Genomic DNA, 57,435 nt, shown 5'->3' with positions numbered 1-57,435 from the left:
CATCTCGCTCTCCTTGCCCAGCAGCAGCTGGAGGGCGATGAAGAACAGCAGCACCCCGCCGGAGAACTGGAGCGCCGGCAGCGAGATGTGCATGTACCCGAGGATGAACTGCCCGAACACGGCGAACAGGGAGATGATCAGCACCGCCACCCCGACCGCGACGAGAGCGGCCCGCGAGCGCTGCTTCGCGGTCATCGACCCGGTCAGCGCCATGAAGATGGGGATGGTCCCCGGCGGGTCGACGATGACGAAGAGCGTGACGAACACTTCCGCGAGGAAGCGGATATCGACCGGAATCACGGACGGAAGACCTCGGTTTCGCTGGTGGCGCGGGCCAGGAGTGCGCGGAGCACATCCGGCGCGGTGAGGTTCTCTCCCAGCCGGTTGGGCTTGCCCGCGCCATGGTAGTCGCTGCCGCCGGTGGTCAGCAGCCCGCGGAAGCGCGCATAGGCGCGAAGTCGGTCACGCTCGACCTCGTCGTGCTCGCGATGGTCGACCTCGACCGCCGACAGCCCCGCCTCCACCATCGAGTCCAGCAGGTCCACCGGCACCGCGCCCTCGCGCATGCCCGAGGCCGGATGCGCGGCCACGGCCACTCCGCCGGCGGCGACGATGGCGCGCACGGCATCGGCCGGGGCGGGGGCGTAGTAGGGCACGTAGTACGGGCTCGAGGGCGCCAGCAGCTCGGTGAACGCGGCGCTGCGATCGGCGACGATGCCGCGCGAGACGAGGGCGTCGGCGATATGGGGGCGCCCGACGGTGGTCTCCTCCCCCGCCACCTGCTCGAGGACGTCCTCCCAGCGGATCGGGTGGTCCGCCCCGATCCGCTCGACCATCACCCGGGCCCGGCGGGAGCGGGAGTCGCGGGCACGGCGCAGCTCGATGTCCAGGGCCGTCCCCGCGGACGGGTCGACCAGGAGCGCGAGGACGTGGACGCTGAGCCGATGATGCTCGGCGGAGACCTCGATGCCGGGGACGATGGTCACCCCGGTCTCGCGCGCGGCGCGCCGCGCGTCCTCCCAGCCGGCGGTCGAGTCGTGGTCGGTCAGGGCGATGACGTCCAGCCCCGCCGCCGCGGCGTCCTGCGCGAGCTCGAGGACGCTGGAGGTCCCGTCGGAGTACGTGGAGTGGGTGTGCAGATCGATGCGGGGCGTCTGCGGGCGTCCCTGCCCGGTCGTGTGCTCATCACCCATGGATCCCACAGTATCCCGACGTGAGACGATCGGACGGTGATGAACGAGGACAGCAGCCAGCCCACCGCACAGAACTCCGGTCCGAGCCCCGAGGAGCTCGCCGCCCGCGGCGACTCCCGCTCCCAGCGCCCCACCAACGAGGCGTTCCGCGCCTTCATCGCCGCGGACTGGGACGAGACCGTCCCCGACACGCAGCGCCGCGAGGTCGCCGATCACACGCCGGCGCGCCATGACGCGCTGGTCCGGGCGGTCCCCGGCACCCGCATGGTGCTGCCGGCGGGCGTGTTCAAGGTGCGCTCGAACGACACCGACTATCCCTTCCGCCCGGACACGGCCTTCGCCTACTACAGCGGCCTGGGCACCGATGAGGAGCCCGACAGCGTCCTGGTCGTGGAGCCCTCGGCCGATGATCCCGAGCGCGGCGAGGCGACCTACTTCTTCCGCCCCCGCGCCGGCTTCGACACCACGGAGTTCTACGCCGATGCCCGCTACGGCGAGCTGTGGGTGGGGCGGCGCCCCACCCTGGAGGAGACGGAGCAGCGCCTGGGCATCTCCTGCCGGCACATCGACACCCTGCGCGACCACCTCGCCAAGGACGTCGGCGACCAGCTCTCCCTGGTGGTGATGCCCGGGGTGGACCAGGGCGTCGAGGAGATGGTCCAGGAGATCCGGGCCCAGAACGGTCTGCCCGGCGGCGAGGAGGAGACCGGCGAGTTCGACCGGCTCGCCGAGGTCGCCAGCGAGCAGCGCCTGGTCAAGGACTCCTACGAGATCTCGCAGATGCGCAAGGCCGTCGCGGCGACGATCGCCGGGTTCACGGACGTGGTCCGCCACCTCCCCGATGCGGTCGCCCATGCCCGCGGCGAGCGCGTCATCGAGGGCGTGTTCCAGCGCACCGCCCGCGGCGACGGCAACGGCGTCGGCTACGACACCATCGCGGCCGCCGGCGATCACGCCTGCACCCTGCACTGGATCCGCAACGACGGCCCGGTGCGCGAGGGCGAGCTCGTGCTCATCGACGCGGGCGTCGAGGTCGACTCCCTCTACACCGCCGACATCACCCGCACCCTGCCCGTGGACGGCACCTTCACCGACGTCCAGCGCCGCGTGTACTCGGCCGTGCTCGAGGCGGCCGATGCGGTCTTCGCCGTCGCCCGCCCGGGGCTGCGCTTCCGCGACCTGCACGCCACCGCGATGGAGGTCATCGCGGGCCACCTCGAGCAGTGGGGCCTGCTGCCGGGCACGGCGGCGGAGTCCCTCTCCCCCGAGGGCCAGTTCCATCGCCGCTGGATGGTTCACGGCACCAGCCACCACCTCGGCATGGACGTGCACGACTGCGCGAAGGCCCGCCGTGACATGTACCTCGACGCCGAGCTCGTGCCCGGGATGGTCTTCACCATCGAGCCGGGCCTGTACTTCAAGGCGGCCGACCGCAAGGTCCCCGAGGAGCTGCGCGGCATCGGCGTCCGCATCGAGGACGACGTCCTGGTCACCGAGGACGGCGTCGAGAACCTCAGCGCCGCGCTGCCCCGGGACCCCGACGAGATCGAGGCGTGGATGGCGTCCCTTCTCACGGGCGACGCCGAGGCCGGGGGCACTACGCTGGGAGGGTGACCTCCCCCCAGAAGCGCATCTACGCCGCCCGCCTCGCCGGCACCCGGGTCTTCGACCCCATCGGCGACATGGTCGGCACCGTGCGCGACGTCGTGGTCCTGCCCCAGGTCCACGGCGCCGCGCGCGTGGTCGGCTTCGTCGTCGAGGTGCCGGGCAAACGGCGCGTGTTCCTCCCCGCCACCCGGGTGACGGCGATCGACGCCGGCCAGGTGATCATGTCGGGCCTGCTGAACATGCGCCGCTTCGAGAAGCGCAGCGGGGAGATGCTCGCGATCGGGGACCTGCTCGAGCGCCGCGTGACCCTGCTGGACGGCTCGGGAGAGGCCGTCGTCGAGGACGTGGGCCTGGAGCAGAACCGGCATCGGGACTGGGAGCTGACCAAGCTGCACCTGCGCCGCCGCAAGGGCGGGTCCTTCAGCCGCCTCGTCTCGCGCGGGGAGAGCCTGACGGTGCCGTGGCGGTCCGTGGCCGGTCTCTTCGGCACGCAGGCGGAGCAGTCCGCCGCCCTGCTGCTGGCGTCCTACCAGGACCTCAAGCCGGCGGACCTGGGCGAGATCATTCAGGAGCTGAACCCCAAGCGCCGCATCGAGCTCGCGGCGGAGCTGTCCGACGAGCGGCTCGCCGATGTGCTCGAGGAGCTGCCCGAGGACACCCGCGTCGAGGTCGTCACCGGCCTGGACGCGCGCCGCGCGGCCGATGTCCTGGACGCCATGGACCCCGACGACGCGGCGGACCTCGTCCAGGAGCTGCCCGAGCCCGTGGCCCAGGAGCTGCTGGACCTCATGGAGCCCGAGGAGGCGGAGGACGTGCGCCGCCTGCTCGCCTACGACGAGTACACCGCCGGCGGCATGATGACCACCGAGCCGCTGATCGTGGCCCCCGAGACCCCGGTCGCGCACTGCCTGGCGATGATCAGCCGCGAGGAGCTGCCGGCCGCCCTGGCCTCCACCGTGCACGTGTGCCGCTCCCCGCTGGAGACGCCCACGGGCAAGCTGCTGGGCATCGTGCACTTCCAGCATCTGCTGCGCGAGCGGCCGGACCGCCCCGTCGGCGAGATCCTCGACCCGGACCGGCACACCGTGGAGGGCGCCGCGCCGCTGTCCGCGGTGACCCGCGAGATGGCCACCTACAACCTCGTCTCGATCCCCGTGGTCGACGACGACGGGCGCCTGCTGGGCGCGGTGACCGTGGACGACGTGCTGGACCACGTGCTGCCCGATGACTGGCGCGAGCAGGACGAGCCGGTGCCCACCACCACCGGCCAGATCGACCTCTCCGAGATCGCCCGCGGCATCGGCCGCTCCGACGGGGAGGGGTGAGCATGGCCGAGAGCACCCCGGGCCCCCTGGACTCGCCGGCGCCCCGCCGCCGCGCCCTGCGCAACCCCTTCCGGGGGGACGCGTTCGGCAAGGCCGCGGAGGGCTTCGCCCGCTTCATGGGCACCCCCGCCTTCCTGGTGGGGATGACGCTGTTCTGCGCCATCTGGCTGTCCTGGAACTCCCTCATGCCCGAGAGCGCGCAGTTCGACCCGCGCGCCCTGAACTTCACGCTGCTCACCCTGATCCTCTCGCTGCAGGCCTCCTACGCCGCGCCCCTGCTGCTGCTCGCCCAGAACCGCCAGGACGACCGCGACCGCGTGCAGGCCGAGCAGGACCGCCAGTCCAACGAGCGCAACCACGCGACCACCGACTTCATCACCCGCGAGATCGCCTCCCTGCGCCTGGCCCTGAACGACGTCGCCACCCGCGACTTCGTGCGCGGAGAGCTGCGCGACCTGCTCGAGGAGCTCGAGGGCGAGGAGCGCGGCGCCGAGGGCGAGGACCGCCCGCACCGCGCCGCACCGCGCTCGCGCACCGCCGGGCCGGCCGATGCCCGGCAGCCCTCGCCGGTCCCGGACGCCCGGCTGCGGGCGATCCTCCGCGAGGAGCTCGCCGCCGTCCTGGCCGAGCGCTCGGGGGGCGCCGTGACGATGCCGGAGGGCGCCGAGGCGGGCTCCGCCTCCGCGCCCGCCCCGTCCCCGGCCCCCGAGGCCGCCCCTGCACCCCGCCCGCACCGTCCCGAGGAGGGACCCCGCCCGTGACCGACACCCCGCCCGCCGCCCCGTCCGAGGACCGGCCCGCCGGCCGCTCCGACGACCCGCGCGTCGCCCGCATCCTCGAAGCCCTCGACGGGGTGATGGACCCCGAGATCCATCGGCCCATCACCGAGCTGGGCATGGTCGGGGACGTGAGCGTCGACGACGAGGGCGCCGCCCTCGTCCATGTGCTGGTCACCATCGAGGCCTGCCCCATGCGCGACCGGATCGAGCAGCAGACCGCCGAGGCCGCCGCGACCGTCCCGGGGCTGACCTCCGTGCGCGTGGAGACCTCCGCCATGTCCGAGGAGCAGCGCAAGGAGCTCACCCTGCGCCTGCGCCAGGGCCGTCGCGCCATCCCCTTCAACCAGCCCGGGTCCCTCACCCGCATCCTCGCGATCTCCTCCGGGAAGGGCGGGGTCGGCAAGTCGACGGTCACCGCGAACCTGGCTGCGGCGATGGCCGCGGACGGCCTGCGCGTGGGCGTGATCGATGCGGACATCCACGGCTTCTCGATGCCGGGCATGTTCGGCATCGACGACAAGCCGACCAAGGTCGGCGATCTGCTCATGCCCCCGTCCGCGCACGGCGTGTCGGTGATGAGCATCGGCATGTTCGTCCCGCCCGGGCAGGCCGTGGTCTGGCGCGGCCCGAAGATGCATCGGGCGATCGAGCAGTTCGCCTCCGACGTGTTCTGGGGCGACCTGGACGTGCTGCTGCTGGACCTCCCGCCGGGCACGGGCGATGTCGCCATCTCGGTGGCGCAGCTGCTGCCGCAGGCGGAGATGGTCGTGGTCACCACCCCGCAGGCCTCGGCGTCCTCCGTCGCCGAGCGCGTGGGCTCCCTCGCCCAGTCGACCGAGCAGCGCATCGCCGGCGTGGTGGAGAACATGGCCGGCCTGCTGCTGCCCGACGGCACCCGCATGGACGTCTTCGGCACCGGCGGCGGCGAGCGGGTGGCGGCCACGCTCTCGGCGGCCGTGGAGAAGGACGTGCCCGTGCTGGGTCAGGTGCCGCTGGCCCCCGCCCTGCGCGAGGGCGCCGACGGCGGCGTGCCGCTGGTGGTGTCCTCCCCCGAGGACCCGGCGGCGCAGGAGCTGCGGCGGGTCGCACGAGCCCTGGTGCGCCGGCCGCGCGGGCTGTCCGGCATGAAGCTCCCGCTGGCGGTCAGCCGCCCGTCCTGAGCGCGCCGGCCCGGGGTCGGATCCCCGGGCCCGGGTCGCTCGTCGGGGGGATCAGGTCGCCTCGTCGTCGAAGGGGGCCCGCTGGGGGCCGGTGTCCTTCTTCCTGCGGCTGCTGCCGGTCTTCTTGGCCGCCGCCCCGGCGGCGCCCACGGCGAGCGCCTCCTTGTCGGGCAGGATGTCCTCCGGGCTCGTGTCGCCCCAGGCCTCGCGGATGATGCGGCGGGGATCGTACTGTCGCGGATCGTACTTGCGCAGGTCATCGACGGCGATGCCCATCTCGCTCTCGACCGTCTCCCGCGAATCGTCCACCCAGCGGCGGGCCCGGCGCACCATGCGCACCACGTTCCGGGTGTACTCGGGGAGGCGCTGCGGGCCGATGATCACCAGGAAGACGATCAGCAGGACGACTGGCTCCCAGCCGCCCAATCCCAAGAACTCCACGTTCCCACCTGTCGTCGCGCCTCAGGACCGGCGGATGCGTCCGGCCCGGCGTTCATTATGGCAGAGGCCACGGCCCGTGGAGCTGGGAGCTCCACCGCTGTCGTACTCTGGGGCCTGACCTACGAGGAAGGACGGCGTCGATGGCATCGGGGAAGGTCGCCAGCTGGGCCCACGGCGAGGCGTTCGTCGACGAGGAGTCGATCTTCGCCGACGAGAGCGTGCTGGCCCGGGCGCGCGAGCGCGGCAGCGAGCTGGGCGTGGCCCCCGTCCTGCCCGGAGCCGGTGCCGTGATGCGGCTGCTGGCCGCGGCCCTGGACGCGCGGGCCGTCGTCGAGGTCGGCACCGGGGCGGGCGTCGGGTCCCTGTACCTGCTGTCGGGGATGAACCCGGCCGGGGTGCTCACCACCATCGACACGGAGGTGGAGAACCAGCGCGCGGCGCGGGAGTCCTTCGCCGAGGCCGGGGTGCGCCACACCCGCGTGCGCACCATCGCCGGGCGCGCGCCCGAGGTGATCGGTCGCCTGACCGATCATGCCTACGATCTGGTGGTCCTGCGGGCCGATGCCCCGCAGGCGGACGTCCTGCTCAGCCACGCGCTGCGGCTGCTGCGCCCCGGCGGGGCGCTGGTGGTGGACCATGCGCTCTACCACGACCGGGTGGCGGACCCTGCCAGCCGCGACGCGACCACGAAGGCGGTGCGGGCGCTGCTGCGCCGCATCGCCGAGGAGAGGACCCTGCTGCCGGCGCTGGTGCCCAGCGGGGACGGCGTCCTCGCCGCGATCCTCCGCCCCTGACAGGCCCGCCGCAGGCACGACAAAGACCCGCCCCGCGCACCGTCGGTGCCTGCGGAACGGGTCCCGTGCGCCCTGGCTCTCCAGGGATCAGGCGTATCTCACGCCGTGATCACACCCTCGAGGGCGTCGCGGAGCGAAGCCGCTTCGGCCTTGTCGATCTCCACCACGAGGCGTCCTCCGCCCTCCAGCGGGACGCGCATGATGATGCTGCGCCCCTCCTGAACGACCTCGAGCGGACCATCGCCAGTACGCGGCTTCATAGCAGCCATGAGCGTGCCTTCCTCTGTTCTGTGTTGCCCGCCGGGCGCCGCATCGGCGCCCGGGAGGCACGTTCTCCTGACCATTATCCCAGGTTTTGCCGCCGAGGTGTGCATGGCGTCACTCCGGGGGTCGCTCCGGGCGGTCAACGGCGGCCGGATCGGCGGCCTCGGACGGGGGCGCGGAGGGCCGCAGGGCCGGGCGCCGCCGCCACGGCTCGGGAGCATCCATGCCCAGCTCGAGCCTGCCCGTCGCGGCGAGCACCATGAGGCCCGCGACCACGGCGGCGAGCACGAGCAGCAGCACCACCCCGAAGGAGACCGCGGTCATCAGGGCGCCTTCCCGCTCACCTCGCGCAGCGCCTGCAGGGCCTCCTCGGCGGTGTCCACGATGCGCAGGATGTCGAGGTCCTGCGGGGAGATCACCTCATGCTCGAGGACGGTCGAGGACAGCCAGTCGATCATGCCCTGCCAGTAGTCCCGGCCCACCAGGATCAGCGGGAACATGTCGATCTTGTGGGTCTGCATCAGGCACAGCGCCTCGAAGAGCTCGTCCAGGGTGCCGAACCCGCCGGGCAGCACGACGAAGCCGCTGGAGTACTTCACGAAGACCGTCTTGCGGGTGAAGAAGTACCGGAAGTCGACGCCGAGGTCCACGTACTGGTTCATGCCCTGCTCGAACGGGAGCTCGATGCCGAGGCCGACGCTCACGCCCCCGGCCTCCTTGGCGCCCTTGTTCCCGGCCTCCATGATGCCGGGCCCGCCGCCGGTGATGACCGCGTAGCCGAGCTGGACGATGCCGGCGGCGATCTCCTCGGCCGCCGCATAGTGCGGATGGCCCGGGGGCGTGCGCGCCGAGCCGAAGATGGAGACGGCGGGCCCGAGCTCGGCGAGGGCGCCGAAGCCCTCCACGAACTCGGCCTGGATGCGCAGCACCCGCCAGGGGTCGGCGTGGAGCCAGTCGGCGCCGCCCGCGTTCTCCAGGAGGCGCTGATCGGTGGTGCGGTCCGGTCGCTGCGTCCCCCGCAGCGTCACCGGGCCCTTGCGGTAGTCCTCCGGGTTCATGAGGCGAGGGTAGCGTCCGCGCCCGGGAGTCCGAGCCAGCGTCGCAGGGAGGCGAGGGCGATGCGCAGGTCCTCGGTGGGGACGTGCTCGTCGTCGGTGTGCGCGAGCAGCGGATCCCCGGGGCCGAAGTTCACCGCCGGGGTGCCCAGGGCGCTGAAGCGCGCCACATCGGTCCACCCCTGCTTGGCGGCGACGGGGACGTCGCCGCCGAGCGCGGCCAGGAACTCCTGCGCGGCGGGGCTGTCCAGGCCGGGCAGCGCCCCGGCGGCGGCATCGGAGACCTCGATCTCCACGTCGAGGCCGGCCAGGACCTCGCGCACGTGCGCCTCCGCCTGCTCGACGGAGGTGTCGGGAGCGAAGCGGTAGTTGAGCGTCGCGTGGGCGCGGTCGGGGATCACGTTGCCGGCGATCCCGCCGTCGATCGCGACGGCGTTGAGGCACTCGCGGTACTCCAGCCCGTCGATCACGGCCCGCCGCGCCCGGTAGCCGGCGAGGCGCTCGAGCACGGGGGCGAGGCGGTGGACGGCGTTGACGCCCACCCAGTCGCGCGCCGAGTGCGCGGCCACGCCCCGCGCGGTGACCTCGAGCTTCATGGTCCCCTTGCAGCCGCCCTCGACCCCGGCGGAGGTCGGCTCCCCGAGGATCGCGAAGTCCCCGCGCAGGTGCTCGGGATGCTCGGCGGCGATCCGCGTGAGGGAGTTGTCCGCCGCCGCGACCTCCTCGTGGTCGTAGAAGATCCAGGTGAGATCGACCGGCGGGTCCGACGCCTCGACGGCGAGGGCCAGGAACACGGCCACCCCGCCCTTCATGTCGCAGGTGCCGCGACCGACCAGCTCCTCGCGCCCCTCGCGGACCCGGCGGCGGGAGGGGAGGTTGTCGGCCACCGGGACGGTGTCCAGGTGCCCGGCCAGCACCACCCGCTGCGCCCGGCCCAGCTCGGTGCGGGCGATGACCGTGTCCCCGTCGCGCAGGACGCTCAGGTGCGGGGCATGGAGCTTCAGGGCCAGCTCGACGGCATCGGCGAGCGCCTTCTCGTTCCCGGAGACGGACTCGATGTCGACGATCGCGGCGGTGAGCTCGACGATGTCGGCGCGCGGGTCGAGGACGGCGGGAGCGGTGGGATCAGCGGAGGTCATGGCCGACATCCTGCCACGGCGCGGGACGGCGGCCGCGGAGGCGGGCAGGGCCCGCCGCGGGCCGGCGCCGGCCCGCGGGATGCGAGGCGGATCCGACGGAACCCGGGCGACAGCAACCGCTTAAGCGCTAAAGTCGGCGGGGGCGGCGGGATGGCCCCGCCGCCGTCTTCGCTCGATGAGGAGCACTCCATGACCCCGCCTCCCTCCCACCCCGTGCGGCGCCGGCTCAGCCGCCGCGCCGCCCTCGCGCTCGTGCCCGCCACCGGCGCCGCGCTGCTGGCCGGCTCGTCCGCCGCGGCGTCCCCGCTGCCGGCCGACAAGGGCCTCCACCTCGGCCGCGAGAAGGGACCGCTCTCGGTCGCCTACGTCGAGGTCAACAGCAATCCCCTGGCCAGCGTCGGCGACTACGTGCTCTCCGGCACGCGCACTCCCGTCTTCGACGTGGCCATGATCTTCGCCGCGAACATCAACTACGACGGCACCGCCGCGTACCTGCACCTGAACGACCGGGTCACCGCCGTCCTCGCGGACGCCGAGACCCAGATCCGGCCCCTCCAGCGCCGAGGGATCCGCGTGGTCCTCTCCGTCCTGGGCAACCACCAGGGCGCGGGCTTCGCCAACTTCCCCGACGCCGCCGCGGCCGACGACTTCGCCCGCCAGCTGGCCGACGTCGTCCAGCGATACCGGCTGGACGGCATCGACTTCGACGACGAATGGGCGAAGTACGGCGAGAACGGCACCGGGCAGCCGAACGACAGCTCCTTCGTGCAGCTCGTGACCGCGCTGGACCGGCGCCTGCCGGCCGACAAGCTGATCACCCTGTACGACATCGGCCCTGCGGCCGAGCGGACCGAGCACGACGGCGTGCGCCTGGGCGACGTGCTCGACTACGCCTGGAACCCGTACTACGGCAGCTGGCGCCCGCCGCAGATCGAGGGCATGGAGCCCTCCCGGCTCGCCCCCGCGGCGGTGGACATCACCGCGACGCCCGTGGACCGGGCCGTCGAGCTCGCGCGGCGCACCGTCGAGGAGGACTACGGGGCGCTGATCACCTACAACCTCACCGACGCGGACCACACCGAGATGGTCTCCGCCCTGGCGCTCGAGCTGTACGGCACCCCGGCCGTGCGCCTGCGCTGACGGCGTCCCGGGCGGCTGCTCGGGACGGCGCCGGGCGCCGCGGGACGGCGCCGCGGGCCCGGCGGGAGGCTCACCAGCGGGCGCGGGTGGTCTCCGTCGGGCCGTCGAGCTCGGTGAAGCCGGCGTCGATCACCTGCACCGGCCGGGTCGTCGCGGCCCATCGCGCGGCGCTCGGCCGCTCCAGGCGCACGCGGAATCCACCGGACCGCCAGGCCGCACGCGCCGTCTCGTCCATGGCGGAGTAGGCGAGCTGCGCGGCGTGGGCGGCCTGCGCCGCGAGCTTGCCGCTGGTCATCTCGATCAGCGGGCTCGCCTCGATGACCACGGTCGCGCCCTCGGCCGCGCCGTCCCCGGCCGCGCCGGGATCCGCGCAGCCGCCCTCCCCGCCCTCGGCCTGCGCACGGCGCGGGAAGGTGGTCCCGCCGACCTGGAGCTTGTCCAGGGCCTTCGGCAGCGGGCGGGTGGGGCCCGGCACGAGGGCGCGCACGGCGGCGCGCCCGGTCTGCGAGGCCACCGTGACCCCGGGCAGCTCCTGCACGTCGCGCCACCGCTTGCCGTCGGCGCGCCGCACCAGCTTGCGGATCCGGCCGCCGTCCGCCCACCGCGAGATCTCGGCGTGCCAGGGGCCGCCGGGGCGGGCGCGCTCGTCGTCCAGCATCGCGACCACGGCGCGGGCGGCGGTCTCGGCCACGTCCTCCTCCTCGGCGAGGTCATGCTTGTCCCGCAGCACCACCAGCTGCAGGGCCCAGGGGACCTCGTCCTGCTCCGCCTCGGCGCGCTCCTGCGCCCGGCCCAGCGGCGGCGAGGCCTCGGGGACGGGCGCGGGCTCGGTGCTGGGGACGGGAGCACCGGACAGGGGCGCGGGGCCGGCGGCGTCGGCGCCCTCCGGCGGGAGCACGCCGCCCATGCGCGCCAGGCGCACGGCCACCGCCTCGGCGTGGCGCAGGAGCTGGGCGGAGGATCCGGGCTGCGCGGTGATGGCCGAGCCCGGCTGCGCGGTCGAGACGGGAATGCCGACCAGGAAGCGCCGTTCGAAGACCCGGCCGTCCACGGCGATCGGCGCATACAGGCCGTCGACCGCGATCGATCCGGTCAGCACGCGCGTGCCGCTGCCGCGCGAGCTCCACGAGTCCTTCTGCACCTCTCCGCGCTCGCGCCACGCCCCGATCAGCGCGCTGCGGTAGGCGGGCAGGTCCACGGGAGGCAGGTGCGCCTCCAGGACGCCGTCGCAGAGGTGCTCGAGGCCCTCCGCGCCGCTGCGCACCACGAAGCGCCCGCGGTCCGGGTCGACGGTCACGGCCATGCCGGGGCCGCTGAAGACCACCAGCCCGGCCTCGACCAGCGCGAGCAGCTGGCGCGCCCGGCGCAGCGGCGGCCCCGAGGCCCAGGAGGCGAAGGCGTTGCGCAGGTGGCCGTCGATGTCGCGCCGCACGCTGTCGGTCGTATAGGCGCCGAGGTCGACCAGGCGGTTGACCTGGATCCGCAGCGCGGTGAGCACCCGGAAGGTGAGCACCCAGGCCGGATCGGGCTCGGCCGCCTGGCGGACGCTGCGCCGGAGCTCCTCGACCGATCGACGATGCGCGTCCTCGCAGCGGCCGCCGCGCCGGCCGAAGGGGAACAGCAGGCGCAGCAGCCCCTCGTCGGTGGTCAGCTCGCGGTTCCCGGCCTCCCGATGGGCGGCGCGCAGCTCCGCGAGCATGAGCGGCATGACGTCGCGCTCGTGGTCGACGCCAGCCGGACGCACGGCGAGCTCCAGGACGCGTTCGCCGGTGAGGATGCGCGGGGTGTACGGGTCCGGGAGCGCATCGCCGAGGTCGGGCTTGGGCCGGTAGATCATCCCCGACCGCGAGCCGACCACCAGCTGCGGCTCTCCCCCGCCGGGCAGGTAGCGCAGGCCGGAGGGCGCCGATGCGTCCTCGACGAACTCCCCGCCGGCGACGGCGGTGAGCATGCCGATCGCGTCGTAGAAGTTCAGCCCCATCCCGGCGACCGCGATGCGCTCGCGCCCCAGCAGGGAGCGGTAGTCGACCTCGAGCGGGTTCGCGGGGCCGATGTGCAGCAGATCGTGCTGGGCGGCGGCATCGGCCAGCTGCAGGGAGCGGGGACCGAGGGCCGTGGGCAGATGGCCGAGCGCGAGGGCGACGGCGTCGACGGTCAGCACGCGCCCGTCGTCCAGCCGCACCCGCTGCGGGGCGTCCGGCTCCCCGGTGACGTCCACGGCCTCGGCGCGGTGCCGCACGATGCGCAGCCGCGCGGGATCGGCGTCGGCCTCCGCCGCGGCGAGGACATGGGCGAGATAGCGGCCGTGAGCGGCGCGCGGGGCGTAGTCCGTCGGCCCCAGGCCCTCGGCGGCGAGATGGTCGCCGAGGGTCTCCCGCCGCGCCACCGGGAGGTCCGGATGACAGGAGTCGTCGGGATACATGGTGGTCTGGCAGGTGGTGGTGTTCATCAGCAGGACCTCGCCCTGGTCGCTGCGCCAGACGGAGCCGCCCTGCCCCACGTGCGGATCCACCAGGTGCACGGTCAGCAGCCCGTCCCACGGATCGGTGCGCGAGGCCGCGGCGAGCCGCTCGACGATCGCCGTCCCGCGCGGCCCGGCCCCGATCACCGCGACCGCCCGATGGGGCGCGGCGGGGACGGTGCGGCGGGTCTCGACGAAGGCGGTCATGCTCCCAGTATCGCGCCCTCGCGGGCGTCGCCCGGCGTTCCGCGCCTCCGGCGGGAGGAGCGCGCGATGGAGGTCACCGCGACGGGCCCGGCCGGCCTCATGCGGCGTGGAGGCCGTGCGCGCGGGCGTGCTCCTGCCAGCCGCGGGCGGACGGGACGGTGCGCAGGTGCGGACCCCGCAGCGAGATGATCGCGGCCAGCACGCAGATCCCCGCGAAGATCGCCATGATCCCCGGTCGACCCATCCCGTCGAGCCCCCAGCCGGCGAGCGCGGGGGCGAGCGGCATCAGCCCGGTGCCCACGAGCGCCATCAGCGCCCCGATCCTCCCCTGCATCGCCACCGGAGTGATGTGCATGAAGAAGCCCGAGGTCGCCGCGTTGAGCGGGGCGATGCCGAGCCCGATCGCGGCGTAGACGACGGCGATCACCAGCAGCTGATCGGTCAGCGCCAGCACGAGCCCGAGCACGGCCATCGCCGTGATCTGCCCGATGATCAGCAGGCCCGTCGGGATGCGCTCGACCATGCGCGGGGCGAGCAGGGCTCCGACCAGGATCGACCCCGCCAGCACCGAGGACAGCAGACCGATCTGCACGGCCGGCACCTGCCGGAGGGCGAGGCTCAGGGTGACCGTGAGGATCAGCCCGTTCGAGCCGAGGTTGATGAGCGCGGCGACGGCGCCGAGCTGGAGCCGGATCGGCTGGGCGAGGACCCATGCCCCGGCCTCGCGGAGGTCCTCGCGCACCCGGGTGCGCGGCGCGTCCTCTGCGCGCGGGCGGTAGTCGCCGCGCAGCAGCAGGGTGGTCAGCCCCGAGGCGAGGGCGCCGATCAGCTGCACCAGCGCCGGCAGCGCGATGCCGAGCGCGAGGAGCGCTCCGCCGAGCGGGCCGGCGCCGAGCTCGACGGCGGCGCCCCGCCCCTCGTTGACGGCGACGGCCCGCGGGATCTGGCGCGGGGCGACGATCTGCTTGAGCATCGCATCCGTGGACCCGCCCAGCAGGGCGCCGCGGAAGCGGTCGGCGAAGGCGAGGGCGGCGAGGATACCGACCGACCCGGCCCCGGCGAGCAGGACGACGACGAGGGTGCCCTGGAGGAGCGCGCCGAGCAGCCCGGCGAGCGCCCGCAGCCGGCGACGGTCGACCCGGTCGCAGAGCAGGCCGCCGGGGACGAGGCCGAGGAGCCCGCCGATCCCCTGCACGAGGCCGACCAGTCCCGTCGCGGCGGCCGAACCGGTCACGGCGAGGGTGACGAGCGGGAAGGCGAAGGCGCCGACGCCGGAGCCGGCGGCCAGCAGCACGTCGCCGAGAAGCCAGATGCGGTATTCGCGGTTGCGGAGCAGAGGCGTCGGCGCGGGAGCTCCGGGCTCGGCGGGAACGGGGATGGCGGTGGGGGTGCGGGGGGCGTCCATGATCCGAAGCCTAGATCCGCACCACCCATTGCGCAATAGTTCTTGCGCAACTATTCGTGCGGATCCTGTGCCCGCGCCTAGACTCGGGACATGCCCATCGAGGAGAAGCCCGAGTACGCGACGCGCGACATGATGCGCGCCATGGCGCACCCCCTGCGCCTGCAGATCCTCGAGCGCGTGGGGCGCCGCGGCACCGCCCGGGCCGCGGACGTCGCCGCGGACCTCGGGATCCCCGCCAACTCCGTGAGCTACCACCTGCGGATCCTCGCGCGCGGCGGGGTCGTGGTCGAGGCGCCGGAGGCCGCGACCGATCGCCGGGACCGGGTGTGGAAGCTCAGCCGGTCCTCCTACCGCAGCGACCGGCACGCCGCAGCGGCGAACGACCCGGAGGTGGACGAGGGCGAGTACGTCGAGGCGACCGGCGCCATGTCGATCGCTGCGATCGACTGGATCCGCGGCGCATGGGTGGCCGAGGCCGCGCGGAGGGCGGCCGCCGGGGAGGATTCCGAGCCCGCGATCGGCTCCCTCTTCGCGACGACGCTGCATCTCACCCGCGCCCAGGCCGAGGAGCTCTCCACCCTCGTCACGACCAAGATCGCCGAGTTCAACCGGCTGAACCGCGATGCGGAGGGGGTGGACCTGCCCGCCGACGGCGAGGAGGAGGTCTCCGACTACGCGGTCCTGTACGCGCTCCTCGCCGACCCGCGCTCCGCCCCCTCCGCCTGACTCCCCGGTCCTCTTCCGCGGGTCCGCACCCCGGCGTAGCGTGCGGGCATGTGCCGAAACATCCGCACCCTGCACAATGTCGACCCCGGGGCGACCGCCGACGAGGTCCAGGACGCCGCGCTGCAGTACGTCCGCAAGATCGCCGGGACGACGAGGCCGTCCCGGGCCAACCAGGCCGCCTTCGACCGGGCCGTCGCGGAGATCGCCCACGCGACCCGGCATCTGCTGGACGACCTCGTGGCGACGCGACCGCCGAAGAACCGCGAGGAGGAGGCCGCGAAGCGGCGCGCGCGGGCCGTCGCCTCCGGGCGCTACGCCTCCTGACCCGGGTCCTGGGGCGGCCGCCGAGGCCGATCCCGTGATCTTCCCCCGGCCGGCTCGGCGCGCTCTCCCCTGCGCTCCGTAGAATCGGCGCCATGACGACTTCTGCGACCGACTCCGCCGCTCAGACCGCCCGCGCCGCCTGGGGCATCGGCCTGGCGACCCTCGCCGCCGACGGCTCCGTGCTCGACGCCTGGTACCCGGCGCCCCGCCTCGGGGAGGCCCCGGAGGACCCCGCCTCCGAGGACCTCCACGCCCGGCTGACCGCCGCCGCCCGCACCGACGAGGCGCGCGGCACCCGCCAGGAGGTCGTGGTCCGCGCCCTCGACCTCGATGCCGCCCCCGCCGACACCGCCGACGCCTACCTGCGCCTGCACCTGCTCTCGCACCGGCTGGTCCAGCCCAACGAGCAGAACCTGGACGGGCTCTTCGGCGTGCTCACCAACGTCGTGTGGACCTCCGAGGGCCCCTGCGCCGTCGCCGGCTTCGAGGAGACCCGGCTGCGCCTGATCGCCGCGGGCCGCACCCCCACCGTCCTCGGCGTCGACAAGTTCCCCCGCATGGTCGACTACGTCCTGCCCACCGGCGTGCGGATCGGCGACGCCGACCGGGTGCGCCTGGGCGCCCACCTGGCCGAGGGCACCACGGTCATGCACGAGGGCTTCGTGAACTTCAACGCCGGCACCCTGGGCACCTCCATGGTCGAGGGCCGCATCTCGCAGGGCGTGGTCGTCGAGGACGGCTCCGACATCGGCGGCGGCGCCTCCACCATGGGCACCCTCTCCGGCGGCGGCACCCAGCGCGTGCGCATCGGCCGCCGCTCGCTGGTGGGCGCGGAGGCCGGCATCGGCATCGCGCTGGGCGACGACTGCGTGGTCGAGGCCGGCCTGTACGTCACCGCGGGCACGAAGGTGACCGTCGTCGGCGAGAAGGGCACCGAGTCCCGCCTGGTCAAGGCCCGCGAGCTCTCCGGGGTGCCGAACCTGCTGTTCCGTCGCAACTCCGTGACCGGCGCGGTCGAGGTCGTGGCCCGCGCGGGCCAGACCGTCGAGCTGAACGCCGCCCTGCACGCCAACTGAGCCCGCCCATGGCAGCTCGCCGCTCCCCGGTGCGGCATCTCGTGGTGCCCCTGGTGATGGTCCTCCTCTTCGGGGGCATCGCCGGGGGCAGCTACGTGGCCCTCACGCGCTACGGAGATCCGGCCGATGTGGGCACCTGCGTCGCCTCGGGGCTCGGCACCACGCATCGCTACGACACCGAGCAGACCGCGAATGCGGCGCTGATCAGCGCGATCGCCGTGGACCGCGGGCTGCCGGCGCGCGCCGCCTCGATCGCGCTCGCGACCGCCTACCAGGAGTCGCGGCTGCGCAACATCGACTACGGCGACCGCGACTCGCTGGGGCTGTTCCAGCAGCGCCCCTCGCAGGGCTGGGGCAGCGAGGAGGAGATCCTCGACCCGGTGTACTCGACCAACACCTTCTACGACGCCCTGATCGAGCTGGACGGGTACGAGGACATGTCCATCAACGACGCCGCCCAGACGGTGCAGCGCTCCGGGCATCCCGAGGCCTACGCCGATCACGAGACGGAGGGGCGGCTGTACGCTTCCGCGCTCACCGGCCGTTCCGGCCCCAACCTCGTGTGCACCCTCGGCGAGGTCTCCTCGACGGTCTCGCCGGAGCAGGTGCGCGAGCAGCTGCGCACGCACTATCCGCGCGCCGCGGAGGACGGCCGGATCACCGCCGAGCTCGCCTCGGCCGGCTCCGTCGCCCCGACCGTGCCGGCGGGGTCGGGCGCCACGGCGCTGGTGATCGACGTCGGCGGGGACGAGACGCTCGGCTGGTCGGTCGCGAACTGGGCGGTCGCCCGCGCGGCCGATGACGGCATCGTCCAGGTCTCCTTCGCCGGGCGCTCCTGGGACCGGTCCGTCCAGGGCGAGGATGCCCGCTGGGCCGAGGTCGAGGACCGCGCCGCGGGGCGGGTCGTCGTGCTGGTGGGCGGCTGACCCCCGCGACACGGCCCCACACTTGCGCGATAGTGCGCGGTGATGGTGTGATTCACGCATCACCGCGCAGGTAAGCGGTTGCGGCACCGTGGCCGTTGCCCTCTGCGCCCGATCGCCAGGAGCGCGCATGCCCGAGAACTCCCTGCCCGTGGCAGCACCCGAGCACCGACCCGACCCCCGGTCCGCCGCCGGATCACCGGGCCGAGGCCCCGCACGGCCCCGCCGCCGCAGCGTCCTCGCCGGCGGCGCCGCCTCGGCCCTGATGCTGGCCGCCCCGCTGGGCGGCCCCTCCGCGGCCCGGGCCGAGCCCGCGGTTCCCTCCCTCGCGTCGACCGACGACGAGCTCGACGCGCTGCGCCGGCGCTGGTTCGACCTCCTCACCGGCGGCGACGTCCCGACCGAGGACGATCGCATCGGCGCCGCCCTGCAGCGCCAGGACTCCGCGGCGGAGCGGGCCCTCACCGGCTTCTCCCCCACCGCGCCCCTCTGGCCGGACGCCCCGTTCGGCAGCGACGCGGCGAACGTGTCGCTCGCCCTCGGTCGGCTGCGGGCGATCGCCCTGGCCTGGGCGACCCCTGGCTGCCGCATCCACGGCGACGCCGCGATCGGTGCCGATCTCGTCGCCGCGCTGGAGGTCGTCAGCCGGGACGGCTACCACCCCGGTCGCACCCCCAGCGGCAACTGGTGGTTCTGGGAGATCGGCGTCCCCAACGCGCTCACCGACCTCGGCGTGCTGCTGCATGACGTGCTGCCCGATGCGCTGCTGCTGGCCCTGATGGACGCGATCGCCCACTTCGCGCCGGACCCGAACTACCGCGGACGGGGCACGAGCCTGCGCGAGACCGGCGCCAACCGGGTGGACAAGTCCCTGCGCTGCGCGCTGCGGGGGATCCTGCGCCGCGATCCCGCAGACCTGGTGCTGGGACGCGACGCCCTCAGCGACGTCGCCGGCGGCGGGGGCGCGAGCGTCTTCGGCTACGTGACCTCCGGCGACGGCTTCTACGAGGACGGCTCCTTCATCCAGCACGGACGTCTGCCCTACGTCGGCACCTACGGGACCGTCGCCCTGTCCGGGATCTCCCAGATCCTCCCGCTGCTGGCCGGCTCGACCTGGGAGGTCACCGATCCCGAGCAGAGCGTCATCTACGACGCCATCGAGCGCAGCTTCGCCCCCTTCATCTGGCAGGGCGTCATGATGGACACCGTGCGCGGACGCGCGGTCTCCCGCCAGCAGGACAGCGGCTCGCGCAACGCGCTCAGCGCAGCGCACTCGACCCTGCTGCTGGCGCAGGGAGCGACCGGTGCGCTGCGCCGGCAGCTGCTGGGCCGCGCCCTGGGCTGGATCACGACGATGCCGCTGGACATCGCCGAGGTCGCGAGCGTCGCACAGATCTCGCGCTTCATCGCCGCGGAGTCCGAGGGGGCCGAGCTCCTGCACGACGAGCCGGGACTCGCCGTCTTCCCCGACCAGGAGCGGTTCGTCCACCGCCGCGATGACTGGGCGTTCACGGTCTCCACGTCCTCGTCCCGGATCGGCCGGTACGAATGGGGCAATCGGGAGAACGGCACCGCCTGGTACCAGGGCGACGGCGCGAGCTACCTGCAGCTGGCCGCGGACCCCCAGCAGACCGACGTGGACTACTGGCCCACGATCGACCCGTACCGGCTCCCGGGGACGACCGTCGAGATGTCCCCGCGCGCGAGCGGCCTCGCCGACGGCACCGGCATCCCCCGCGCGACGGCGGCCTGGGCCGGTGGGACGCACGTCCTGGATGCCTACGGGGCATGGGGCATGGACCATGCCGACCATGACGGGGCCCTCACCGGGCGACTGTCCTGGTTCCTGCTGGGCGACCTGATCGTCATGCTGGGCGCCGGCATCACCTGCACCACGGGAGCCGAGGTGGAGACCACCGTGGAGAACCGGGCGCTGCGCCGCGGCGCGCCCGCCCTGCGCGCCGACGGCTCCGTGATCGCCGCCGTGCCCGAGGAGACCGGGACGGAGATCGAGGACCCGGCATGGGTCCATCTGGAGGGCGTGGGCGGGTACATCATGCTCGGACCGCAGAGGCTGCGTGTGCGCCGCCGCGTCCGGCAGGGCTCCTGGTGGGACATCAACCAGGGGGCCGACACCTCCGGGGACGACGTGCAGCGCACCGTCACCTACGCCGAGATCTCGGTGCTGCACGGGGTCGCGCCGAAGGACGCCTCCTACGCCGTGGCCATCGCCCCCACCGCCTCGGTGCGGGCCGCGCGACGCCTCGCGGAGCAGGCGGCCGAGGGCAGCGGGGTGCAGGTGGTGGCGAACGACCGCGTCGTCCAGTCGGTCTCCGCGCGCCTCAGCCCGGGCACGATGCGCCTGGCGAACGCCTTCGCGGCGGCGAGCACGCCGTGGCTGGCCACGAGCGGACCGGCGAGCGTGGCCCTGGCCGAGCTGCCGCGGACCCTCGAGCTGTCGGTGAGCGAGCCGAGCCGCACCGCCGCCGAGACCACCGTGACCCTGACGGGGCTCTCCGCCGCGTCGGTCGCCTCCGCCGATGACACCGTCGCCGTCCTCTCGCTCGACCCGGTGACGGTGCGCGTCGCCACCGGCGGCAGCCGCGGCGCCACCCACCGGATCGCGCTGACGCGCTGAGCCTCGACCGGGCCGGTGCCCGGCGCCGGCACGAGCCCCCGACCGCGATCGCGGTCGGGGGCTCGTGCCGCAGGCGGAGGATCTCCGCGGCCCGGCGCGCCGAGGGGCCGCGCCGGACGCGACCCCGGAGCCCGGGCAGCCTCAGTGGTCCAGGCGGCGCTCCTGCGCGAGCTTCTGCTGGTGCGCGCGATGCTCCTCCTCGAGCTCCACCTGCAGCTGCTCCAGGCGCAGCTCGGTGGTGCCGGTGCGGGACTCCATGTGCACGTAGTTCCGCTCCCCGTGGCCGGTGTAGATCTGGCGCGGGCGGCCGATCTTCGTCTCCGGGTCGTGGATCATCTCCTGCCACTGGGCGATCCAGCCGGGAAGGCGGCCGATGGCGAACAGCACCGTGAACATGTGCGTCGGGAAGCCGATCGCCTTGTAGATGATGCCGGTGTAGAAGTCGACGTTCGGGTAGAGCTTGCGCTCGACGAAGTAGTCGTCCTTCAGGGCGATCTCCTCGAGCTTCATCGCCAGCTCGAGCCGCTCGTCGTGGACGCCGAGGCGCTCGAGGACGTCGTCGGCGATCTTCTTCACGAAGCGGGCGCGCGGATCGTAGTTCTTGTACACCCGGTGGCCGAAGCCCATGAGGCGGATGCCGTCCTCCTTGCGCTTGACCTTCTCCATGAAGTCGCGCGGGTCCATGCCCTGCGACTGGATCTGGTCGAGCATCTCCATGACGGCGGCGTTCGCGCCGCCGTGGGCGGGGCCGGACAGCGCGCCGATGCCCGCGGAGACCGAGGTGAACAGGTTCGCCTGCGCGGAGCCCACCAGGCGCACCGCGGAGGTCGAGCAGTTCTGCTCGTGGTCGGCGTGGAGGATCAGCAGCTGCTCCATGGCGCGGACCACGACCGGATCGGCGATGTACTCCTCGACGGGGAAGCCGAAGGTCAGGCGCAGGAAGTTCTCGATCAGCGAGAGCCGGTTGTCCGGGTACAGCAGGGCGTGGCCCTGGGAGATCCGGTGGGCGTAGGCGGCCATCGTGGGCACCTTGGCCAGCAGCCGCAGCGTGGACAGGCGGGTCTGCTCGACGTCGAACGGGTTCAGGGAGTCCTGGTAGAAGGTCGACAGGGCCGAGACCCCGGCCTGCAGCACCGCCATCGGGTGCGCATCGCGCGGGTAGCCGTCGAAGACCCGCTTGAACCGCTCGTCGAGCAGGGTGCGCCGCTCCACCTGGGTGACGAAGTTGTCGAGCTGGCCCTTGGTGGGCAGCTCGCCGTTGATCAGCAGGTAGGACACCTCGAGGAAGGTGGAGTGCTCGGCCAGCTGCTCGATGGGGTACCCGCGGTAGCGCAGGATCCCCTCGTCGCCGTCGATGTAGGTGATCGCGGACTTCGTGTTCGCGGTGTTCATGAAGCCGGGGTCGTAGGTGACGTCCCCGGTGGTCTTCCGCAGCGGAGCGATGTCGATCCCGGAGTTGCCCTCCACGGCAGGGACGACGGGGAGGTCGAGGTCATGCCCCGAGTAGGACAGTCGGGCGGAATCGATCGCGTGATCCATGGGCTCTCCGTTGTGCAGGTCGGATCTGTGGACGTGACGAGATCAGCGCGAGGCCAGCCGGGTCGCGGCGGCCCCGATCCGTTCGTCGGTGGCGGTGAGGGCGACGCGGACGAACGCGTCCCCGGCTTCACCATAGAACATTCCGGGAGCGCAGAGGATTCCGAGGTCCGCGAGACGGCCCACGCTGCGCAGCGCGTCCTCCCCGAAGGTCGTCCAGAGGTACAGTCCCGCGGCCGACTCCTCGACGCGGCCGCCGAAGGACTCCAGGGCGGGACGCAGGACGGCGCGCCGGTCGCGGTAGCGCTGGTGCTGCTCGGCGACGGAGGCGTCGTCGTCCAGCGCGACCGCCATGGCCGCCTGCACCGGTGCCGGCAGCATCATCCCGGCCTGCTTGCGCACGGCCGTCAGCTCGCCGATGAGCTCCGCGTCCCCGGCGACGAAGGCCGCGCGGTAGCCGGCGAGGTTGGACTGCTTGGACAGCGAGTACACGCACAGCAGGCCGCTGAGGTCCCCGCCGTTGACGGCCGGGTCCAGCACCGAGGGCACCGCGTCGACGTCCCACGGGAGCAGGGCGTAGCACTCGTCGGAGGCGACCACGATGCCACGCGCGCGGGCCCAGGCGATGATCGCGGAGATCTCCTGCGCCGAGAGCACCGCGCCGGTCGGGTTCGAGGGGCTGTTCAGCCACAGCAGGCGGATGCGGGCGGCGTCCTCGGCATCCAGGGCCGCATCGCCGCGTGCGGCGAGATCGGCCATGTCCAGCGGCAGGGCGCGGGCGCCGACGAACCGGGCCCCCATGTCGTAGGTCGGGTAGGCGATGTGGGGGTGGGCGACCACATCGCCCTCGCCGATGCCCAGCTGGAACGGCAGATGCGCCACCAGCTCCTTCGAGCCGACCGTGGGCAGCACGTGCTGCTCCCCCAGGTCCTCCCCCGCGCCGCGGCGGCGCCGGACGAAGCGCACCAGCGCGTCCCGCAGGGCGGCGGTGCCGATGGTCGTCGGGTAGCCGGGCGCATCGGCCGCATCGGCCAGGGCGCGCCGGACGGCCGCCGGGGTCGGATCCACGGGAGTGCCGACCGAGAGGTCCACGATGCCGTCGGGGTGGTCCTCCGCGCGGCGGCGGGCCTCGGCCAGGGAGTCCCAGGGGAAGGCCGGCAGGCGGCCGGCCAGCGAGAGGCGCGCAGCGGCCTGCGAGGCCACGGCTCAGCCCTCGCTCTGCGGGGGCAGCGCGTCGATGAGCGGGTGGTCCTTCTCGATCACGCCCATCTTCGCGGCGCCGCCGGGAGCTCCCAGCTCGTCGAAGAACTCGACGTTGGCCTTGTAGTAGTCCGCCCACTCATCGGGCAGGTCGTCCTCGTAGTAGATGGCCTCGACCGGGCACACCGGCTCGCACGCGCCGCAGTCCACGCATTCGTCGGGCTGGATGTAGAGCGAGCGGTTGCCCTCGTAGATGCAGTCCACGGGGCATTCGTCCACGCATGCCCGATCCTTCACATCCACACAGGGCAGGGCGATGACGTAGGTCATGGCGTCGGGGTTCCTTCCAGGAAGCCGGGGCGGGGCCAGACCATCCTCTCACCGTGCGGGGCGGAGCGGGGATCTGTGTGAACGTCGTGTCTCCTCGAGCGCGACATGACATGGATCTCAGCCCGGATGCCGAGGGCCGCAGGGAGGACGCCGAGGGCCGCGGGGGCCGGCGCCGCGCCGGACCCGGCCCGCCTAGGCTGGGGGCGTGAGCGATCCCCGAGACCCCCGCCCCTCGCAGCGTCCCGGCTGGGCTCCCTTCCTCACCCCGGGGACGCGGGTGGTGGTGCGCCACGCGATCGACCGCGAGGCGTCCCCGGGCGGGGAGTCGATGACCGACGCGCTGGGGACGGTGGTGGCGGCCGATGCGGACACCATCACCATCATGACCCGTCGCGGCGAGGTCAGCGTCCTGCGCGGCCTGGTCCTGGCGACGAAGGAGGTCCCTCCGGCTCCGGTGCGCCGGCATCGGGACGATCCGCGCTGAGGCCCTCTCGCCGCCGGCCGGTGCGGGCGCTGACGATGTAGTGCAGCCCGGCCCCGACGTGCAGCAGCACCCCCGCCCACAGCAGGGCCAGCACCCCGGGGATCAGCGACGGCGCCCAGGCGCCCGCGGCGGCGAGCAGGAACACCGAGGTCATCAGGATGAACGTGCGCAGCTTGCCCAGCGGCGAGACGTGCAGCCGCCCGCCCATGGCCGCCCCGCCCGCGAGCGCCGTCGCGGCCACGTCGACGACCAGGACGATCACCAGGGCGGTCCAGGGGAGCAGGCCCGCGAGCGCCAGCGAGGCGACGATCCCGACCAGGCCGATCCGGTCGGCGATCGGGTCGAGGATCTCGCCGGTGCGGCTGCGCTGGTCCAGCGCACGGGCCAGCAGGCCGTCGATCCAGTCCGTGCACGCCCACACCAGCAGCAGCACGACCGACAGGGTGTCGGGCCCGTCGACCACGAGCATCCGGCACACGGGCACCAGCAGGAGCAGGCGCACCACGGTGATGGCGTTGGGCAGCGTCGCCCAGTCGGGGCGGGTGCGGGTGGTCATCGGCCTCCCTCGTCGTCGAGATGCCGGGACGACGCGTCCCGGCACGGCCCGCTCAGCGCGAGCGCCGGCGGCGCACCGTCTCCCCCGCGATGACGGCGAACGGGACCAGGACGCCGATGCCCTGCACGATCCATCCGGCGTACTGCGCCTGCTCGGCGATGACCGCGGGCATCAGGACCCCGCCGCCGGCGCCGCGACCGGCGAACGGCATCACCATGATGCCCCATGCGGCGGCGAGGACGGCCGCGGGCAGCCGCGAACCGGTCACGGAGATCAGGAAGATCGATGCCGCGCCCTGGAACAGGACGCCCAGCAGGAGACCCGCCGGGATGCGCACGACCCCGACGTCGACCTGCAGCCGGTGCAGCGAGACCAGCAGTCCCACGGAGATCGCGGCGAGGACCCCGGCCAGCACGCACTGCATGATGCGTGCGGCCATGTCCGTCTCCGGCACGGCGGCCGGCCGGGGTCCAACGCTCACGCGGAGGCCTTGGCGCGGCCGCGGGCGCGGGCCCGCTCGCCGGCGTCCAGGATCACCTTGCGGATCCGGACGATCTCCGGGGTGACCTCGACGCACTCGTCCTCGCCGGCGAACTCGAGGGACTCCTCGAGGGTGAAGCGGCGCGGCGGGATGAGGTTCTCGAAGGAGTCGGAGGAGGCCGCACGCATGTTCGTCAGCTTCTTCTCCTTCGTGATGTTCACGTCCATGTCCTCGTTGCGGGAGTTCTCCCCCACGACCTGGCCGGCGTAGACCTCGCTGGTGGGCTCGACGAAGAACGAGCCGCGCTCCTGCAGGTTGATCATCGCGTAGGGGGTCACGGCACCGGCGCGGTCGGCGACCATGGAGCCGGTGGCGCGGAACTCGATCGGGCCCATCCACGGCTCGAAGCCCTCCGCGATGGAGGCCGCGATGCCGTTGCCGCGGGTCTCGGTGAGGAAGCGGGTGCGGAAGCCGATCAGGCCGCGCGAGGGCACCAGGAACTCCATGCGCACCCAGCCGGAGCCGTGGTTGCTCATGGTCTCCATGCGGCCCTTGCGCGAGGCCATCAGCTGGGTGACGGTGCCCAGGAACTCCTCGGGCACGTCGATGGTCATCCGCTCGACGGGCTCGCAGGTCTTCCCGTCGATCTCCTTGGTCAGCACGGTCGGCTTGCCGACGGTCAGCTCGAAGCCCTCGCGGCGCATCTGCTCGACGAGGATCGCCAGCGCCAGCTCGCCGCGGCCCTGGACCTCCCAGGCGTCGGGACGGTCGGTGGGCAGCACGCGCAGCGACACGTTGCCGACGAGCTCGGCGTCCAGGCGGTCCTTCACCTGGCGGGCGGTGAGCTTGTGGCCCTTGCCGTTCTTGCCCGCGAGCGGGGAGGTGTTGATGCCGATGGTCATGGAGATCGCCGGATCGTCCACGGTGATCAGCGGGAGCGGGCGCGGGTCGTCCACATCGGCGAGGGTCTCGCCGATCATGATCTCGGGGATGCCGGCCACGGCGACGATGTCGCCCGGGCGCGCCGGGCGGGTCATCGGCTCGCGGGCCAGGCCCTTGGTCTCCAGCAGCTCGGTGATCTTCACGGTCTTCACCTCGCCGTCGCGGCACCAGGCGACCTGCTGCCCCTTGGTCAGCTCGCCGCTCTTGATGCGCAGCAGGGCCAGACGGCCCAGGAACGGGGAGGCGTCGAGGTTGGTGACGTGGGCCTGCAGCGGCACCTCGTCGTCGTAGGACGGCGCCGGGATCGACTCGATGATCGTCTTGAACAGCGGCTCGACGTTCTCGGAATCGGGCAGGGTGCCGTCGGCCGGCTTCTCGGCACTGGCGCGGCCGGCCTTGCCGGAGGCGTAGACGACAGGGACGTCGAGGATCGCGTCGAGATCCAGGTCGGGGACCTCGTCGGCCAGGTCGGAGGCCAGACCCAGCAGCAGGTCGGTGGACTCCCCCACGACCTCGTCGATGCGGGCGTCGGGACGATCCACCTTGTTGACCACGAGGATCACGGGCAGGCGGGCCACGAGCGCCTTGCGCAGCACGAAGCGGGTCTGCGGGAGGGGGCCCTCGGAGGCGTCCACCAGCAGCACGACGCCGTCGACCATCGACAGGCCGCGCTCGACCTCGCCGCCGAAGTCGGCGTGGCCGGGGGTGTCGATGACGTTGATGGTGATCCCGCCGGGCTCGCCGACGGCGGCCGCGGTGGGGCCGGTGTAGCGGATCGCCGTGTTCTTCGCGAGGATCGTGATGCCCTTCTCGCGCTCCAGCTCCCCGGAGTCCATGGCGCGGTCCTCGTGCTTGTCTCGCTCGCCCAGGGCGCCGCCCTGGGTGAGCATCGCGTCGACGAGGGTGGTCTTGCCGTGGTCGACGTGTGCGACGATCGCGACGTTCCGGAGGTCGGTGCGGTGCTGGATGGACATGCCTGGGCTGCTCGATTCGTCGTCGGGGGCGGCCACGGATCGCAGGCGCGCGCAGAGGGGCGCGTTTCGGGCCATAGCGATTCTATCGGCCCGCCCGGCCCCGCAGCCCGTGTGATGCGACACGCCGGGCCGGAATCCCCCGGGAACGGAGGAAGAGTTCCCCCGCACGGAGACAGGACGTCACCTGTGCTTCGCTCCGGAGCCGGAGGGAGGCACAGGCGACGTCCTGCGGACGGCGTCGCGAGTGCGCGGGACCAATACCGAGTGCGCGGGACCAATACGGGGACACAGCGCCATATCCGGCCTGTGTCCCCGTATTGGTCCCGTCGACCTGCAGCCGGGGCCCGACCTGCCCCCGGATGGAGAGCCGAGAGGCAGGTCAGACGTGCTCGCCGCCTGCGCCTCCGATGGGTCCGCCGCTATGGCCGTGGTCGCGGCGATCCGGACGGTCCGCCGGGTTCACGAAGGCGCCGTAGGGCATCTCGTCGGGAGCGGGAGCCGCGTGCTCGGGCTCGTCGTCCGCGGAGGAGTCGAGCTCCGCGACGTCCACGTCGATGGTCTCCGCGCCCGCGAGCGGGATGGAGCCGCCGGGGATCGCGCCCAGGAGCCGACGCGTGTACTCCTCGCGCGGGGAGTGGAAGACGTCCTCCGTCGCGCCCTGCTCGACCACGCGGCCCTTCTCCATCACCAGGGTGCGGTCGGCGATCTGCCGCACCACCGCGAGGTCGTGGGTGATGAAGATGTAGGACAGCCCCAGCTCGGCCTGCAGGTCGTTGAGCAGCTCGAGGACCTGGGCCTGGACCAGCACGTCGAGGGCGGAGACCGCCTCGTCGCACACGACGACCTCGGGGTCCAGCGCGAGGGCGCGCGCGATGGCGATGCGCTGGCGCTGGCCGCCGGAGAGCTCGTTGGGGTAGCGGCGCATCATCTCCGCCGGGAGCGCGACCTTGTCCAGCAGGTCGCGGACCTTGGCCTCGCGGCTCTTCGCGTCGCCGATCCCGTGCAGCCGCAGCGGCTCCTCGATCGTGCGGTAGATCGAGTACATCGGGTCCAGGGTCCCGTAGGGGTTCTGGAAGATCGGCTGGACGCGCCGGCGCAGGGACTTCAGCTCCGCCCCGCGATAGGTGGTGACGTCCTTGCCCTCGTACAGCACCCGCCCGGAGGTGGGCTCGAGCAGCTTGAGCACCATCTGCGCGACGGTGGACTTGCCCGAGCCGGACTCCCCCACGATCGCCGTGGTGGTCCCGCGCTCGAGGTCGAAGGAGACGTCGTCCACCGCGCGGAACGGCGTCGAGCGCCATGGGACGGACCCGCGGATCGGGAAGTCCTTGGTGAGGTTCTCGACCCGGATGACGACGTCCGAGGCCGGGGACTGCGCATCGGCCGCGGCGGGTCCGGTCTCCGGAGCCTGCGCATCGGTCGCGGCGTGGGCGGCCGCGGCGTGGGCCTGCGCCTGCTCGACGACCCGCTCGCGCTCCTTGACGGAGACGAGCCGGCGCGAGGCCAGCGACGGCGCCGCGGCGATGAGCCGCTTGGTGTAGGGGTGCTGCGGGGACTGCAGGATCTCCAGCGCCGGGCCGGATTCGACGATCTGGCCCTTGTACATCACCACGAGGTGCTGGGCGCGCTCGGCGGCCAGCCCCAGGTCGTGGGTGATCAGCAGCACCGCCACACCGAGCTCCGTGGTCAGGGAGTCGAGGTGGTCGAGGATCTGCTGCTGGACGGTGACGTCCAGGGCGCTGGTGGGCTCATCGGCGATGAGCAGCTTCGGCCTCGCGGCCAGGCCCATCGCGATGAGGGCGCGCTGCTTCATGCCGCCGGAGAACTCGTGCGGGTACTGGCCCGCGCGACGGGCCGCGTCGGGCAGCCCCGCCTCCTCGAGCAGCTCGACGGTGCGCTTGCGCGCGGCGGAGCCGCGGGCGACGTTGTTCGCCGCGAGCGCCTCCGTGATCTGGGAGCCCACCTTCCACATGGGGTTGAGGTTGCTCATCGGGTCCTGCGGGACCAGGCCGATCTCGCTGCCGCGCAGCGCGAGGATCTCGCGGGTGGGCACGGAGGTGATGTCCTTGCCGCCGAAGCGGATCGAACCACCGGTGACCGCGCCGTTCTTCGGCAGCAGGCGGGCGATGCTCATGGCGGTGGTGGACTTGCCCGAGCCGGACTCCCCCACGATCGCGACGGTCTCGCCGGGGTACACGGCCAGGCTCGCGCCGCGCACGGCCTGCACCGGACCGGAGGAGGTGCTGAAGGTGATCTCGAGGTCGGAGATCTCCAGGAGCGGGGTGGTGGAGGTCATCGCTTCCTCGCCTTCGGGTCGAGGGCGTCGCGGACGGCGTCGCCGAGCATGATGAAGCTCAGCACGGTGATCGCGAGCGCCATCGACGGGTAGAACAGCATCATCGGCTGGGTGCGCAGGGCGTTCTGGGCGGCGGAGATGTCGCCGCCCCAGGAGACGGAGGTGGGCGGCAGGCCCACGCCGAGGAAGGTCAGCGTCGCCTCCGCGACGATGAACACGCCGAGGTTCACGGTCGCCGTCACGATCACCGGGGCGATCGCGTTGGGGATCACGTGCTTGAGCAGGATGACCGGTCGGCTCGCCCCGAGGGCGGTGGAGGCGGTCACGAAGTCCTGGTTCTTCACCGAGATCACCGCGCCGCGCATGATGCGCGCGATGTTCGTCCAGCCGAAGACGCCCAGGACGACGACCACGATCCACACGGTCACGTGGTCGACGCGGTTGCCGATGACGATGGCGCCGAGGATCAGCGGCACGGCGAAGAAGATGTCCGTGATGCGCGAGAGGACCGCGTCGAAGAACCCGCCGAGGTACCCGGCGAGCGCCCCGAGGGTGCCGCCGATCAGCGTGGACAGGATCATCGTGAAGAAGCCGACGGTCACCGACGTGCGGGTGCCGTACAGGGTGCGGGCGAGGACGTCGTACCCCTGGGTGGTGGTGCCGAAGGGGTGCTCGGCGCTGGGGCCCTGGTTGGCCCGGCCGAGGACCCCGTAGGTCGGATCCTGGCTGGTCAGCAGGCCCGGGAAGGCAGAGACGAAGAGCACCAGCAGGATCAGCAGCGCGGAGACGATGAAGACGGGGTTGCGCACCAGGACCCGGAAGGCCTCGCCCCACATGGAGCGGGGCGCCGAGGTGGTGTCCACCGCGTCGACCGCCTGCAGCGGCGTCTCCTCGAGCGGGGCGACGAAGTGCTCCGCGCGGGGGCGGAGGGAGCGGGCGTCACTGGGCATAGCGGATCCTCGGGTCGAGCACGGCGTAGAGCAGGTCCACGATGAGGTTGGCGAGCAGGAAGATGATCACCAGCAGCGTCACCAGGGACACGATCATCGGGCTCTCGCCGGCGTTGATGGCACGGAACAGCAGCGAGCCGATCCCGTTGATGTTGAAGATCCGCTCGGTGACGATGGCGCCGCCCATGAGCGCGCCCAGATCGGCGCCGATGTAGGTGACCACCGGGATCAGGGAGTTGCGCAGGATGTGCTTGGTGATCACGCCGCCGCGGGAGAGGCCCTTGGCCGTCGCGGTGCGGACGTGGTCCGCCGTGGCGACCTCGGCGACGGAGGTGCGGGTCAGGCGCAGCACATAGGCGAAGGAGACCGCCCCGAGCACGAACCCTGGCAGCAGGAGGTTCTCCCAGGAGGGATCCCGGCCCACGTTGATCTGGACGACGCCGAGCTTCACCCCCAGCACGAACTGCGCCGTGAAGCCGATGACGAAGGTCGGCACCGCGATGACGACCAGGGAGAGCATCAGCAGCGTCGTGTCGAAGATCGTGCCCTTCTTCAGGCCCGCGATGACACCCGCGATGACGCCGAAGATGGTCTCGATGACGACGGCGATCAGCGCCAGGCGGATCGTCACCGGGAACGCCGCGACGATCTGATCCATGATCGGCCGGCCGTTGAAGCCGACGCCGAAGTCGCCCTGGACGACGTTGCCCAGGTAGATCAGCCACTGCACCAGGACGGGCTTGTCGAGGTTGTACTGCTCGCGCAGGGCCTGCTGCACGGCGGGGGAGATCGGCTTGTCACCCGCGATCGCCGCGATGGGGTCGCCGGAGGAGGCGAAGGCCATCAGGTAGACGATCAGGGTGGCGCCGAGGAAGACAGGGATCATCTGCAGCAAGCGCCGCCCGATGTACCAGATCACGTCGGTCACCTTCGTAGGGGTTCAGGAGGAGCTGCGGCAGGACGTGCGCGAGCGCACTCCGCCGGCTCCTGGGGTCGGACATGACCCGGCGGGAGGCGGCACGTTCGCCGCCTCCCGCCGGGTCAGGGGGTCACTTGGTGACCGCGTAGTACAGCGGGACGGTGTCCCACCCGAAGGTCACGTTCGAGACCTTGTCCGAGAATCCGCCGAAGGTGTTCTGGTACCACAGCGGGATCACGGGCAGGTCCTCCATGAGGATCGCCTCGGCCGCCTTGAACTTCTCGATCGCCGCGTCGATGTCCGGGGCTGCGAGGCCCTCGGCGAGCAGCGCGTCGAACTCGGGGTTCTTGTAGTCGCCGTCGTTGGAGCCCTTGCCGTCGGCCGCGGCCGTGGAGTAGAGCGGGCCGAGGAAGTTGTAGGCCGAGGGGTAGTCGGCCTGCCACCCGGAGCGGAACGCGCCCTTGAGGGTGCGCGCGGTGATCTGCTCGCGGAACTCGCCGAACGCCGGGAACGGCTGCGGGGTCGCCTCGATGCCCAGGGTGTTCTTGATCGAGTTGCACACGGCCTCGACCCACGACTGGTGCGGGCCGTCCGCGTTGTAGGAGAGGGTGAACGTGCCGCTGAAGGGCTGGAGGGCCTCGGCCTGCGCCCACAGGTCCTTCGCCGCGGCCTCGTCGAACTCCAGGACCTCGGCGCCGGGGATGTCGGTGGCGCCGCCGCCGTCGATCACCGGGGCGACGAAGTCGGTCGCCGGGGTGCGGGTGCCGAAGAACAGCGAGTCGCAGATCTCCTGACGGTTGATGGCCCGCGAGATCGCCTGGCGGCGCAGCTTGCCGGCCTCGCCCGAGAAGTTCGGGTCGTTCTGGGGGATGGTGAAGGACTGGAAGACGGCGCCGGGCTCGTTGACCGCCCGATCGCCCAGCTCGTCCTCGAAGGTCGAGAGCGCCGAGTCCGGGATCTGATCGGCGACGTCGACGTTGCTCGAGCTCAGATCGTTGTACAGCGTGTCGGGGTCCGCGTAGATCACGAAGGTGAGCCCGGCGTTCTGCGCGGCACGGGGCCCGGAGTACTCCGGGTTCGGGACCAGGACGATCTCGCTGTCGTGGGTCCACGTCTCGACCATGTACGGGCCGTTGCCGACCGGCTTCTCGCCGAAGGCGGCCATGTCGTCGTAGGCGGAGGCGGGCAGCGGCTTGTAGGCGGAGTAGCCCAGGCGGCTGGGGAAGTCGGACTGCGCGGAGACCAGCTTGACGGTGAAGGTCGTCTCGTCGACGACGGTCAGGCCGGACAGCGTCTGGTCCGCGGTCGCGCCGTCGGCGGAGACCACGTCGAAGCCCTCGATGGGCTGGAAGAAGGACTGGCTCTTCTGGGCGTTGGCGGTGTTCGCGCCCCAGTTCCAGGCGTCCACGAAGCTCTGGGCGGTCACCGGGGTGCCGTCGGAGAACTTCTGGTCGGCCGCGATCTTGATGGTCCAGGTCTGGTTGTCCTCGGACTCGATGGACTCGGCGACCTCGTTCTCGACCTTGCCGTCGTGGGTGTAGTACACCAGGCCCGAGAAGATCGAGTCGATGACGCGACCGCCGCCGACCTCGCTCGTGTTCTGCGGGACCAGCGGGTTCTCGGGCTCGGTGCCGTTGGCGAGGACCGCCTCGCCCGAGCCGCCATCGTTGCCGCTGCCGCCGCCCGTGCCGCCGCCGTCGCCGTTCCCGCCGCAGGCGGCCAGGGTGAAGGCCGCCGTGCCGGTGGCCGCGGTGCCGAGGATCATCGACCGTCGCGAAAGTGCCATGGATAGCTCCTGTTTCATCTCCGTGATGACCGGCGACGCGACCTCGCGCCACCGGAGTGCCCACCAGTGTGCACCACGTCAAGGATGTTCCGAGCCATGGACGGTCACGTTTCTGTTGCGCTTTGTGGCCTCCCATGACATGACCTGCACTCTTCCCGGTCATCCGGAGGTGGACAATAGGTGCCATGACTGATGCACCCGAGGCCGCCATCGCCGCCGCCGAGCCCGTCGACCCCACCACCACCGCCGCCTGGGAGGCGCTCGAGGAGCACGACCTCGAGATCGCCGGCTCCCTGCGCGAGTGGTTCGCGGAGGATCCGCAGCGCGCCGAGCGCTTCACGCACGACGCCGCCGATCTGCACGTGGACCTGTCCAAGAACCTCGTGACCGCCGAGACGATCGAGCTGCTGCTGCAGCTGGCCGATCAGACCGGCGTGCTGGAGCGGCGCGACGCCATGTACTCCGGCGGGCACATCAACACCACCGAGGACCGCGCCGTCCTGCACACGGCGCTGCGCCGCCCCGCCGGCGCCTCCCCCGCGCTGACCGTCGACGGCCAGGACGTCGACGCCGATGTCCAGGAGGTCCTGGGCCGCGTCGCCGACTTCGCACGGCGCGTGCGCTCGGGCGAGTGGACGGGCGTGACCGGCAAGCGCATCGAGACCGTGGTGAACATCGGCATCGGCGGCAGCGACCTGGGACCGGTCATGGTCTACGAGGCGCTGAAGCCCTTCGCGCAGGAGGGGCTGGAGGCCCGCTTCATCTCGAACATCGACCCGACCGACGCGTACGAGACCACCAAGGACCTCGACCCCGAGACCACCCTGGTCATCGTCGCCTCGAAGACCTTCACCACCCTCGAGACGATCACCAACGCGAAGCTCGTGCGCGCCTGGCTGCTGGACGGCCTCGCGGAGAAGGCGGGCCTCGCGCCGGAGAAGCAGGCCGAGGCGATCGCGAAGCACTTCATCGCGGTTTCCACCGCCCTGGACAAGGTCGCCGAGTTCGGCATCGACACCGACAACGCCTTCGGCTTCTGGAGCTGGGTGGGCGGGCGCTACAGCGTCGACTCCGCGATCGGGACGTCGCTGGCGATCGTGCTGGGCCCGGAGGCCTTCGAAGAGCTGCTGGCCGGCTTCCACGCCATGGACGAGCACTTCCGCACCGCCGCGCCGGAGGTGAACGTCCCGCTGCTGATGGGCCTGATCAACGTCTGGAACGTCAACTTCCTCGAGGCGGAGACCCACGCGGTCCTCCCCTACTCGCAGTACCTGCACCGCTTCCCGGCGTACCTGCAGCAGCTGACCATGGAGTCCAACGGCAAGTCCGTGCGCTGGGACGGCTCCCCCGTCACCACCGAGACCGGCGAGATCTTCTGGGGCGAGCCCGGCACCAACGGCCAGCACGCCTTCTACCAGCTGATCCACCAGGGCACCCGGATCATCCCGGCGGACTTCATCGCCTTCGCCGACCCGGCGCACCCGCTCAAGGACGGCGAGCAGGACGTCCATGAGCTGTTCCTGGCGAACTTCTTCGCCCAGACGAAGGCGCTCGCCTTCGGCAAGACGGCCGATGAGGTCCGTGCCGAGGGCACCGAGGGCTCCCTGGTGGCGGCCCGTGAGTTCTCCGGCGACCGCCCGACCACGTCGATCATGGCCCCGGCCCTGACCCCCGGCGTGCTGGGCCAGCTCATCGCGCTGTACGAGCACATCACCTTCGTGCAGGGCGCCGTCTGGGGCATCAACTCCTTCGACCAGTGGGGCGTGGAGCTGGGCAAGCAGCTGGCCAAGGGCCTCGCACCGGCCGTCGCGGGCGACGAGGACGCGATCGCGGCGGAGGACTCCTCCACCGCGGCGCTGATCCGCTACTACCGCGAGCACCGGAGCGTCTGAGCGCTCCGCCCGTGACGGTCGAGCCGGGAGGAGGGGCCGGGGCGGTCGCCGCGCCGGCCTCTCCTCCGCGTGCCGTGCGGCGGCGCCGCGCCCTCGGGCTCGGCGCCGCCGCGGTCGTCGTCCTGGGAGCGCTCGCGCTGCTGGTGGGGTCGGGGGTCGTGTGGCCCGGACGGATCTTCGCCCTGGGCCATCCGGTGCGCGGGGTGGACGTCTCCTCGTACCAGGGCCGCATCGACTGGCCGGTCCTGGTGGCCGATGACCTGGACTTCGCCTACATCAAGGCCACCGAGGGATCCTCGCACGTGGATCGGCGCTTCGCCGCGAACTGGGAGGGGGCGCGGACCAGCGGCGTGCTGTTCGGCGCCTACCACTTCCTGTCCTTCGAGAGCTCGGGAGAGGACCAGGCCCGGCACATCATCGAGACCGTCCCGGCCGACGGCACGCTCCCCCCCGCCGTCGACGTCGAGTACTACGGCGAGCACTTCGCGGATCCGCCGCCGCGCGAGGAGGTCGCCGCGATCCTCGACCCCCTGATCCGCGAGCTCACCGAGCACTACGGCACGGCGCCGGTCATCTACGCGACCCCCGCCGCCTACGAGCGCTACATCGCCGGCGCCTACCCGGACTGCCCGATCTGGATCCGCTCGGTCGTCGTCCCGCCCTCCCTGGCGGACGGACGGGAATGGACGTTCTGGCAGTACTCGCACCGGGACCGCCGCTCCGGCTACGACGGCACGGAGCCCTACATCGACATGAACGTGTTCCGCGGCTCCCGCGCCGAGCTCGCCGATCTCGCGGGCTGAGAGCCCAGACGCCCCTCTGTCCCCGCCGCCGCGTTCCGGTCCGCGGTCGCGCAGAGCAGACCTCCGCCCCGCTGCACGACGGCACCGCGCTGTGGCGCATTCGTCCGCGGGCCCCGCCCGCGGGCCGGAGCATCGGCCGTAGAATCCCCGGAGCGCCCGCCGTCGTCGCACTCCGGGCGCTCGCCCGTGCGTGCGTTCTGCGGCGGACCGCCGTCCGCTTCCCCGCCCGAGAACGCCCCCGATCCCGAGGACAGCACCCCGTGACCTCCGCATCCCCCCGCGCGACCACCGCCCCGCCCGTCCGGCCCGAGGACGAGCGCCTGCCGCTGGGGCGCACCGTCCTGTTCGGCGCCCAGCACGTCCTGTCCATGTACGGCGGCGTCGTCGCCATCCCGCTGATCGTCGGCAGCGCGGCCGGCTTGCCCGAGGTCGAGGTCGGCCTGCTGGTGGCCTGCGCCCTGTTCGTCTCGGGCCTGGCCACGGTGCTGCAGTCGATCGGCGTGCCCGGCTTCGGCGCCCGGCTCCCCCTGGTCCAGGGCACGACCTTCGGCGCCGTCTCGACGATGGGCGTGATCATCGCCGACGGCGGCGGCCTGCCGGCCGTTTTCGGCTCGGTGATCGTCGCGAGCATCGTCGGCCTGCTCCTGGTCCCCCTGGTCACGCGCATGCAACCGCTGTTCCCGCCGGTGGTGACGGGGACGATCATCGCCGCCATGGGCATCTCCCTGCTTCCGGTCGCGGCCGGCTGGATCCTGGGCACCGAGGGGACCGAGGGCTTCGGCGGCGCCGGGAACCTGGGCCTGGCCGCGATCACCCTGGTCGCCGTGCTGGTGCTCTCGCGGATCCGCGCCCTGTCCGGGGTGGCGATCATGCTGGGCATCGTGATCGGCACGCTGGTGGCCCTCGCCCTGGGCCGGGCGGACTTCTCCGCCGTGGGCGAGGGATCGCTGCTCGCCTTCCCGCAGCCCTTCGCCTTCGGCGCCCCGACCTTCCACCTCGCGGCGATCATCCCCATGGTCGTCGTGATCATCGTGACCCTCATGGAGACCACGGCGAACCTGTTCGCGGTGACGAAGGTGGTCGGCACCGACCTGCCGCCGCGACGCCTGTCCGACGGCCTGCGTGCGGACATGCTCGCCTCCGCCCTCGCGCCGGTGGTCAACTCGTTCCCGGCCACGGCCTTCGCCCAGAACATCGGCCTCATCTCCGTCAGCCGCGTCCGCTCGCGCTACACCGTGGCCGCCGGCGGCGTGCTGCTGCTCCTGCTGGGCCTGGTGCCGGTGCTGGGCCGCGTCATCGCCGCGGTCCCCTCCCCCGTGCTCGGCGGCGCCGGGATCGTGCTGTTCGGCTCGGTCGCCGCGGCGGGCATTCGGACGATCTCCGAGGCGCCGCGCACCGATGAGCGCGACGCCGGCCACGACACCATGATCGTCGCGGTGTCCCTGGCCCTGGCGGTCATGCCGCTCGCCGTGCCGGACCTGTACGCCTCGCTGCCGACGCTGGTCTCGATGGTCCTCAGCTCGGGCGTGAGCGCCGCCGCCTTCAGCGCGGTGACCCTCAACCTGGTGCTCAAGGGCCGCGGCGGGATCCAGCCGCGGGTGCGCGACATCCTCTGAGGGGCCCGGAATCCTCTGAGGGGCCCGGAATCCTCTGAGGGGCCCGGACGCCGGACGGCGGGGCGCGGCGCATCGAGCGCCGCGCCCCGCCGTCGTCGCACGGGAGCGATGACCCGGCCGGGGCCTGACGGGGTCAGGCCAGGTAGTCGACCTCGCGCGTCTCGGTGCCCAGCAGCAGCGCGACGATCGTGATCACGGCGGCCAGCAGCAGGTAGCCGCCCACCAGCCACAGCGGTCCGCCGAGGGCCTGCCACAGCGCGATCATCGCGTACGGCGCCGGCGCCGCGCCGATCACGGAGGCCAGGTTGTAGCTCACGGCGCTGCCGGTGTAGCGCACATCGGCGGTGAACATCTCCGGGAGGAACGCGGCCATCGGCCCGAAGGTCATGCCCATCAGGGCGAAGCCCAGGATCAGGGCGGCCATCACGCCGACGGTGCCCGAGCGCATGAGCGGCTCCAGCAGCAGGCCGAACACGCCGATCCCGGCGGTGACCGCGAGCAGCAGGCGGCGCCGGCCCAGGCGATCGGCCAGCGGCCCGGAGACCACGGTGAAGATGCCGAAGAAGACGACGCCGATGATCAGCATCGTGAGGAACTGCGGTCGGGCGAAGCCCAGCCCCGGCGCGAAGGACGCCGCGTCGAAGGACTTGCCGGCGGCCTCGGCCGCGGCGCGCGCCGTGCCCTCGTCGGCCGGGGTGGTGCCCACGACCATGAGGAACGCGGTCATCATGTAGAACAGGACGTAGGTGGCGACCATGGCGAAGGTCGCCAGGACCAGGGGCTTCCACGAGCGGCGGAACACCCGGGCGATCGGCACCGCGGCGACCCGCTCCTCGTCGATCACCTTCTGGAACGCGGGCGACTCCATGAGCTTCAGGCGCACCCACAGCCCGACGATCACCAGCACGGCCGAGAGCAGGAACGGCACGCGCCAGCCCCAGCTGGTGAACTGGGCGTCGCTCAGGCCGAGGCTCAGGCCCACGAACAGCAGGTTGGACAGGATGAAGCCCAGCGGGGCGCCGAGCTGCGGGAAGGTGCCGTACAGCGCCCGCTTTCCGGGCGGGGCGTTCTCGGTGGCCAGCAGCGCCGCACCGGACCATTCGCCGCCCAGGCCCACGCCCTGGCAGAAGCGCAGCAGCACGAGGATGGCCGGGGCGAGGATGGTGAAGCCGGGGGTCTGCGCGGTGGGCAGGACGCCGATGAGGAAGGTCGCGATGCCCATCACCAGCAGGCTCGCCACGAGCGTGGTCTTGCGGCCGACGCGGTCGCCGTAGTGGCCGAAGACGAGCGAGCCCAGCGGGCGGGCGACGAAGGCGACGCCGAAGATCGCGAAGGAGCTCAGGAGCTGGTTCGCGGGGCTCTGCGTCGGGAAGAACAGGGCGGGGAAGACGAGGGAGGCCGCGGTCGCGTACGCGTAGAAGTCGAAGAACTCGATGGTCGTGCCGACCATCGAGGCCGTGATGACGCGTCCGCGCGTGTTGGCCGGGGCCACGGGCGGGGTGGGGGATTCGGTGATGCTCACGGCACGGCACCATAGACCCGCAGTCCCACGATATGGACAGAGGGTCGCATCGTGAGATCGGAGGATTCGGACGAGCTGGGCGGACGCCGAACGCCCCCTGATAATCTGCTCACGGTGTCCCGGGGACTGAGCTGGACACCGCCCTCGCGCAGGGCTCCCTCCGGAGCGCGCGGCGGCGAGCGCCCCGCATCGGACACCGGACGCACCGATCGAAGGGGAATCCATGGAGCCGTTCCTGGGACTGGGGCTCGTCGTCCTGGTCGGAATCGCGGTGGTGGTGCTGATCGGGATCCTCGTGATCCTGCGCAGCTACCGCATCGCAGCGCCGAACGAGGCGCTCATCATCACCGGTCGCAACGCCAAGTCGGGCGATGTCGACCTCGAATCCGGAGGCGCGCGGGTGGTGATCGGCTCGCGCGCGATCGTGCGGCCGTTCTTCGACCGCGCCTTCGTGCTCAGCCTCAGCTCGCGGCAGATCCCCGTCGAGGTCGAGGGGTACTCGATGAACGGGATCTTCCTGCGCCTGCGCGGCGTCGCGCAGGTCAAGGTCGGCGGCAACGTCGACGACGTCCGCAAGGCCTCGCAGCGCTTCCTGGACCAGCAGCAGCAGATCGACCACTACACGCAGGAGATCCTCTCGGGCACCCTGCGCGCCGTGGTGGGCACGCTGTCGGTCGAGCAGATCATCCGTGACCGCGCGTCCTTCGCCAACCAGGTGCAGGCCGAGGCGGAGCACTCGATGAACAACCAGGGTCTGGTCATCGACACCTTCCAGATCTCCGCGGTCGAGGACGACGGGTCCTACCTGCGCGACTGGGGACGCCCCGAGGCCGCCCTGGTCGCCAAGCGCGCGGCGATCGCCGAGTCGGACGCGAACCGCGAGTCGACCCAGGCGAAGAACATCAACCTCCAGCAGGAGGCGGAGTCCAAGCAGGCCTTCGATCTGCGCAACGCGGAGATCAAGGAGGAGACGGACGCCCGTCAGGCCGTCGCCGATGCCGCCGGTCCGCTCTCCCGGGCCGCGCAGCAGCAGCGGATCATCGAGCAGGAGGAGCTCATCGCGGTCCGCAACAACGATCTGCGCGAGAAGCAGCTGATCGCCGAGGTCCACAAGCCGGCGGAGGCCAAGCGCTACGCCGAGCAGCAGGACGCGGACTCGAAGAAGTACGCGCGCATCGCCGACTCCGAGGCCCAGCTGGCCGACGAGCGCAACCGCGCCGAGTCCCGCAAGGTGTCCGCCGACGCGGAGGCGCATGCCATCGAGGCTCGCGGTCGCGCCGAGGCGGAGGTCGAGCTGCAGCGTCGCTCCAAGGACGCCGAGGCGGTGCGCCTGGAGGGCCAGGCGCAGGCCGACTCGCTGCGCGCCAAGGGCGAGGCGGAGGCCGCGGCGATCCTCGCCCGCGGCGAGGCCGAGGCCGAGGCCACCCGCGCCAAGGCGGAGGCGTACAAGCAGTTCAACGACGCCGCCGTGCTGGCGCAGGTCCTCGAGGTGCTGCCGGCGGTCGCGAACGAGCTGGCCGCGCCGTACAGCAACATCGAGAAGCTGTCGGTGATCTCCTCCGACGGCGAGTCGAAGATCGGCCAGAACATCTCGCGCGGGCTCGCGCAGGTGCTCGACATGGTCAGCGCCACCACCGGCGTCGACTTCCAGGAGACGCTCGAGCGGGCCGCGAGCTCCGGCCGGGACGTGCGCGCCTCCGACCCGGCGACCCCGGCGGGCGCCCGCCCTGCGTGGGCATCGGCCGAGCCGGGCGCCTCCGCGAGCTCAGCGCCGGCCGGCTCGGCCTCCTCGGGGGCCGACGGCGAGGGCACGCAGCCCGCAGGCGCCGAGGACTGAGGTCCGCGGGGGCGGCCGCGCCGGCCGTCCCCGCAGCCCCTCCCGCCCCGGGGCGCAGGCCTCGACGGGGCACGGACGAGATCGACCAGGGCTTCCTCCCGGAGGAGGCCCTGGTCGATCTCGTCTGCGGGAGGCGTCAGGCTCCGGAGCCCGCGGCGCCGATCTCGCCCAGCAGCGCCTTCGCGTAGGAGGCCTGCACGGACTCCTCGTCGCTGGGGTGGTAGATCCCGGCGCGCGCGTCGCGGGAGAGGCGCTCCAGCTCGCTGCGGCGCGAGTAGTGGGCTCCGCCGCTGGCCCGCAGCACCTCGTCGACCGCGGCGATCGCCGCCTCCGTGGCGCGGGACTTCACCCCGGAGAACTGCAGGAACCAGCGCCCGCCGTGGTCGGTGGTCCCGGGACCGGCCTCCCCCGTGCCGAGGGCGTCGAGGTCGGCGAGGAGCTTGTCGATCTGGAGCACGGAGCCGTCCACGCCGATCGCGGCCCGGGCCAGGCGGCGGCGCACGTCGGGATCGTCCGCGTGGACGATCCCGCGGGTGATGCTCCGCCTGCGCAGCGCGACCTGGGTGCCGAGCTCGACGGCGCGCTGGGCGATGCCGGTGTACACCGCGGCGATCAGCAGCTCGAAGCAGCCGAACACGCCCAGCACGAAGGGATCCTGGTTCGGGCCGACCGGGGTGGTGGTGATGACCTGCTCCGCCGGGCAGGGCGCCTGGTCCAGGATCGTGGTGCGCGACTGGCTGGCGCGCATCCCGTGGGTGTCCCAGTCGTCCAGGGTGCGCACCGCCTCGGTGCGCTCGAGGACGCCGAACACGAGGGTCGGGTCCGTCTCCACGGTCGCGGCGAGGCGGCCGTGGACCACCAGGCGATCCCAGGCGGGAGCCAGCGAGGTGAAGATCTTGGTGCCGGAGAAGACGACGCCTCCCCCCGCCGCCCCGCCGCGACGGCCGGCAGGGGCCGTCCCGGCGCTCCGCGGCGCCTCGTCGAGGCGGCGGGCCTCGGTGGAGGCGTCGAAGAGCATCGCCTCGTTGCCGGCCTCGGAGATCCCGAAGGCGAACAGGCGGTCCTGCGCGGCGTCCTCGAGGATCGGCCGCACGCCCTCGTGCCCGCGGCGGTGGGCGTGCAGGGCCGCGCCGGTGACCACGAGGTGCATGTTCATCGCGAGCGCCGTCGCCGGCGCCGCCGCGGCCAGGCGCCGCTGGACGCGGCCGGCCTCGGCCAGGGTGGCGCCGAGGCCGCCCAGCTCCTGCGGCACCAGCAGGCGCAGGTATCCGCGCTCGCGCAGCGCGGCGAGGTCCTCGTCGAAGAAGCGGTTCTCGCGGTCGTAGACGGCGGCGCGCTCCCGGATCTCGGCGAGCAGCGCCTCCGGCAGCAGCTCGCGGGCGGCGGCTCCCGGCTCGGTGCCCGGCCCGGCGCCGGGAGCGCCCGCGCCCGTCGGCCCGCTCACTGGAGGCAGCCCGGGCCCAGCAGGGCCTTGAGCGAGGCGTACAGCGCGGCCGACGGGGTGACGGACAAGCGCTTGTCCAGCTGCATCAGCGTGGTGCGGCCGGGCTCCTGCAGGCGCAGGCGGACCTCGCTCGAACCGCGGTTGTCCTCCAGCACGTCCCGCAGCTGCTGGGCGACCTTCTCCGTGGCGCGGCCCGCCGCCAGGGAGATGACCACCGGGCCGTCGGCCCCGCCGCCGGTCTCGGGGATCGTCATCTCCATCACCCGAAGCTCCGGCATGCCCTTGGAGGTGTCCACGCGGCCCTTCATGGAGACGACGAGGTCCTCCGCGAGCTCCGTGGCGACCGTCTGGTACGTCGAGGGGAACAGCAGGCAGTCGATCGACCCCTCGAGGTCCTCGACGGTGGCGATCGCCCACATGTCGCCCTTCTTGGTGGTCTTGCGCTGCAGGGCCGTGATCAGCCCGGCGATGGTGACCATGGCGCCGTCCTCGACCGCGCCCTCGTCGGCGAGCGCGCTGATCGACGTCGAGGAGTTCTGGGCGATGACGTGCTCGAGCCCGTGCAGGGGGTGGTCCGAGACGTACAGGCCCAGCATGTTGCGCTCGAAGGCGAGCTTCTCCTTGCGGTCCCACTCGGGCAGGTCGGGCACGGTGATCGTCGCCGCGGAGCCCGTCTGGGCGCTGGGGTCGTCGCCGAACATGTCCGCGCCGAACAGGTCGTACTGCCCCTGGGCCTCCTTGCGCTTGACGTCGACCACGGCATCGACCGCATCCTCGTGGATCAGCACGAGGGAGCGGCGGTTCGCCCCGAGGGAGTCGAAGGCGCCGCCCTTGATGAGCGACTCGATGGTGCGCTTGTTGCACACCGTGAGCGGCACCTTGTCCAGGAAGTCGGTGAAGGACGTGAAGGCGCCCTTCTCCTCGCGCGCCTGGATGATCGCCTCGACGACGTTCATGCCCACGTTGCGGATGGCCGAGAGCCCGAAGCGGATGTCGTCGCCCACGGCCGAGAAGTACATGTCGGACTCGTTGACGTCCGGGGGGAGCACGGTGATGCCGCGGTGGCGGCAGTCGCCGAGGTACAGGCCCAGGCGGTCGCGGTTCTCCTGGGTGGAGGTGAGCAGCGCCGCCATGTACTCGGTGGGGTAGTTCGCCTTGAGGTACGCGGTCCAGTAGGAGACCACGCCGTAGGCGGCGGAGTGCGACTTGTTGAAGGCGTAGTCGGCGAAGGGCAGCAGAGTCTCCCACAGGGCGCTGACGGCCTCGTCGGAGTATCCGTGCTCCTTCATGCCGGCCTCGAAGGAGACGAACTGCTTGTCCAGCTCGGCCTTCTTCTTCTTGCCCATGGCGCGGCGCAGGATGTCGGCCTGTCCCAGGCTGTATCCGGCGACCTTCTGCGCCGTCTGCATGACCTGCTCCTGGTAGACCAGCACGCCGTAGGTCTCGCCGAGGATCTCCGAGAGCGGCTCCTCCAGCTCCGGATGGATCGGCGTGATCGGCTGCAGGCCGTTCTTGCGCATCGCGTAGTTCGTGTGCGAGCCCATGCCCATCGGCCCGGGACGGTACAGGGCCGAGACCGCGGTGATGTCGCCGAACTGGTCGGGCTTCATCTGGCGCAGCAGCGTGCGCATGCCGGAGCCATCGAGCTGGAACACGCCCAGCGTGTCGCCGCGCTGGAGCAGCTCGTAGGTGGCGGTGTCGTCGAACGGCAGCTGCTCGAGGTCGACGGCCTCCTTGCCGTTCTTGGTGATGTTCTCGACCGCGTCGGAGAGCACCGTGAGGTTGCGCAGGCCCAGGAAGTCCATCTTCAGCAGGCCCAGCGTCTCGCAGGTCGGGTAGTCGAACTGGGTGATGATCTGGCCGTCGGAGGGGCGGCGCATCATCGGGATGATGTCGATCAGCGGGTCGCTGGACATGATGACGGCGCAGGCGTGCACGCCCCAGCCGCGGGTCAGGCCCTCGACGCCGCGGGCGATGTCCACCACCCGACGCACGTCCGGGTCCTCGTCGTGCAGGCGGCGGAACTCCCCCGCCTCGGCGTAGCGCTTGTGCTCCGGGTCGAAGATCCCGGAGATCGGGATGTCCTTGCCCATCACGGTGGGCGGCAGCGCCTTGGAGAGGCGATCGCCCATGGCGTACGGGTAGCCCAGCACGCGCGAGGCGTCCTTGAGGGAGTTCTTCGTCTTCATCACCCCGTAGGTGATCACCTGGGCCACGCGGTCGTCGCCGTACTTGCGGGTGACGTACTCGAGCACCTCGCCGCGGCGGCGATCATCGAAGTCGACGTCGAAGTCGGGCATGGACACGCGGTCGGGGTTCAGGAACCGCTCGAACAGCAGGCCGTGCTCGATCGGGTCGAGGTCCGTGATGCGCATGGCGTAGGCGACCATCGAGCCGGCGCCGGAGCCACGGCCCGGCCCCACCCGGATCCCGTTCTCCTTGGCCCACTTGATGAAGTCGGAGACGACCAGGAAGTAGCCCGGGAAGCCCATCTGCGTGATGACGCCGACCTCGTAGTCCGCCCGCGCGCGGACCTCGTCGGGGATGCCCGCGGGGTAGCGGTACTCCAGGCCCCGCTCGACCTCCTTGACGAACCAGGAGTGCTCGTCCTCGCCCGGCGGGGTCGGGAAGACCGGCATGTAGTTCGCGCCCTCGTCGGTGGTGGTGAAGGCGACGTCCACCATGTCGGCGATGCGCAGCGTGTTGTCGCAGGCCTCGGGCAGCTCGCGGAACAGCTCGCGCATCTCGCGCCCGGACTTGAGGTAGTAGCCCGAGCCGTCGAACTTGAAGCGGCCGGGGGTGTCGAAGGTCGACCCGGAGTTGATGCACAGCAGCGCATCCTGGATCTTGGCGTCCTCCTCGGTGACGTAGTGGAGGTCGTTGGTCGCCACGATCGGGGCGCCGATGGTCCGGGACAGCTCCAGCAGCTCCTTGGTCACGCGCTGCTCGAGGGAGAGCCCGTGGTCCATCAGCTCGATGAAGTAGTTCTCCTTGCCGAAGATGTCCTGGTACTCCCCCGCCGCCTTGACGGCCTCGTCCCAGTGCCCCAGGCGGATGCGGGTCTGCACCTCGCCGGAGGGGCATCCGGAGGTGGCGATGAGGCCCGTGCTGTACTTCTGGATGCTCTCGCGGTCCATGCGTGGCCACTTGCCCATCTGGCCGTCCAGCGAGGCGGTGGAGGCCAGGCGGAAGAGGTTGTGCATCCCCTCGGTGGTGCGCGAGAGCAGGGTCAGGTGGGTGTAGGCGCCGCGCGCGGAGACGTCGTCCCCCGCCTCCTGCTGCTCCTTGGTGCCCCACTGCACACGGGTGCGGTCGTGGCGGCTGGTGCCGGGGGTCACGTACGCCTCGACGCCGATGATCGGCTTGATGCCGGCGGCCTTCGCGGTGCGGTAGAACTCGTAGGCCCCGAAGGTGTAGCCGTGGTCCGTGATCGCGATGGCCTTCTGACCCAGACGTGCGGTCTCGTCGACGAGTTTGCTGATCTTCGCGGCCCCGTCCAGGAGGGAGTAGTCGGTGTGGACGTGGAGGTGCACGAAGTCGTCGGAAGCCATGGTCCAAGCCTAGTCACCGTCCCCCTCCGGCGGGGCCCCCGGGGTCCCGCCGCAGCGGCCGCGAAGGTCACGCCGCGCGTCCGGCGTGTCGCCCGATCCCCGTGATCCGCCGGCCGCCGCCCGCCCGGGGAGCCGGTGCCGGCGAGGGGGCGGACGGCCCGGCGGCGGAGGCGGCCGGCGGTGCGCGGTCAGCGGATCAGCGCGACCCGCCGTCCTCCTCGGCCTGCTGCCCGCGCCGGGTCTCGGCGAGCAGCGTCGCGAGGTAGTCCTGGACGTCCTCGGTGCTCAGCGAGCGCTCGTCGCGCCGCGGCGGGATGCCGCCGACGAAGGCGCCGCCGTGCCAGGCGAGGGAGTCGTCGGGCAGGCTCGGATCGTCGTCGCGCCACAGGTCGATCGGCACGTCGTGGGCGGCGAGGTCGCGGGCGATCTCATCGGCCGCCGCCGCGGAGCCCGAGCGCTGCAGCACGGCCACGAGCAGGGACTGGGCGGCCCAGGCGGAGGCGTCGTCCTGCCCGGGGTCCACGGACTCCTGCACCAGGGCGATGTAGCTGGCGGCCAGCTCGTCGTCCCCGGACTCGTAGTGGTCCTTGGCCACGCGCAGCGCGATCCTCGGCACCAGATGGCGCGCGTCCCACAGCACCGCCGCGCCCACCAGCGCCATGCCGACGCCGGTGGGGAAGTCCGGGTCCAGGGCGATGGGGCTGGCGGGGGTGCGCCCCGCACGGCGGTCGTCATCGGCCTCGAGGTAGGCCTGGGCGGCCTCCTCCACCGCGGTGCGGGCCCGGCCCTCGTCGCGCAGAGCGAGCTCCGCGCCGGCAGGGTCGATGCCCAGGCGCCGCGCCACCCGGGCGAAGGGGAAGTCGGGGCGGGACAGGGCGCTGTCCCGGGAGGCGGACAGGGCGGTGCTCGGCTGCTCGTCGCTCATGCTCCGACGGTATCGCGATCGGCTCCGCACCCGGCGCCGCAGGGGCCTCAGCCCTCGCGCAGGATGCGGAGCGCCTCGGCGAGGTCCTCGGGATAGGACGAGGTGAAGGTGACCTGCTCGCGGGAGATCGGATGCTCGAAGCTGAGCTCGACGGCGTGCAGCCACTGGCGCTCCAGGCCCAGACGGGCCGCGATCGTCGGATCCGAGCCGTAGAGCGGGTCCCCCACCAGCGGATGCCGCATGGCGGAGAAGTGGACGCGGATCTGGTGGGTGCGGCCGGTCTCCAGGTGGATCTCCAGCAGCGCGGCCGAGCGGAACATCTCCTCGACCTCGTAGTGGGTCACCGCGTGCTTGCCGGTGCTCATGACCGCGTACTTGTAGTCGTGGTGCGGGGAGCGGCCGATGGGCGCCTCGATGGTCCCGCGCAGCGGGTCCGGGTGGCCCTGGCACACCGCGTGGTACGTCTTGGAGACGGTGCGGCGGCGGAAGGCGTCCTTGAGCACCGAGTAGGCGCGCTCGGACTTGGCGACGACCATGAGACCGCTGGTGCCCACGTCCAGGCGCTGGACGATCCCCTTGCGCTCGGGCGCACCCGAGGTGGAGATGCGGATGTTGGCCCCGGCGAGATGGCCCAGCACCGTCGGCCCGGTCCAGCCGACGCTGGGATGGGCGGCCACGCCCACGGGCTTGTCGACGACGACGATGTGGTCGTCCTCGAAGACGATGCTCATGCCCTCGACGACCCCGGCGTGGATCTGCGCCGCAGGCCTCGCCGGCGGGATCACCGCGGTGAGCAGGGCTCCGGCCTCGAGGCGGGTCGAGCGGGCGGGCACGGCGCCGTCGATGGTGACCTCGCCGGCCATCACGAGCTCCGCGGCCCGGGTGCGCGAGAGGCCGAACAGCCGCGAGACGCCGACGTCGACCCGCTCCCCCGCCAGCCCGTCGGGCACGGGAAGGGTGCGCTCCTCGCTCATGCTCCGTGCTCCTGGTCAGTCGGGGCCGGGCGGCGGTCCGCCGCGTCCGCGGGGCGGGAGGGGTCCGAGGGCACGCCGATCACGCTGAGCAGGACCAGCAGGATCGCCCCGCCGACCACGCCCATGTCCGCCACGTTGAACACGGGCCAGTTCGGCAGCTGGAGGAAGTCGACGACCTCGCCGCGGAACGGACCGGGCGGGCGCAGCAGCCGGTCATGGATGTTGCCGAGCGCCCCGCCGATGATCAGCCCGAGGCTCAGCGCCCACCAGGGCGAGCGGACCGCGCGGACGGCGAAGACGAGCACGCCCACGCAGATGAGCAGCTGCAGGCAGGTCACCACCGGGGTGGCGCCGGCGCCCATCCCCCAGGCGGCGCCCGAGTTGTACAGCAGGTGCAGCTGGAGGATCTCGCCGAGCAGGGGCTGGGAGCGGCCCAGCGGCAGCGCGGACTCGGCCCAGTTCTTGGTCGCCTGGTCGGCGACGGCGAGGGCGGCGCCGAGCACCAGGACGATCGCCAGGACGGCGGTCAGAGGGAGAGGACGGCGAACGCCGGACGCATCGCGTCCGGCGTTCGCAGGGTCCGTGGCGGAACGGTTCACAGACCGAAGTTCGCCTGCTTGTCCTGCGTCTCGCTGGTGTCGAGATCGCGCAGCTGGTTCTCCAGGTAGTTGCGCAGGCGGTTGCGGTAGTCGCGCTCGAAGGTGCGCAGACCCTCGATCGCCTTCTCCAGCTCCGCCTTCTTGACCTCGAGCGCCTCCAGCGTGGTGCGGGACTTCTCCTCGGCCTCGCCGACGATGCGCTGGTGCTCCTCCTGCGCGGCGTTGATGAGGCGGTCGCGCTCGTCCTCGCCGTTCTTGACGTACTCGTCGTGCAGGCGGTTGGCCAGGGCGATGATGCCGGCGGCCGAGGCGTCGGGGCTCTGGGCTGCGGCGGGCTCGGCCGGGGCCTCCGCGACGGGCTCCTCGGCGGGCTCGGCCGCGGGAGCCTCGGTCTCGGCGACGGCTGCGACGGCGGTGTCCTCGTCCTCGGCGACGGCCGCGGGGGCCTGCGCGGAGGCGGCCGCGGCGGACTCCAGCTCCGCGATGCGGTTCTGGGCCTCCTCGAGCTCCGTGGTCAGGCGCGCGTTCTCGTCGATGAGCTCCTGCAGGCGCGGCAGGACGTCGTTGTCGAGGTAATTGTCGACCTCGTCCATGTCGTAGCCTTCGGAGAACCGCACCGGGGTGAAGCGCTTGTTCAGCAGGTCCTCGGGCATCAGGGCCATGGGGTCACCTTCTCGTCAGTCTTGGTTGTGTGGCGCCTACGTGTGCGCACCTGCGACACAGCGTAGCCGAAAGCGGATCCGATCTCCGCACCGGCCTCTCAGGAAGCGAGGCCCCCGAGCACGGACAGCAGGATGGACCCTCCGAGCAGGAGGATCATCAGGCTCAGGTCCAGGGCCACCGCGCCGAGGCGGATCGGCGGGATGATGCGACGGAGCCCCCGCACCGGTGGGTCGGTGAGGGAGTAGACGAGCTCGAAGAGCACGAGGACCAGGCCCCGCGGCCGGAAATCCCGCGAATAGGCCTGGATCCATTCCAGGATCAGTCGCGCCACCAGCGCGATCATGTACAGCAGCAGCGCGATGTACGCCACCGAGGCGATCAGCTGCACCGGCCCTCAGCTCTGGTTGTAGAAGCTGCTCTCCTCGGCCGTCGCCTCGCCGTCGACCTGGATGAACTCCGGGGACAGGAGGAAGACCTTGGAGGTGACGCGCTCGATGGAGCCGCGCAGCCCGAACACGAGCCCCGCGGAGAAGTCGACCATGCGCTTGGCGTCGCCGTCCTGCATGTCCGAGAGGTTCACGATCACCGGGACACCGTCGCGGAACGACTCGCCGATGGCCTTGGCGTCGTTGTAGGACCGCGGGTGGATGGTCGTGATGCGCGCCATCGTCTCCTCCTGAGAAGGACTCATCGCGACGACATGGTTGCGCCGGATGGGCGTCACCTGAGCCTCGCGCTCCACATGCTGCTCCGGGGCCCGCTCGGTGCGGCGCGCCGCCGGCGCGTCGTCGCGGACGTCCCGCTCGTCGTCGTAGTAGTCCTCGTCGACCTCGTTCGCGAGGCCGAGTGCGACCATCGCGTTGTGCCACGTGCCCATGGGCAGATCTCCCAGTCTGTCTTCATTCCGCTGACGGGATCCCGGGGAAGCACGGGGAGTGCGTGGGGACCCTTCCCATGGAACGTACCGGAGCGATGCATATCCCGCGTGGAGGCGCACGGCGTGTCGTCCGCAGGATCCCGGCGTGTCCTCGTGATCCGTGCCGCGCGGGCGATCGCGTCAGGCCCGGCGGATGACGCCCGCGAAGCGCCCCGTGGTGCCCTCGCGCCGGTACGAGAAGAAGCGCGGGTCCTCGAGGGTGCACGGGGCCTCGACCGCGACGGCGGAGGCGGGCACCCCGGCGAGCTCGAGGGCTCGCACGGCGCCCGCCCGCAGGTCCAGGGCCGGGGTGCCCCAGCGGGTGCGCGCGCAGATGCCGTCCAGGACCGCGGCGGACTCCTCCTGCATGGCGGCGGGCACCTCGTAGCAGTCCCCGCAGATGCTCGGCCCGATGCTCGCCCGGATCCGGGAGGGGACGGCGCCCAGCGCCGCCATGGACTCCACGGTGCGCTGGAGCACGCCGTCGAGCAGGCCGCGACGGCCCGCATGGGCGGCGCCGATCACGCCGGAGGCCGCGTCGCTCAGCAGCACGGGCAGGCAGTCGGCCACCATGATCAGCAGCGCCACGTCGCGGCGGGAGGTCACCAGCGCATCGGCGGGGATCACGGGGACCGGGCCGTCGGCGGGCAGGACGTGCACCTCGGCCGAGTGGATCTGATCGACCGCGGCCAGGGGCGCGCCCATCTCCGCGCGGAGCAGGTCGCGGTTGCGGCGCACGGCGGACTCCTCGTCCCCCACGTGCAGGGCGAGGTTCAGGCTGTCGTAGGGCGCCGCGCCGATGCCGCCCGCCCGGGTGGTGAACAGGGCGCGGGCCCCGCGCAGATGCGGGGCCCGCAGGACGGCATCGGCCGGGAGCGTCACTTCAGGAACGACGGCAGGTCGAGATCGTCGTCGCCCTCGGGCTCCTGGATGCGCGGGGGACGCACCGGCTGGGGCGAGGCGGGCTGGGCCTGCTGCGCCGGCCGCTCGGCGGACTCGGCCTCGGCCGGGTCCAGCACCTCGGTCGCCGGCTCGGGGCTGGGCTGGGGCGCGGACGCCGGGCGCGGCGGCACCGCCTGCTGCTCCTGCGGGGAGGGCGTGAAGGTCTGCTGGGGCGTGCCCCAGGAGCCGGAGAACGCCCCGGCGCCGGCACCGCGGGACTCCTGCTGCTCGGACCGGCCCAGAGCGGGCCGCGGCTGCGTCTCGGTCCGGCGGGGCTCGCTGCGCTGCGGGATCGCTGCGGGCTGCGCCGTCTGGCGCGGGCTGGGGCCGCCGGACTCGAAGCCCGCCGCGATCACGGTCACGCGGACCTCGTCGCCCAGGGCGTCGTCGATCACGGAGCCGAAGATGATGTTCGCATCGGGGTGGGCGGCCTCCTGCACCAGGCGGGCGGCCTCCGAGACCTCGTAGAGGCCGAGGTCGCTGCCGCCCTGGATGGACAGCAGCACGCCGTAGGCGCCGTCGATGGAGGCCTCCAGCAGGGGGCTCGAGACCGCGAGCTCCGCCGCCTGGAGGGCGCGGTCGTCCCCGCGGGCCGAGCCGATCCCCATCAGCGCGCTGCCCGCGCCCTGCATCACGGACTTCACGTCCGCGAAGTCGAGGTTGATCAGACCCGGGGTGGTGATGAGGTCGGTGATGCCCTGGACGCCGGAGAGCAGGACCTGGTCGGCGGACTTGAAGGCGTCGAGCATCGAGACCTGCTTGTCGGCGATCGACAGCAGGCGGTCGTTGGGGATGACGATGAGGGTGTCGACCTCGGCCTGGAGGGCGGCGATGCCGGACTCGGCCTGGGTCGAGCGGCGACGGCCCTCGAAGGTGAACGGACGGGTGACCACACCGATGGTCAGCGCGCCCAGGCTGCGGGCGATGTTCGCCACGACCGGCGCACCGCCGGTGCCGGTGCCGCCGCCCTCGCCGGCGGTCACGAAGACCATGTCGGCGCCGCGCAGCACCTCCTCGATCTCCTCGGCGTGGTCCTCCGCCGCCTTCTTGCCGACCTCCGGGTCGGCGCCGGCGCCGAGGCCGCGGGTGATCTCCTTGCCGACGTCGAGCTTGACGTCGGCGTCGGACATCAGCAGCGCCTGCGCGTCGGTGTTGATGGCGATGAACTCGACGCCCTTGAGACCGGATTCGATCATGCGGTTGACGGCGTTCACACCGCCGCCGCCGATGCCGACGACCTTGATGACTGCGAGGTAGTTCTGTGATCCGGTCACGTTCGGGTCCTTGCTCTCGATGTCTGTGCTGATGGGAGCGGTGCGGGGCCGTCCGCTCGACCCCGGTGCCAAACCCTCGACCTCGAGTTGAGGTTCAGGTTCATACGTTCTCATCCGTGCTTCTGACGCTATGGACGCCGCGCACCCGGCGCAAACACCTCGCGCGCGTGTCGGCAGGAAATACGGTGAGGGAATTCCCGGGCGCGGTCGGCGCCCGGTCAGCGGGTGACGGGGGCGACCGGGGAGGACACGTCGATCACCGTTCCCGGCTGCCCGAGGAGGGCGGCGACGACCTGGGCCTTGAGCTCCGCGTCCTGCGCATCGCCCCACACGACCGTCTTCTGCCCCTCCCCCACGGCGACGGTCAGGGTGACGTCGGAGCGGGAGGACGCGGAGATGGCGCTGGTGGACCCGCGCAGGTCCGCGGGCAGCTCCGCGAGCACCTCGAGCATCGCGTCGGTGGCGCCCTCAGGATCCTTGGAGCCGGTCGCGACGGTCAGCGGCACCAGCGTCGCGCCCTCGGCCGCCTCGGGCGGGAGCTGCTCCCCCTCGGCGTCGACCACCGCGGTGCCGCCGTCGGCGGTCGCGACCGTCGCGATGGGCGTGCGCTCGCGCACCGTGACGCGGAGCCCGTCGGGCCAGGTGCGCTCCACGGAGGCGCTCGCCACGCCGGGGATCGCCTCGGCCTCCGCCGTGATCCGCCCGGAGGGGACGCGCAGGATGCTCGTGCCGAGCGCCGGCTCGGCGGCACGGCGCACGGCCTGCGCATCGACGTAGCCGGTCCCGGCGATCTCGACGTCCGCGACCCGGAAGGCGGGGGCGTACAGGAGCACGCCGACCGCCGCCAGGACCAGCACCAGCAGCCCCGCGGAGACGGCGAGGATCGTGCGGCGGCGCCGCAGCCACGGCCGCGGGGTCACCAGGGAGCGGAAGCGATCCGCCGCCGGGACGACGCGTCGCGGCCCCTCCGGGGCCGCCTCCGGAGAGGCCGGGGTCCGGGCCGCCGGGGACGCGGGAGTCCGGACGGATGCGGGGGCGGCGGCCCGGGCCGCCATGGGGCGCACCGGCGCCTCGGACCGGCCGGTCGACGGCGCGGCGCGCCGGGCCGTCGGCTCGGCAGGGCGGGCCGTCGGCTCGGCGGGGCGGGCGGGCTCGGCGGGGCGGGCGGGCTCGGCGGGGCGGGCGGGCTCGGCGCGGCGGGGCGTCGGCTCCGTGCGGCGCGCGGGCTCGGCGCGGCGCATCGGCCGCTCGGCGCGGCGCGGGGCTCCGGGCCTGCGGGGCGGCCTGCGGGAGCTCACGCCGCCGTCTCCGGGGTGCCGCGCAGCGCCGCGAGCACTCCCGGGGTGTCCTCGACGATGTCGCCGGCGCCGAGCAGGAGCACGACGTCCCCGTCCCGGGCCTCGGCGGCCACGAGGGCGCCGATCCCGGCACGGTCCGCGACCTCGACCAGGTGCCCGCGCGTGCCGTGCCCGGTGATGGTGCCGGCCGTGACGGTGGGGTCGGGGTCCTCGCGCGCGCCGTAGACGGGCAGCACCCAGGCGCGGTCGGCCAGCTCGAGCGCGGCGGCGAACTCCGCGGCGAAGTCCCGGGTGCGGGAGTACAGGTGGGGCTGGAAGACGACCAGGACCCGGCCGCCGCGGCCGGCGGCGTCCACGATCCCGCGGGCCGCCTGGACGGTGGCCTCGACCTCGCGCGGATGATGGGCGTAGTCGTCGTACACGGCCACGCCGGCCTCCGTGCCGCGCAGGTCGAAGCGGCGCGCGGCCCCGCGGAAGGCGGCGAGACCGGCGGCGAGGTCGTCGAGGGCGGCCTGCGGATCCGCGAGGGCGGCGGCGGCGATCGCCCCGAGGGCGTTGAGGACGTTGTGGTGACCGGCGACCGCGAGGTCGAGCGCCAGCTCCCCGCCGGGGGCCGCGACGCGGGCGCGGGCTCCCGCGGTGGTGCTCTGCTCGGAGACCAGGCGCCAGTCGGCCTGCTCGGCGGCGCCGTAGGTCGCCACCGCGCCCCCGGCCGCGCGCACCCGCGCACCGAGCGCCGCGGCGCCGGGGTCATCGGCGCACACCACCAGGGTGCCGCCCGGGGCGATGCGCGCGGCGACCGCGTCGAAGGCCGCGGTGAGGTTCGCCGGCGTGCCGTGGAAGTCGAGGTGATCGGGCTCGAGGTTGGTGACCACGAGCACGCGGGGACGGAAGGCGAGGAAGGAGCCGTCGGACTCGTCGGCCTCGACCACGGCCGGCGCCGGCCGGTCCGTCCGTCCGGCGGCCGGGTCCGCGCCGAAGCCGGCGTTGCGGCCGAGGTCGGGGACCGCGGCGCCGAGGGCCCAGGCGGGGTCGTGCCCGGCCCCGCGCAGGGCGAGGGTGGCCATGGCCGTCGTGCTGGTCTTGCCGTGGGTCCCGGCGACGGCGATCAGGGGGCGCCGGCCGAGCAGGCCCTCGAGGGCGGCGGCACGATGGATGACGGGGATCTGCCGCTCGCGGGCGGCGATCACCTCGGGATTGTCGGGACGCACCGCGGTGGAGACGACGACCAGGTCGGTGTCCGGGGCGAGGGTCTCGGCGCGGAAGCCGATCACGATGCGCGCGCCGGCCTCCTGCAGGGGGCCGATGAACTGGCCGTCCTGGGAGTCGGAGCCGCTGACCCGCAGCCCGGCCTCGAGGGCCAGGCGCGCCACCGCGGACATCCCGGCCCCGCCGATGCGCACCACGTGGATGCTGCGGACGTCCTGCTCCGCGGCCGCGGGCCAGTCATCGCGGGTGATCACGTCACCGGGACGGAGGATGGTGCGCACCTGCGGCGCGGGGGCATCGGCGGGGGCGGGCGCGGGTTCGGTCATGGCAGAAACGGTATCGCTCGGGCGCAGCGGGGACGCTCAGGCTCCCCGTGCGGCGCCGATCACGATCGCGGCCATCTGCTCGGCGGCGTCGGCGATCCCGAATCCGCGCGAGCGCTCGGACATCTCGGCGAGGCGGTCGGCATCGCGCAGCAGCGGCAGCACCGTCCCGGTGACGACGCCCGGGGTCATCTCGGCGTCCGGGACCATCAGCGCGCCGCCGGCGGAGACGACGTCCTGGCCGTTCAGGGCCTGCTCGCCGTTGCCGATCGGCAGCGGGACGAACACCGCGGGCAGACCCACGGCGGTCACCTCGCACACGGTCCCGGCGCCGGAGCGCGTGATGGCGAGGTCCGCGGCGGCGTAGGCGTCCTCCATGGCCTTGACGTACTCGAGGACCCGGTAGCCCTCCTCCTCGGCGAGATCGGCCTTGCCCTTCCCGGTCACGTGCAGCACCTGCACGCCGGCGTCCAGCAGGGCGGTGCGGGAGGCGTGCACGGTCTCGTTGATCCGCTGCGCTCCCAGCGAGCCGCCGGTCACCAGCAGCACGGGACGCGAGGGATCGAGCCCGAAGGAGCGCACGGCATCCGCGCGGCGCTCCTCCCGGTCCAGGTGCGCGATGCCGGGCCGCATCGGCATGCCGATGCGGCGGGCTCCGGGCAGAGGGGTGGCGTCGAAGGCGGTGAGGACCGCCGCGGCGCGGCGGGCGCCGAGCCGGTTCGCCAGGCCCGGGCGACGGTTGGCCTCGTGGACGATCAGCGGGATCCCTGCGGCGGCGGCCGCGAGGTAGGCCGGCGGGCAGACGTAGCCGCCGAAGCCGGCCACCGCCTCGATGCGCCGTTCCCGCAGCAGGCGGCGCACCGCGCCGATGGTGCCGCCGAAGCGCATCGGGAAGCGCAGCGCGTCCAGGTCCGGCCGGCGGGGGAAGGGCACCTTGGGGATGGTGATCAGCTCGAAGCCGGCCTCGGGCACGAGATCGGCCTCGAGCCCGTCGGCGGTGCCGAGGACGAGGATCTCCGCCTCGGGCTCGCTGCGGCGGATGCGGTCCGCGACGGCGAGCAGCGGGGAGACGTGCCCCGCGCTCCCTCCTCCGGCGAGCAGGATGCGGGGTGCGGTCATCGGCGTCCTCCCGAACGGCGCGAGGTGCGGCGCGAGGATCTCGGCGCCGCGGCGGATCCCGCTGAGCGGGATGTGGACTTCGTCGGGCGCGGCGTCGCGGAGCGGCCCGCGCGGGTGCGGTGCGCGGCAGCGCCCGCCGGGCTCCCGGAACGGCCTCGCCCGGGCAGCCGGGCGAGCAGGCGGGACAGCGCGGAGGGGCGGCGGGGCCGCGCGGAGCGCTCGGACTGCGAGGCGGGCATGACCGTCAGCGAGGTGCGCACGGAGCCGATCCGGGCCGAGATCGCCTCCTTCGCCCCGGGCTCGTGCCGGGCGAAGGACAGCAGGATCCCCAGCGCCATCATCGAGGCCACCAGGGCGGAGCCGCCGGAGGAGATGAACGGCAGCGGCACGCCGAGCACGGGCAGCAGCCCGGTGACCACCATCATGTTCACCAGGGCCTGTCCGAGGAGCCAGGCGCTGATGCCGCCGATGGTGATCTGGACGAAGGCGTCGTCGATGCGGGTGATCATGCGGAACAGCACCAGGGCCAGGAGGGCGAACACGGCGACCACGCTGAGCGTGCCGATCAGGCCCAGCTCCTCGCCGATGATCGCGAAGATGAAGTCGTCCTGCGCGGCGGGCAGGCGGCCCCACTTCTGCGCGGACTGGCCGAGGCCCTTGCCCCACCAGCCGCCCTCGGCCAGGGCCTGCAGGCCGATGTTCGACTGGTCGCAGGTGGCTCCCTCGCAGGTGCCGTGGAGCCAGCTCGAGATGCGACGCATGCGGTTGGCGCTGGTGACCGTCAGGGCGATCACGCCGATCGTGCCGACGCCGGCGACGAGGGCGAACCAGCGCCGCGGCACGCCCGCGACCCACATGGAGCCGGCCACCAGCATGGCCATCACCAGCATGGTGCCGAGGTCGTGGCCCAGGACCACGAGGCCGAGGGACAGCATGACCACGGGCACCAGCGGGACGATCAGGTGGAAGGGCCGGCTCAGCAGGGGGCGCTTCACGGCCAGCAGCGCGCCGAGCCAGACGGCGAGGGCGAGCTTCAGCATCTCGGAGGGCTGCAGGGTCTGCCCGCCGACGACGATCCAGTTGCGGTTTCCGTAGACCTCCCAGCCGAGCGGGCTGAACACCAGCAGCTGGAGCAGCACCCCCAGCATCAGGGCCGGCCAGGCCAGGCGCTTGTACCAGCTCGGCGGCAGGATCGCGGCGACCAGCAGCCCGGCCAGGCCGATCAGGGCGAAGCGTCCCTGCCGGAAGAGCCCGGCGTAGCCCGACTCCCCCTTGGCGATGTTGATGACGGCCGAGCTCGAGAGCACCATGACCAGCCCCAGGCACACCAGGATCGTCCCGATGGCGATGAGCGCATAGAAGTCCAGCGCCGGCGACCTCGTCCAGGCGGCGACGCCGGCGCGGACGCGGGCGCCG

General features: G+C 72.7%; 50 protein-coding genes (2 of these 50 cut by a window edge). 16 read left to right on the top strand and 34 right to left on the bottom strand.

Annotation, left to right across the window (positions count from 1 at the left end; translation table 11 throughout):
- Both ABD234_RS06210 and ABD234_RS06205 read right to left on the bottom strand, forming a co-directional pair.
- Positions 1–300: the start of a MarC family protein gene (locus ABD234_RS06210; protein ID WP_084148522.1), read on the bottom strand. It extends 330 nt beyond the left edge of the window; only the first 300 of its 630 coding nucleotides appear in the window; it begins with the start codon at positions 298–300; its stop codon lies off the left edge, out of view.
- Positions 297–1,193, bottom strand: coding sequence for a PHP domain-containing protein (locus ABD234_RS06205; protein ID WP_051486914.1), 897 nt, complete (start codon positions 1,191–1,193; stop codon positions 297–299). Before ABD234_RS06205 ends, ABD234_RS06210 begins: the two co-directional genes overlap by 4 nt.
- 39 nt (positions 1,194–1,232) lie before the next feature.
- On the opposite strand from ABD234_RS06205, the gene ABD234_RS06200 reads away from it, so the two are divergent.
- The 4 genes from ABD234_RS06200 to ABD234_RS06185 are packed head-to-tail and all read left to right on the top strand — an operon-like array spanning position 1,233 to position 6,065.
- Positions 1,233–2,807, top strand: coding sequence for an aminopeptidase P family protein (locus ABD234_RS06200; protein WP_051486915.1), 1,575 nt, complete (start codon positions 1,233–1,235; stop codon positions 2,805–2,807).
- Complete coding sequence (locus tag ABD234_RS06195; protein ID WP_038373061.1) at positions 2,804–4,126, top strand: magnesium transporter MgtE N-terminal domain-containing protein; 1,323 nt, start codon at positions 2,804–2,806, stop codon at positions 4,124–4,126. The genes ABD234_RS06200 and ABD234_RS06195 overlap by 4 nt, the downstream gene beginning before the upstream one ends.
- A 2-nt stretch (positions 4,127–4,128) precedes the next feature.
- The gene (locus tag ABD234_RS06190; protein ID WP_084148523.1) at positions 4,129–4,887 is read left to right on the top strand and encodes a DUF1003 domain-containing protein; all 759 of its coding nucleotides are present in this window, start codon (positions 4,129–4,131) and stop codon (positions 4,885–4,887) included.
- The gene (locus tag ABD234_RS06185; protein WP_084148524.1) at positions 4,884–6,065 is read left to right on the top strand and encodes a P-loop NTPase; all 1,182 of its coding nucleotides are present in this window, start codon (positions 4,884–4,886) and stop codon (positions 6,063–6,065) included. Before ABD234_RS06190 ends, ABD234_RS06185 begins: the two co-directional genes overlap by 4 nt.
- 51 nt (positions 6,066–6,116) lie before the next feature.
- Here the strand turns inward: ABD234_RS06185 and ABD234_RS06180 are convergent, their stop codons facing one another.
- A complete protein-coding gene (locus ABD234_RS06180) occupies positions 6,117–6,506 on the bottom strand; it encodes a twin-arginine translocase TatA/TatE family subunit (protein ID WP_051486916.1) in 390 nt (129 codons plus the stop codon).
- Positions 6,507–6,646: 140 nt separating this feature from the next.
- On the opposite strand from ABD234_RS06180, the gene ABD234_RS06175 reads away from it, so the two are divergent.
- Positions 6,647–7,300 carry an O-methyltransferase gene (locus ABD234_RS06175; protein ID WP_038373062.1) on the top strand — a complete coding sequence of 218 codons (654 nt, stop codon included), beginning with the start codon at positions 6,647–6,649 and terminating at the stop codon, positions 7,298–7,300.
- Positions 7,301–7,398: 98 nt separating this feature from the next.
- On the opposite strand, the gene ABD234_RS06170 is transcribed toward ABD234_RS06175, so the two are convergent.
- The 4 genes from ABD234_RS06170 to dapE all read right to left on the bottom strand — a co-directional run bounded on the left by ABD234_RS06170 (position 7,399) and on the right by dapE (position 9,758).
- Positions 7,399–7,569: a DUF3117 domain-containing protein gene (locus ABD234_RS06170; RefSeq protein ID WP_084148525.1), complete on the bottom strand. Its 171-nt coding sequence runs from the start codon at positions 7,567–7,569 to the stop codon at positions 7,399–7,401.
- 109 nt (positions 7,570–7,678) lie between these two features.
- A complete protein-coding gene (locus tag ABD234_RS06165; RefSeq protein ID WP_038373063.1) occupies positions 7,679–7,888 on the bottom strand; it encodes a hypothetical protein in 210 nt (69 codons plus the stop codon).
- Positions 7,888–8,622, bottom strand: coding sequence for an LOG family protein (locus ABD234_RS06160; protein WP_038373065.1), 735 nt, complete (start codon positions 8,620–8,622; stop codon positions 7,888–7,890). Before ABD234_RS06160 ends, ABD234_RS06165 begins: the two co-directional genes overlap by 1 nt.
- Positions 8,619–9,758: a succinyl-diaminopimelate desuccinylase gene (dapE, locus tag ABD234_RS06155; protein WP_038373067.1), complete on the bottom strand. Its 1,140-nt coding sequence runs from the start codon at positions 9,756–9,758 to the stop codon at positions 8,619–8,621. Before dapE ends, ABD234_RS06160 begins: the two co-directional genes overlap by 4 nt.
- 189 nt (positions 9,759–9,947) lie before the next feature.
- Between dapE and ABD234_RS06150 the strand changes: the two genes are divergently transcribed.
- Positions 9,948–10,898, top strand: a complete 951-nt coding sequence (locus ABD234_RS06150) for an endo-beta-N-acetylglucosaminidase H (RefSeq protein WP_038373068.1) — start codon at positions 9,948–9,950, stop codon at positions 10,896–10,898.
- A gap of 70 nt (positions 10,899–10,968) precedes the next feature.
- Here the strand turns inward: ABD234_RS06150 and ABD234_RS06145 are convergent, their stop codons facing one another.
- Together ABD234_RS06145 and ABD234_RS06140 are read right to left on the bottom strand one after the other, a co-directional pair.
- Positions 10,969–13,566, bottom strand: coding sequence for an FAD/NAD(P)-binding protein (locus ABD234_RS06145; protein ID WP_156954144.1), 2,598 nt, complete (start codon positions 13,564–13,566; stop codon positions 10,969–10,971).
- A gap of 97 nt (positions 13,567–13,663) precedes the next feature.
- On the bottom strand, positions 13,664–14,971 hold the full coding sequence (locus ABD234_RS06140; RefSeq protein ID WP_038373069.1) for an MFS transporter: 1,308 nt from the start codon (positions 14,969–14,971) through the stop codon (positions 13,664–13,666).
- A gap of 90 nt (positions 14,972–15,061) precedes the next feature.
- Here ABD234_RS06140 and ABD234_RS06135 point away from each other — a divergent pair, with 90 nt between their 5' ends.
- The 5 genes from ABD234_RS06135 to ABD234_RS06115 all read left to right on the top strand — a co-directional run bounded on the left by ABD234_RS06135 (position 15,062) and on the right by ABD234_RS06115 (position 20,658).
- Complete coding sequence (locus ABD234_RS06135) at positions 15,062–15,697, top strand: ArsR/SmtB family transcription factor (RefSeq protein ID WP_051486917.1); 636 nt, start codon at positions 15,062–15,064, stop codon at positions 15,695–15,697.
- 48 nt (positions 15,698–15,745) lie between these two features.
- Positions 15,746–16,021, top strand: a complete 276-nt coding sequence (locus tag ABD234_RS06130; protein WP_038373070.1) for a DUF2277 domain-containing protein — start codon at positions 15,746–15,748, stop codon at positions 16,019–16,021.
- 92 nt (positions 16,022–16,113) lie between these two features.
- On the top strand, positions 16,114–17,097 hold the full coding sequence (dapD, locus tag ABD234_RS06125; protein ID WP_038373071.1) for a 2,3,4,5-tetrahydropyridine-2,6-dicarboxylate N-succinyltransferase: 984 nt from the start codon (positions 16,114–16,116) through the stop codon (positions 17,095–17,097).
- A gap of 8 nt (positions 17,098–17,105) precedes the next feature.
- Positions 17,106–18,023 carry a hypothetical protein gene (locus ABD234_RS06120; RefSeq protein ID WP_038373073.1) on the top strand — a complete coding sequence of 306 codons (918 nt, stop codon included), beginning with the start codon at positions 17,106–17,108 and terminating at the stop codon, positions 18,021–18,023.
- Between the two features lie 127 nt (positions 18,024–18,150).
- A complete protein-coding gene (locus ABD234_RS06115) occupies positions 18,151–20,658 on the top strand; it encodes a polysaccharide lyase 8 family protein (protein ID WP_051486918.1) in 2,508 nt (835 codons plus the stop codon).
- A gap of 141 nt (positions 20,659–20,799) precedes the next feature.
- Here ABD234_RS06115 and ABD234_RS06110 read toward each other — a convergent pair whose 3' ends face one another.
- From ABD234_RS06110 to fdxA, 3 genes are read right to left on the bottom strand one after another with little or no spacing between them, the layout of a single operon-like run.
- Positions 20,800–22,197 (bottom strand): citrate synthase, encoded by a 1,398-nt coding sequence (locus tag ABD234_RS06110; RefSeq protein ID WP_084148526.1) that lies wholly within the window; start codon positions 22,195–22,197, stop codon positions 20,800–20,802.
- 42 nt (positions 22,198–22,239) lie between these two features.
- Complete coding sequence (gene dapC / locus ABD234_RS06105; protein WP_084148527.1) at positions 22,240–23,397, bottom strand: succinyldiaminopimelate transaminase; 1,158 nt, start codon at positions 23,395–23,397, stop codon at positions 22,240–22,242.
- A 3-nt stretch (positions 23,398–23,400) separates the two neighbouring features.
- Complete coding sequence (fdxA, locus tag ABD234_RS06100) at positions 23,401–23,724, bottom strand: ferredoxin (protein ID WP_038373074.1); 324 nt, start codon at positions 23,722–23,724, stop codon at positions 23,401–23,403.
- Positions 23,725–23,929: 205 nt separating this feature from the next.
- On the opposite strand from fdxA, the gene ABD234_RS06095 reads away from it, so the two are divergent.
- Positions 23,930–24,208 carry an acetyltransferase gene (locus tag ABD234_RS06095; RefSeq protein ID WP_084148528.1) on the top strand — a complete coding sequence of 93 codons (279 nt, stop codon included), beginning with the start codon at positions 23,930–23,932 and terminating at the stop codon, positions 24,206–24,208.
- Here ABD234_RS06095 and ABD234_RS06090 read toward each other — a convergent pair.
- The 7 genes from ABD234_RS06090 to ABD234_RS06060 all read right to left on the bottom strand — a co-directional run bounded on the left by ABD234_RS06090 (position 24,126) and on the right by ABD234_RS06060 (position 33,112).
- A complete protein-coding gene (locus ABD234_RS06090; RefSeq protein WP_084148529.1) occupies positions 24,126–24,764 on the bottom strand; it encodes a CDP-alcohol phosphatidyltransferase family protein in 639 nt (212 codons plus the stop codon). The two genes, ABD234_RS06095 and ABD234_RS06090, sit on opposite strands and share 83 nt — an antisense overlap.
- Positions 24,765–24,816: 52 nt before the next feature.
- Positions 24,817–25,203, bottom strand: coding sequence for a hypothetical protein (locus ABD234_RS06085; protein WP_038373076.1), 387 nt, complete (start codon positions 25,201–25,203; stop codon positions 24,817–24,819).
- A 38-nt stretch (positions 25,204–25,241) separates the two neighbouring features.
- The gene (typA, locus tag ABD234_RS06080; RefSeq protein WP_038373077.1) at positions 25,242–27,161 is read right to left on the bottom strand and encodes a translational GTPase TypA; all 1,920 of its coding nucleotides are present in this window, start codon (positions 27,159–27,161) and stop codon (positions 25,242–25,244) included.
- Between the two features lie 379 nt (positions 27,162–27,540).
- Positions 27,541–29,457, bottom strand: a complete 1,917-nt coding sequence (locus ABD234_RS06075; RefSeq protein WP_084148530.1) for an ABC transporter ATP-binding protein — start codon at positions 29,455–29,457, stop codon at positions 27,541–27,543.
- Entirely contained in the window at positions 29,454–30,407 is a 954-nt protein-coding gene (locus tag ABD234_RS06070) for an ABC transporter permease (protein WP_038373078.1), read from the bottom strand. The genes ABD234_RS06075 and ABD234_RS06070 overlap by 4 nt, the downstream gene beginning before the upstream one ends.
- Complete coding sequence (locus ABD234_RS06065) at positions 30,397–31,326, bottom strand: ABC transporter permease (RefSeq protein WP_038373079.1); 930 nt, start codon at positions 31,324–31,326, stop codon at positions 30,397–30,399. The genes ABD234_RS06070 and ABD234_RS06065 overlap by 11 nt, the downstream gene beginning before the upstream one ends.
- Positions 31,327–31,456: 130 nt before the next feature.
- On the bottom strand, positions 31,457–33,112 hold the full coding sequence (locus ABD234_RS06060; protein WP_038373080.1) for a peptide ABC transporter substrate-binding protein: 1,656 nt from the start codon (positions 33,110–33,112) through the stop codon (positions 31,457–31,459).
- Positions 33,113–33,297: 185 nt separating this feature from the next.
- Here ABD234_RS06060 and pgi point away from each other — a divergent pair, with 185 nt between their 5' ends.
- The 3 genes from pgi (at position 33,298) to ABD234_RS06045 (ending at position 37,423) form a co-directional block, all read left to right on the top strand.
- Complete coding sequence (pgi, locus tag ABD234_RS06055) at positions 33,298–35,004, top strand: glucose-6-phosphate isomerase (RefSeq protein ID WP_038373081.1); 1,707 nt, start codon at positions 33,298–33,300, stop codon at positions 35,002–35,004.
- 74 nt (positions 35,005–35,078) lie between these two features.
- Positions 35,079–35,807 (top strand): GH25 family lysozyme, encoded by a 729-nt coding sequence (locus tag ABD234_RS06050; RefSeq protein WP_038373134.1) that lies wholly within the window; start codon positions 35,079–35,081, stop codon positions 35,805–35,807.
- A gap of 260 nt (positions 35,808–36,067) precedes the next feature.
- Positions 36,068–37,423, top strand: coding sequence for a nucleobase:cation symporter-2 family protein (locus ABD234_RS06045; protein WP_051486919.1), 1,356 nt, complete (start codon positions 36,068–36,070; stop codon positions 37,421–37,423).
- 133 nt (positions 37,424–37,556) lie between these two features.
- On the opposite strand, the gene ABD234_RS06040 is transcribed toward ABD234_RS06045, so the two are convergent.
- On the bottom strand, positions 37,557–38,945 hold the full coding sequence (locus tag ABD234_RS06040) for an MFS transporter (protein ID WP_232226394.1): 1,389 nt from the start codon (positions 38,943–38,945) through the stop codon (positions 37,557–37,559).
- Between the two features lie 223 nt (positions 38,946–39,168).
- Here ABD234_RS06040 and ABD234_RS06035 point away from each other — a divergent pair, with 223 nt between their 5' ends.
- Positions 39,169–40,782, top strand: coding sequence for a flotillin family protein (locus ABD234_RS06035; RefSeq protein WP_051486920.1), 1,614 nt, complete (start codon positions 39,169–39,171; stop codon positions 40,780–40,782).
- 136 nt (positions 40,783–40,918) lie between these two features.
- Here the strand turns inward: ABD234_RS06035 and ABD234_RS06030 are convergent, their stop codons facing one another.
- The 14 genes from ABD234_RS06030 to ABD234_RS05965 all read right to left on the bottom strand — a co-directional run.
- Positions 40,919–42,154 (bottom strand): acyl-CoA dehydrogenase family protein, encoded by a 1,236-nt coding sequence (locus ABD234_RS06030; protein ID WP_038373139.1) that lies wholly within the window; start codon positions 42,152–42,154, stop codon positions 40,919–40,921.
- A gap of 68 nt (positions 42,155–42,222) precedes the next feature.
- A complete protein-coding gene (gene dnaE, locus ABD234_RS06025) occupies positions 42,223–45,777 on the bottom strand; it encodes a DNA polymerase III subunit alpha (RefSeq protein ID WP_038373082.1) in 3,555 nt (1,184 codons plus the stop codon).
- Positions 45,778–45,973: 196 nt separating this feature from the next.
- Complete coding sequence (locus ABD234_RS06020) at positions 45,974–46,702, bottom strand: hypothetical protein (protein ID WP_038373083.1); 729 nt, start codon at positions 46,700–46,702, stop codon at positions 45,974–45,976.
- 47 nt (positions 46,703–46,749) lie between these two features.
- Entirely contained in the window at positions 46,750–47,676 is a 927-nt protein-coding gene (locus tag ABD234_RS06015) for an RluA family pseudouridine synthase (protein ID WP_038373084.1), read from the bottom strand.
- Positions 47,673–48,275 (bottom strand): signal peptidase II, encoded by a 603-nt coding sequence (lspA, locus tag ABD234_RS06010; protein ID WP_051486921.1) that lies wholly within the window; start codon positions 48,273–48,275, stop codon positions 47,673–47,675. Before lspA ends, ABD234_RS06015 begins: the two co-directional genes overlap by 4 nt.
- The gene (locus ABD234_RS06005) at positions 48,272–48,937 is read right to left on the bottom strand and encodes a DivIVA domain-containing protein (RefSeq protein WP_038373085.1); all 666 of its coding nucleotides are present in this window, start codon (positions 48,935–48,937) and stop codon (positions 48,272–48,274) included. Before ABD234_RS06005 ends, lspA begins: the two co-directional genes overlap by 4 nt.
- 98 nt (positions 48,938–49,035) lie before the next feature.
- Positions 49,036–49,326: a YggT family protein gene (locus ABD234_RS06000; protein WP_038373087.1), complete on the bottom strand. Its 291-nt coding sequence runs from the start codon at positions 49,324–49,326 to the stop codon at positions 49,036–49,038.
- A gap of 6 nt (positions 49,327–49,332) precedes the next feature.
- The gene (locus tag ABD234_RS05995) at positions 49,333–49,815 is read right to left on the bottom strand and encodes a cell division protein SepF (RefSeq protein ID WP_038373088.1); all 483 of its coding nucleotides are present in this window, start codon (positions 49,813–49,815) and stop codon (positions 49,333–49,335) included.
- A gap of 180 nt (positions 49,816–49,995) precedes the next feature.
- Complete coding sequence (gene pgeF, locus ABD234_RS05990; RefSeq protein ID WP_051486922.1) at positions 49,996–50,736, bottom strand: peptidoglycan editing factor PgeF; 741 nt, start codon at positions 50,734–50,736, stop codon at positions 49,996–49,998.
- Entirely contained in the window at positions 50,733–52,070 is a 1,338-nt protein-coding gene (ftsZ, locus tag ABD234_RS05985; RefSeq protein ID WP_038373089.1) for a cell division protein FtsZ, read from the bottom strand. The genes pgeF and ftsZ overlap by 4 nt, the downstream gene beginning before the upstream one ends.
- A gap of 218 nt (positions 52,071–52,288) precedes the next feature.
- Entirely contained in the window at positions 52,289–53,368 is a 1,080-nt protein-coding gene (locus ABD234_RS05980; RefSeq protein WP_344354603.1) for a cell division protein FtsQ/DivIB, read from the bottom strand.
- Entirely contained in the window at positions 53,365–54,903 is a 1,539-nt protein-coding gene (gene murC / locus ABD234_RS05975) for a UDP-N-acetylmuramate--L-alanine ligase (protein WP_344354602.1), read from the bottom strand. Before murC ends, ABD234_RS05980 begins: the two co-directional genes overlap by 4 nt.
- 36 nt (positions 54,904–54,939) lie before the next feature.
- The gene (gene murG / locus ABD234_RS05970; RefSeq protein ID WP_038372519.1) at positions 54,940–56,019 is read right to left on the bottom strand and encodes an undecaprenyldiphospho-muramoylpentapeptide beta-N-acetylglucosaminyltransferase; all 1,080 of its coding nucleotides are present in this window, start codon (positions 56,017–56,019) and stop codon (positions 54,940–54,942) included.
- Positions 56,016–57,435: the 3' portion of a peptidoglycan glycosyltransferase FtsW gene (locus tag ABD234_RS05965; RefSeq protein WP_084148459.1), read on the bottom strand. 74 nt of this gene lie beyond the right edge of the window; 1,420 of the gene's 1,494 nt are visible here — the last part of the coding sequence; the start codon falls outside the window, past its right edge; it ends in the stop codon at positions 56,016–56,018. Before ABD234_RS05965 ends, murG begins: the two co-directional genes overlap by 4 nt.

It is taken from the genome of Brachybacterium phenoliresistens (assembly GCF_039530785.1).
In the GTDB taxonomy this organism is placed as follows: domain Bacteria; phylum Actinomycetota; class Actinomycetes; order Actinomycetales; family Dermabacteraceae; genus Brachybacterium; species Brachybacterium phenoliresistens.
This window is presented reverse-complemented; position numbering and strand designations above follow the sequence as displayed.

Coding starts and splice junctions, on each gene's coding strand:
- ABD234_RS06205 (WP_051486914.1), bottom strand. CDS start 1,193: ATGGGTGATGAGCACACGACCGGGCAGGGACGCCCGCAGACGCCCCGC.
- ABD234_RS06200 (WP_051486915.1), top strand. CDS start 1,233: ATGAACGAGGACAGCAGCCAGCCCACCGCACAGAACTCCGGTCCGAGC.
- ABD234_RS06190 (WP_084148523.1), top strand. CDS start 4,129: ATGGCCGAGAGCACCCCGGGCCCCCTGGACTCGCCGGCGCCCCGCCGC.
- ABD234_RS06175 (WP_038373062.1), top strand. CDS start 6,647: ATGGCATCGGGGAAGGTCGCCAGCTGGGCCCACGGCGAGGCGTTCGTC.
- ABD234_RS06170 (WP_084148525.1), bottom strand. CDS start 7,569: ATGGCTGCTATGAAGCCGCGTACTGGCGATGGTCCGCTCGAGGTCGTT.
- ABD234_RS06165 (WP_038373063.1), bottom strand. CDS start 7,888: ATGACCGCGGTCTCCTTCGGGGTGGTGCTGCTGCTCGTGCTCGCCGCC.
- ABD234_RS06160 (WP_038373065.1), bottom strand. CDS start 8,622: ATGAACCCGGAGGACTACCGCAAGGGCCCGGTGACGCTGCGGGGGACG.
- dapE (WP_038373067.1), bottom strand. CDS start 9,758: ATGACCTCCGCTGATCCCACCGCTCCCGCCGTCCTCGACCCGCGCGCC.
- ABD234_RS06150 (WP_038373068.1), top strand. CDS start 9,948: ATGACCCCGCCTCCCTCCCACCCCGTGCGGCGCCGGCTCAGCCGCCGC.
- ABD234_RS06145 (WP_156954144.1), bottom strand. CDS start 13,566: ATGACCGCCTTCGTCGAGACCCGCCGCACCGTCCCCGCCGCGCCCCAT.
- ABD234_RS06140 (WP_038373069.1), bottom strand. CDS start 14,971: ATGGACGCCCCCCGCACCCCCACCGCCATCCCCGTTCCCGCCGAGCCC.
- ABD234_RS06135 (WP_051486917.1), top strand. CDS start 15,062: ATGCCCATCGAGGAGAAGCCCGAGTACGCGACGCGCGACATGATGCGC.
- ABD234_RS06130 (WP_038373070.1), top strand. CDS start 15,746: ATGTGCCGAAACATCCGCACCCTGCACAATGTCGACCCCGGGGCGACC.
- dapD (WP_038373071.1), top strand. CDS start 16,114: ATGACGACTTCTGCGACCGACTCCGCCGCTCAGACCGCCCGCGCCGCC.
- ABD234_RS06120 (WP_038373073.1), top strand. CDS start 17,106: ATGGCAGCTCGCCGCTCCCCGGTGCGGCATCTCGTGGTGCCCCTGGTG.
- ABD234_RS06115 (WP_051486918.1), top strand. CDS start 18,151: ATGCCCGAGAACTCCCTGCCCGTGGCAGCACCCGAGCACCGACCCGAC.
- ABD234_RS06110 (WP_084148526.1), bottom strand. CDS start 22,197: ATGGATCACGCGATCGATTCCGCCCGACTGTCCTACTCGGGGCATGAC.
- fdxA (WP_038373074.1), bottom strand. CDS start 23,724: ATGACCTACGTCATCGCCCTGCCCTGTGTGGATGTGAAGGATCGGGCA.
- ABD234_RS06090 (WP_084148529.1), bottom strand. CDS start 24,764: ATGACCACCCGCACCCGCCCCGACTGGGCGACGCTGCCCAACGCCATC.
- ABD234_RS06085 (WP_038373076.1), bottom strand. CDS start 25,203: ATGGCCGCACGCATCATGCAGTGCGTGCTGGCCGGGGTCCTCGCCGCG.
- typA (WP_038373077.1), bottom strand. CDS start 27,161: ATGTCCATCCAGCACCGCACCGACCTCCGGAACGTCGCGATCGTCGCA.
- ABD234_RS06075 (WP_084148530.1), bottom strand. CDS start 29,457: ATGACCTCCACCACCCCGCTCCTGGAGATCTCCGACCTCGAGATCACC.
- ABD234_RS06070 (WP_038373078.1), bottom strand. CDS start 30,407: ATGCCCAGTGACGCCCGCTCCCTCCGCCCCCGCGCGGAGCACTTCGTC.
- ABD234_RS06060 (WP_038373080.1), bottom strand. CDS start 33,112: ATGGCACTTTCGCGACGGTCGATGATCCTCGGCACCGCGGCCACCGGC.
- pgi (WP_038373081.1), top strand. CDS start 33,298: ATGACTGATGCACCCGAGGCCGCCATCGCCGCCGCCGAGCCCGTCGAC.
- ABD234_RS06035 (WP_051486920.1), top strand. CDS start 39,169: ATGGAGCCGTTCCTGGGACTGGGGCTCGTCGTCCTGGTCGGAATCGCG.
- dnaE (WP_038373082.1), bottom strand. CDS start 45,777: ATGGCTTCCGACGACTTCGTGCACCTCCACGTCCACACCGACTACTCC.
- ABD234_RS06020 (WP_038373083.1), bottom strand. CDS start 46,702: ATGAGCGACGAGCAGCCGAGCACCGCCCTGTCCGCCTCCCGGGACAGC.
- ABD234_RS06015 (WP_038373084.1), bottom strand. CDS start 47,676: ATGAGCGAGGAGCGCACCCTTCCCGTGCCCGACGGGCTGGCGGGGGAG.
- ABD234_RS06005 (WP_038373085.1), bottom strand. CDS start 48,937: ATGGCCCTGATGCCCGAGGACCTGCTGAACAAGCGCTTCACCCCGGTG.
- ABD234_RS05995 (WP_038373088.1), bottom strand. CDS start 49,815: ATGGGCACGTGGCACAACGCGATGGTCGCACTCGGCCTCGCGAACGAG.
- murC (WP_344354602.1), bottom strand. CDS start 54,903: ATGACCGAACCCGCGCCCGCCCCCGCCGATGCCCCCGCGCCGCAGGTG.
- murG (WP_038372519.1), bottom strand. CDS start 56,019: ATGACCGCACCCCGCATCCTGCTCGCCGGAGGAGGGAGCGCGGGGCAC.